49 protein-coding genes (2 of these 49 cut by a window edge) are annotated in these 57,671 nt (G+C 57.4%); 24 read left to right on the forward strand and 25 right to left on the reverse strand.

The features are described 5' to 3' along the window. The 4 genes from secF to ACFIQF_RS15745 form a co-directional block, all read right to left on the reverse strand. On the reverse strand, positions 1–461 hold the 5' portion of the coding sequence (gene secF / locus ACFIQF_RS15730; RefSeq protein ID WP_393944281.1) for a protein translocase subunit SecF. It extends 490 nt beyond the left edge of the window; 461 of the gene's 951 nt are visible here — the first part of the coding sequence; the start codon lies at positions 459–461; its stop codon lies beyond the left edge, outside the window. A gap of 14 nt (positions 462–475) precedes the next feature. Beyond that, positions 476–2,368, reverse strand: a complete 1,893-nt coding sequence (gene secD, locus ACFIQF_RS15735) for a protein translocase subunit SecD (protein ID WP_393944282.1) — start codon at positions 2,366–2,368, stop codon at positions 476–478. A 71-nt stretch (positions 2,369–2,439) separates the two neighbouring features. Further along, positions 2,440–2,772 carry a preprotein translocase subunit YajC gene (gene yajC / locus ACFIQF_RS15740; protein WP_393944284.1) on the reverse strand — a complete coding sequence of 111 codons (333 nt, stop codon included), beginning with the start codon at positions 2,770–2,772 and terminating at the stop codon, positions 2,440–2,442. A 337-nt stretch (positions 2,773–3,109) separates the two neighbouring features. Next, a complete protein-coding gene (locus ACFIQF_RS15745; RefSeq protein WP_393944285.1) occupies positions 3,110–6,709 on the reverse strand; it encodes an indolepyruvate ferredoxin oxidoreductase family protein in 3,600 nt (1,199 codons plus the stop codon). A 214-nt stretch (positions 6,710–6,923) separates the two neighbouring features. Between ACFIQF_RS15745 and ACFIQF_RS15750 the strand changes: the two genes are divergently transcribed. Further along, positions 6,924–7,409: an Lrp/AsnC family transcriptional regulator gene (locus ACFIQF_RS15750; protein WP_393944287.1), complete on the forward strand. Its 486-nt coding sequence runs from the start codon at positions 6,924–6,926 to the stop codon at positions 7,407–7,409. Between the two features lie 18 nt (positions 7,410–7,427). Next, a complete protein-coding gene (locus tag ACFIQF_RS15755) occupies positions 7,428–7,889 on the forward strand; it encodes a DUF4124 domain-containing protein (RefSeq protein ID WP_393944289.1) in 462 nt (153 codons plus the stop codon). 76 nt (positions 7,890–7,965) lie between these two features. On the opposite strand, the gene mltA is transcribed toward ACFIQF_RS15755, so the two are convergent. Continuing rightward, the gene (mltA, locus tag ACFIQF_RS15760) at positions 7,966–9,141 is read right to left on the reverse strand and encodes a murein transglycosylase A (protein WP_393944291.1); all 1,176 of its coding nucleotides are present in this window, start codon (positions 9,139–9,141) and stop codon (positions 7,966–7,968) included. Between mltA and ACFIQF_RS15765 the strand changes: the two genes are divergently transcribed. Both ACFIQF_RS15765 and ACFIQF_RS15770 read left to right on the forward strand, forming a co-directional pair. After that, entirely contained in the window at positions 9,140–9,268 is a 129-nt protein-coding gene (locus ACFIQF_RS15765; RefSeq protein WP_393944293.1) for a hypothetical protein, read from the forward strand. The two genes, mltA and ACFIQF_RS15765, sit on opposite strands and share 2 nt — an antisense overlap. A gap of 144 nt (positions 9,269–9,412) precedes the next feature. Continuing rightward, entirely contained in the window at positions 9,413–10,063 is a 651-nt protein-coding gene (locus ACFIQF_RS15770) for a YiaD family glycine zipper/OmpA-like lipoprotein (RefSeq protein WP_393944295.1), read from the forward strand. A gap of 582 nt (positions 10,064–10,645) precedes the next feature. On the opposite strand, the gene ACFIQF_RS15775 is transcribed toward ACFIQF_RS15770, so the two are convergent. The 4 genes from ACFIQF_RS15775 to ACFIQF_RS15790 form a co-directional block, all read right to left on the reverse strand. Beyond that, positions 10,646–11,275 carry a response regulator transcription factor gene (locus tag ACFIQF_RS15775; protein WP_393944296.1) on the reverse strand — a complete coding sequence of 210 codons (630 nt, stop codon included), beginning with the start codon at positions 11,273–11,275 and terminating at the stop codon, positions 10,646–10,648. A gap of 8 nt (positions 11,276–11,283) precedes the next feature. After that, positions 11,284–13,317, reverse strand: a complete 2,034-nt coding sequence (locus tag ACFIQF_RS15780; RefSeq protein ID WP_393944298.1) for a two-component system sensor histidine kinase NtrB — start codon at positions 13,315–13,317, stop codon at positions 11,284–11,286. Beyond that, complete coding sequence (locus ACFIQF_RS15785; RefSeq protein ID WP_393944300.1) at positions 13,314–14,135, reverse strand: carbon-nitrogen hydrolase family protein; 822 nt, start codon at positions 14,133–14,135, stop codon at positions 13,314–13,316. Before ACFIQF_RS15785 ends, ACFIQF_RS15780 begins: the two co-directional genes overlap by 4 nt. 63 nt (positions 14,136–14,198) lie before the next feature. Further along, positions 14,199–18,461, reverse strand: a complete 4,263-nt coding sequence (locus tag ACFIQF_RS15790) for a YhdP family protein (RefSeq protein WP_393944302.1) — start codon at positions 18,459–18,461, stop codon at positions 14,199–14,201. A 122-nt stretch (positions 18,462–18,583) separates the two neighbouring features. Between ACFIQF_RS15790 and glnE the strand changes: the two genes are divergently transcribed. Further along, a complete protein-coding gene (gene glnE, locus ACFIQF_RS15795) occupies positions 18,584–21,325 on the forward strand; it encodes a bifunctional [glutamate--ammonia ligase]-adenylyl-L-tyrosine phosphorylase/[glutamate--ammonia-ligase] adenylyltransferase (protein ID WP_393944303.1) in 2,742 nt (913 codons plus the stop codon). A gap of 698 nt (positions 21,326–22,023) precedes the next feature. Here glnE and ACFIQF_RS15800 read toward each other — a convergent pair. Continuing rightward, positions 22,024–22,644, reverse strand: coding sequence for a glutathione S-transferase family protein (locus tag ACFIQF_RS15800; RefSeq protein ID WP_393944304.1), 621 nt, complete (start codon positions 22,642–22,644; stop codon positions 22,024–22,026). A gap of 149 nt (positions 22,645–22,793) precedes the next feature. Between ACFIQF_RS15800 and purB the strand changes: the two genes are divergently transcribed. From purB to ACFIQF_RS15815, 3 genes are all read left to right on the forward strand, one after another. Beyond that, positions 22,794–24,173, forward strand: coding sequence for an adenylosuccinate lyase (gene purB, locus ACFIQF_RS15805; RefSeq protein ID WP_393944305.1), 1,380 nt, complete (start codon positions 22,794–22,796; stop codon positions 24,171–24,173). Between the two features lie 178 nt (positions 24,174–24,351). Then, complete coding sequence (locus ACFIQF_RS15810) at positions 24,352–24,912, forward strand: YaeQ family protein (protein ID WP_393944307.1); 561 nt, start codon at positions 24,352–24,354, stop codon at positions 24,910–24,912. Between the two features lie 192 nt (positions 24,913–25,104). Next, the gene (locus ACFIQF_RS15815) at positions 25,105–25,959 is read left to right on the forward strand and encodes a DUF4399 domain-containing protein (protein ID WP_393944308.1); all 855 of its coding nucleotides are present in this window, start codon (positions 25,105–25,107) and stop codon (positions 25,957–25,959) included. Between the two features lie 17 nt (positions 25,960–25,976). On the opposite strand, the gene ACFIQF_RS15820 is transcribed toward ACFIQF_RS15815, so the two are convergent. After that, complete coding sequence (locus ACFIQF_RS15820; RefSeq protein WP_393944310.1) at positions 25,977–26,399, reverse strand: DUF3717 domain-containing protein; 423 nt, start codon at positions 26,397–26,399, stop codon at positions 25,977–25,979. A 481-nt stretch (positions 26,400–26,880) separates the two neighbouring features. On the opposite strand from ACFIQF_RS15820, the gene ACFIQF_RS15825 reads away from it, so the two are divergent. After that, positions 26,881–27,648, forward strand: a complete 768-nt coding sequence (locus tag ACFIQF_RS15825) for a TerC family protein (RefSeq protein ID WP_393944312.1) — start codon at positions 26,881–26,883, stop codon at positions 27,646–27,648. 66 nt (positions 27,649–27,714) lie between these two features. After that, complete coding sequence (locus ACFIQF_RS15830) at positions 27,715–28,149, forward strand: hypothetical protein (RefSeq protein ID WP_393944315.1); 435 nt, start codon at positions 27,715–27,717, stop codon at positions 28,147–28,149. Positions 28,150–28,239: 90 nt separating this feature from the next. On the opposite strand, the gene ACFIQF_RS15835 is transcribed toward ACFIQF_RS15830, so the two are convergent. After that, entirely contained in the window at positions 28,240–28,980 is a 741-nt protein-coding gene (locus ACFIQF_RS15835) for a hypothetical protein (protein ID WP_393944317.1), read from the reverse strand. A gap of 77 nt (positions 28,981–29,057) precedes the next feature. Here ACFIQF_RS15835 and ACFIQF_RS15840 point away from each other — a divergent pair, with 77 nt between their 5' ends. Beyond that, positions 29,058–29,411: a phage holin family protein gene (locus ACFIQF_RS15840; RefSeq protein WP_393944319.1), complete on the forward strand. Its 354-nt coding sequence runs from the start codon at positions 29,058–29,060 to the stop codon at positions 29,409–29,411. On the opposite strand, the gene ACFIQF_RS15845 is transcribed toward ACFIQF_RS15840, so the two are convergent. Continuing rightward, positions 29,382–31,031 (reverse strand): M48 family metalloprotease, encoded by a 1,650-nt coding sequence (locus tag ACFIQF_RS15845; protein ID WP_393944320.1) that lies wholly within the window; start codon positions 31,029–31,031, stop codon positions 29,382–29,384. The genes ACFIQF_RS15840 and ACFIQF_RS15845 overlap by 30 nt on opposite strands. Positions 31,032–31,274: 243 nt before the next feature. Here ACFIQF_RS15845 and moaC point away from each other — a divergent pair, with 243 nt between their 5' ends. The 4 genes from moaC to ACFIQF_RS15865 all read left to right on the forward strand — a co-directional run bounded on the left by moaC (position 31,275) and on the right by ACFIQF_RS15865 (position 35,892). Next, positions 31,275–31,751: a cyclic pyranopterin monophosphate synthase MoaC gene (gene moaC, locus ACFIQF_RS15850; protein WP_393944322.1), complete on the forward strand. Its 477-nt coding sequence runs from the start codon at positions 31,275–31,277 to the stop codon at positions 31,749–31,751. Positions 31,752–31,841: 90 nt separating this feature from the next. Then, complete coding sequence (locus tag ACFIQF_RS15855) at positions 31,842–33,182, forward strand: glycosyltransferase family 39 protein (RefSeq protein WP_393944324.1); 1,341 nt, start codon at positions 31,842–31,844, stop codon at positions 33,180–33,182. 192 nt (positions 33,183–33,374) lie between these two features. After that, positions 33,375–34,703, forward strand: coding sequence for a nucleotide sugar dehydrogenase (locus ACFIQF_RS15860; RefSeq protein WP_393944326.1), 1,329 nt, complete (start codon positions 33,375–33,377; stop codon positions 34,701–34,703). A gap of 85 nt (positions 34,704–34,788) precedes the next feature. Further along, on the forward strand, positions 34,789–35,892 hold the full coding sequence (locus ACFIQF_RS15865) for a UDP-N-acetylglucosamine 2-epimerase (RefSeq protein WP_393944328.1): 1,104 nt from the start codon (positions 34,789–34,791) through the stop codon (positions 35,890–35,892). A gap of 384 nt (positions 35,893–36,276) precedes the next feature. Here ACFIQF_RS15865 and ACFIQF_RS15870 read toward each other — a convergent pair whose 3' ends face one another. Next, a complete protein-coding gene (locus ACFIQF_RS15870; RefSeq protein WP_393944330.1) occupies positions 36,277–36,687 on the reverse strand; it encodes a pilin in 411 nt (136 codons plus the stop codon). 835 nt (positions 36,688–37,522) lie between these two features. Here ACFIQF_RS15870 and ACFIQF_RS15875 point away from each other — a divergent pair. From ACFIQF_RS15875 to ACFIQF_RS15890, 4 genes are all read left to right on the forward strand, one after another. Continuing rightward, a complete protein-coding gene (locus ACFIQF_RS15875; protein ID WP_393944332.1) occupies positions 37,523–38,590 on the forward strand; it encodes a glycosyltransferase family 2 protein in 1,068 nt (355 codons plus the stop codon). Beyond that, entirely contained in the window at positions 38,587–39,867 is a 1,281-nt protein-coding gene (locus ACFIQF_RS15880; protein WP_393944333.1) for a lipopolysaccharide biosynthesis protein, read from the forward strand. The genes ACFIQF_RS15875 and ACFIQF_RS15880 overlap by 4 nt, the downstream gene beginning before the upstream one ends. Continuing rightward, positions 39,860–40,963, forward strand: a complete 1,104-nt coding sequence (locus tag ACFIQF_RS15885) for an FkbM family methyltransferase (RefSeq protein WP_393944335.1) — start codon at positions 39,860–39,862, stop codon at positions 40,961–40,963. Before ACFIQF_RS15880 ends, ACFIQF_RS15885 begins: the two co-directional genes overlap by 8 nt. 566 nt (positions 40,964–41,529) lie before the next feature. Continuing rightward, positions 41,530–42,621 carry an FkbM family methyltransferase gene (locus tag ACFIQF_RS15890; protein ID WP_393944337.1) on the forward strand — a complete coding sequence of 364 codons (1,092 nt, stop codon included), beginning with the start codon at positions 41,530–41,532 and terminating at the stop codon, positions 42,619–42,621. Here the strand turns inward: ACFIQF_RS15890 and ACFIQF_RS15895 are convergent, their stop codons facing one another. The 11 genes from ACFIQF_RS15895 to sucC all read right to left on the reverse strand — a co-directional run bounded on the left by ACFIQF_RS15895 (position 42,622) and on the right by sucC (position 53,359). Further along, positions 42,622–43,800 (reverse strand): ATP-grasp domain-containing protein, encoded by a 1,179-nt coding sequence (locus ACFIQF_RS15895; protein ID WP_393944338.1) that lies wholly within the window; start codon positions 43,798–43,800, stop codon positions 42,622–42,624. A 9-nt stretch (positions 43,801–43,809) separates the two neighbouring features. Further along, the gene (locus ACFIQF_RS15900) at positions 43,810–44,856 is read right to left on the reverse strand and encodes a Gfo/Idh/MocA family protein (protein WP_393944339.1); all 1,047 of its coding nucleotides are present in this window, start codon (positions 44,854–44,856) and stop codon (positions 43,810–43,812) included. After that, positions 44,844–46,031 (reverse strand): DegT/DnrJ/EryC1/StrS family aminotransferase, encoded by a 1,188-nt coding sequence (locus ACFIQF_RS15905; protein WP_393944340.1) that lies wholly within the window; start codon positions 46,029–46,031, stop codon positions 44,844–44,846. The genes ACFIQF_RS15900 and ACFIQF_RS15905 overlap by 13 nt, the downstream gene beginning before the upstream one ends. Further along, positions 46,028–46,888, reverse strand: coding sequence for a glycosyltransferase family 2 protein (locus ACFIQF_RS15910; protein WP_393944342.1), 861 nt, complete (start codon positions 46,886–46,888; stop codon positions 46,028–46,030). The genes ACFIQF_RS15905 and ACFIQF_RS15910 overlap by 4 nt, the downstream gene beginning before the upstream one ends. Before the next feature lie 4 nt (positions 46,889–46,892). After that, on the reverse strand, positions 46,893–48,692 hold the full coding sequence (locus tag ACFIQF_RS15915) for a hypothetical protein (RefSeq protein ID WP_393944343.1): 1,800 nt from the start codon (positions 48,690–48,692) through the stop codon (positions 46,893–46,895). 114 nt (positions 48,693–48,806) lie between these two features. Beyond that, a complete protein-coding gene (locus ACFIQF_RS15920) occupies positions 48,807–49,163 on the reverse strand; it encodes a prepilin-type N-terminal cleavage/methylation domain-containing protein (protein ID WP_393944344.1) in 357 nt (118 codons plus the stop codon). A 317-nt stretch (positions 49,164–49,480) separates the two neighbouring features. Then, entirely contained in the window at positions 49,481–50,149 is a 669-nt protein-coding gene (locus ACFIQF_RS15925) for an FHA domain-containing protein (protein ID WP_393944345.1), read from the reverse strand. Positions 50,150–50,153: 4 nt separating this feature from the next. Then, the gene (locus tag ACFIQF_RS15930; protein WP_393944347.1) at positions 50,154–50,471 is read right to left on the reverse strand and encodes a hypothetical protein; all 318 of its coding nucleotides are present in this window, start codon (positions 50,469–50,471) and stop codon (positions 50,154–50,156) included. Positions 50,472–50,474: 3 nt separating this feature from the next. Beyond that, entirely contained in the window at positions 50,475–51,167 is a 693-nt protein-coding gene (locus ACFIQF_RS15935) for a TerC family protein (RefSeq protein WP_393944348.1), read from the reverse strand. A gap of 116 nt (positions 51,168–51,283) precedes the next feature. Then, positions 51,284–52,180: a succinate--CoA ligase subunit alpha gene (sucD, locus tag ACFIQF_RS15940; RefSeq protein WP_393944350.1), complete on the reverse strand. Its 897-nt coding sequence runs from the start codon at positions 52,178–52,180 to the stop codon at positions 51,284–51,286. Positions 52,181–52,198: 18 nt separating this feature from the next. Continuing rightward, positions 52,199–53,359 carry an ADP-forming succinate--CoA ligase subunit beta gene (sucC, locus tag ACFIQF_RS15945; RefSeq protein ID WP_393944352.1) on the reverse strand — a complete coding sequence of 387 codons (1,161 nt, stop codon included), beginning with the start codon at positions 53,357–53,359 and terminating at the stop codon, positions 52,199–52,201. Here sucC and ACFIQF_RS15950 point away from each other — a divergent pair. From ACFIQF_RS15950 to ACFIQF_RS15970, 5 genes are all read left to right on the forward strand, one after another. After that, entirely contained in the window at positions 53,348–53,752 is a 405-nt protein-coding gene (locus tag ACFIQF_RS15950) for a hypothetical protein (RefSeq protein ID WP_393944353.1), read from the forward strand. The two genes, sucC and ACFIQF_RS15950, sit on opposite strands and share 12 nt — an antisense overlap. Positions 53,753–53,876: 124 nt before the next feature. Continuing rightward, positions 53,877–54,809, forward strand: a complete 933-nt coding sequence (gene argC / locus ACFIQF_RS15955; RefSeq protein ID WP_393944355.1) for an N-acetyl-gamma-glutamyl-phosphate reductase — start codon at positions 53,877–53,879, stop codon at positions 54,807–54,809. Between the two features lie 163 nt (positions 54,810–54,972). After that, positions 54,973–55,662 carry a c-type cytochrome gene (locus ACFIQF_RS15960; RefSeq protein ID WP_393944357.1) on the forward strand — a complete coding sequence of 230 codons (690 nt, stop codon included), beginning with the start codon at positions 54,973–54,975 and terminating at the stop codon, positions 55,660–55,662. Between the two features lie 13 nt (positions 55,663–55,675). Beyond that, positions 55,676–56,815, forward strand: a complete 1,140-nt coding sequence (locus tag ACFIQF_RS15965) for a c-type cytochrome (RefSeq protein WP_393944358.1) — start codon at positions 55,676–55,678, stop codon at positions 56,813–56,815. A 76-nt stretch (positions 56,816–56,891) separates the two neighbouring features. Next, positions 56,892–57,671 carry the 5' portion of a 2-hydroxyacid dehydrogenase gene (locus ACFIQF_RS15970; protein ID WP_393944359.1) on the forward strand. 195 nt of this gene lie beyond the right edge of the window, so the window shows 780 of its 975 coding nt (coding positions 1–780); its start codon is at positions 56,892–56,894; its stop codon lies off the right edge, out of view.

Raw genomic sequence — 57,671 nt, forward strand, 5'->3', positions numbered from 1 at the left:
ATGGCCAGGTAGATCACGATGCCCAGCACCACCATGCCCAGCGCCATCAGGCCGCCGTGCACCAGCTCTTCGCCCACCGAAGGCCCGACGAACTCGCTGCGCAACAGGCTCACGCCCGGATCGGCGGCTTTGAGAGCCGCCATGACTTTTTCGCCTTGTTGCGTCGAAGTCACGCCTTTCTCGATCGGCAGGCGAATCATCACCCGGTCGGCGCTGCCAATGTTTTGCACCAGAATGTCCTGGTAGCCCAGCGCTGATACCTGGTCCCGGATCTTGCCAACGTCTGCCGGCTGCTCGTAAGCCACCTGCATCACCGTACCGCCGGTGAACTCCACCGACAGGTGCAGGCCGCGGGTGGTCAGAAAGAAGACCGCCAGGATGAAGGTGATGACCGAAATCGCGTTGAGCACCAACGCGTATTTCATGAACGGGATATCTTTTTTGATGCGGAAGAATTCCATTTGCTTCTTCCTCCTTAACGTTTGACGGACGCCACCGAGCGGTGGTCATCCCCCTCGGGTTTCCAGACTTGGCCAATGGACACGCTCTTGAGCTTCTTGCGCGAGCCATACCACAGGTTCACCAGGCCACGCGAGAAGAACACGGCCGAGAACATGCTGGTCAAAATACCGATGCAGTGCACCACGGCAAAGCCACGCACCGGGCCGGAGCCAAAGGCCAGCAAAGCCAGGCCGACGATCAGCGTCGTGACGTTGGAGTCCAAAATGGTGTGCCAGGCGTGTTCGTAGCCGGCATGAATGGCCGACTGCGGCGCAGCGCCTGCGCGCAACTCCTCTCGCACCCGTTCATTGATCAGCACGTTCGAGTCAATGGCCACACCAATGGCCAGCGCCATGGCGGCAATGCCCGGCAAGGTGAGCGTGGCTTGCAGCATGGACAGCACAGCCATCAGCAGCAGCAGGTTCACCACCAGTGCAATCGTCGAGATCACGCCGAACACCATGTAGTACAGACACATGAAGATGGCGATGGCGACAAAACCGCCCACCACACTCTTGATACCGGCTTCCACGTTTTCCTTGCCCATGCTCGGGCCGATGGTGTATTCCTCGATGATTTCCATCGGCGCGGCCAGCGAGCCGGCGCGCAGCAGCAGCGAGGTGTCGCTGGCTTCCTTGGTCGTCATGCGGCCCGAGATCTGCACGCGGCCACCGCCGATTTCGGAGCGAATCACCGGTGCGGTCACCACTTGGCCCTTGCCTTTTTCAAACAGCAGGATGGCCATGCGCTTGCCGATGTTTTCTTTGGTCACATCCTTGAAGATGGTCGCGCCCTTGCCATCCAAGGTCAGGTTCACGGTCGCTTCGTGCGTCTGGCTGTCAAAGCCGGGCTGGGCGTCGTTCAGGTTCTCGCCGGTCAGGATGACCTGCTTTTTCACCACGATCGGCTGGCCGTTCGGGTCGTTGTATTTTTCCGAGCCAAAGGGCACTGGGCCCGAGCCCATTTCGGCAGAGCGCGCTTCGGAGCTTTCGTCGACCATGCGAACTTCCAGCGTGGCGGTACGACCCAGAATATCCTTGGCCTGGGCCGGGTCCTGCACGCCAGGCAGCTGCACCACGATGCGGTCAGCGCCTTGCTGCTGGATCACGGGCTCAGCCACGCCAAGTTCGTTGATCCGGTTGTGCAAGGTGGTGATGTTCTGCTTGAGCGCCTGGTCCTGCACCGAGCGCAGCGACTCGGGCTTGATGTTGGCGCGCACCACAAAGGCGCCGCCAGCCTCGTTCACGCTGGCCTGCAGATCAGGCATGGTGTCGGCGATCAGGTTGCGTACCGTGGTGGCGGTGGCTTCGTCCTGCAGGCGCACTTCCAGCGACTGGCCGTCGCGGTTCACACCGCCATGGCGGATTTTCTTGTCGCGCAGAGCCAGGCGTACATCGCTGGTCAGCGTTTCAATGCGCTTGGTGATGGCTGCCTGCATGTCCACCTGCAAGGTGAAGTGCACGCCGCCGCGCAAGTCCAGGCCCAGGTACATGGGCTTGGCATGCAAGGCCGTGAGCCAGGCGGGCGAGCGCGAGATCAGGTTCAGCGCCACCACGTACGAGGGATCGGCCGGATCCGGGATCAGTGCTTTTTCCAGCACGCCCTTGGCTTTGAGCTGCTCGTCTTCCTTGTCAAAGCGCGCCCGGATCGAGCCGCCTTCCAAGGTGATGGCCAAGGGCTTGACATCGGCCTGCGCCAACAAGCTCTCGACACGCTTTTCCAAAGCGCTGTCCACGGCCACGGTGGCCTTGACCGAAGCCACCTGCACAGCAGGCGCTTCTCCAAAAAAGTTCGGCAGGGTGTAGATGATCCCCACCAGAAGCGCGACCACAATAATCGCATACTTCCAGACCGGATAACGGTTCATGATCGCGCTCTTACCTTACGCAAAATACAAGGCGCAGCACTTGCTGCGCCAGAGGCTGTCGAGACAGCGATTTACTTGAGCGTGCCCTTGGGCAGCACTTGCACCACAGCACCACGCTGCAGCTGAACCACCACGCCTTGGGCCAGTTCCACTTGCATGAATTGCTCGTCCAGGCTGACCACTCGGCCCACCAGACCACCCGAGGTGGCCACTTCGTCGCCCTTGGTGATCGCGTCGATCATCGCACGGTGCTCTTTCTGGCGCTTCATCTGAGGGCGAATCATCAGGAAATACAGCACCACAAACATCAGCACCAAAGGCAGCATGCTGGTCAGCGTCGAGGTCATGCCACCCGATGCGGCAGCGGCGGGTGCGGTCTGGGCAAAAGCAGAAGAGATAAACAAAGAAGGCTCCAAACGTAGGTGCAGGCCCTGCCATGATGAAAACCAAGGCCCAAAGACAAGCATTGTATGCGTGCCCTTTTGCCAACGACCAGGCAATACCTGCGGGTTCGCTGGTTTTTCTGGTTGTTTTCATGGAATTAAGCAGCTTTCATGCCAAAGCACCGGCAGATTGCACCATTGCTTTCCTCGGCTTTGTTTTGGGCCAGCATCCGTCCGGCCCGCCAGCAGCCTGCGTGTTACAAAAATGTCAGGGTCGCAGCAGACGATATCGCAGGCGAAAAAAAGCCGCTCCGAAGAGCGGCTTGCAAGGGAATAATGCCTGGTTCGCGGCGCGCGATCAAACCTTGGCAGGTTGGCGCACGGCCGCCGAGGCCGCCACCTCCGCCACCGCCTGCGGGTTGCGCCAGCGCTGCAGCAGCTCTTGCCACTTGGCACGGGCCGTCACCAGATGGCGCTCCTTCACATGGCCGTAGCCGCGGATGTCTTCGGGGATGCTGGCAATTTCTACCGCCAGTGCCAGGTTGCCCGCGTTCAGGCCGCGCAGCAGCTCTTCGATGCAGGCACGGTATTCCTGGATCAGGGCGCGTTCCATCTTGCGCTCTTCGGTGCGGCCAAAGATGTCCAGCGCGCCGCCGCGCAGACCCTTCAGGCTGGCCATCAGGCCAAAGGCCTTGCGCATCCAGGGGCCGTAAGCCTTTTTCACCAGCTCGCCCTTGTCGTTTTTGGCGGCGGTCAGCGGCGGGGCCAGGTGGTGCACGATCTTGTAATCACCTTCAAACATGTTGGCAATCTTGTCCGTGAACTCCTGGCTGGTGTGCAAGCGCGCCACTTCGTACTCGTCCTTGTACGCCATCAGCTTGAACAGGTAGCGCGCCACCGCTTGCGACAGGCGCGTGCTGATGCCCAGCTGCGCTTCGGCGGCGTGCACCTTGTTCACGAAAGTCTGGTAGTCCGCGGCGTAAGCAGCATCTTGGTAATCGGTCAGGAAAGCGACGCGCTTGGCCACCAGCTCTTCGAGCGAAGGTTTTTTCACCAGCTGGATGACTTGCTGCGCGGCAAACATGCTTTGCACTTGCTGCAGGTTGGCAGCGCACTGGCGGCCCCACTCGAAGGCGGCCTTGTTGTTGTCCACCTGTACGCCGTTCAGCTCCATGGCGCGCATCAGCGCGGCCAGCGACAGCGGTACGCGGCCCTTTTGCCAAGCGTAGCCCAGGATCAGCGGGTTGGTGTAGATGCTGTCGCCCAGCGCCTGGGTGGCGATGTGCTCGGCATCGAACATGCCCACGCCCTCTTGGCCCACGGCGGCCAGAATGGCGGCTTCACAGCTGGCCTCAGGGAACTGCCAATTGGGGTTGTGCACGAAAGCAGCTGTTGGCGTGTTGTGCGTGTTCAGCGCCACAAAGGTGCGGCCTTGCTGCATGGCAGCCAAGGTGGTCTTGGTGGCGGCCACGATCGGGTCGCAACCAATGATCAAGTCTGCCTTGGCGGTATCGACCTTGGTGGTGTAGATGGCGTCGGGCGAGTTGGCGATCTGGATGTGGCTCCAGGTGGAGCCGCCCTTTTGCGCCAGGCCGGCCGCATCTTGCGTGACCACGCCCTTGCCTTCCAGGTGCGCAGCCATGCCCAGCAGCGAGCCGATGGTGATCACGCCCGTACCGCCTACGCCGGCCACCACGATGCCCCAGGCCTGGCTGGCATTGGGCAGCAGCGGTTCAGGCAGAGCGGGCAGCTTGCTCAGGTCGCCCTTTTGCTCTTTCTTGGCCTTTTTCAGCTTGCCGCCTTCGACGGTGACAAAGCTCGGGCAGAAGCCGTTGACGCAAGAAAAATCCTTGTTGCAGGTGCTCTGGTTGATCTTGCGCTTGCGGCCAAACTCGGTCTCGACCGGCTCAACCGACAGGCAGTTCGACTTGACCGAGCAATCGCCGCAGCCTTCGCACACTGCCTCGTTGATGACCACGGTTTTGTCCGGCGTAGCCATGGTGCCGCGTTTGCGACGACGGCGCTTTTCGGTGGCGCAGGTCTGGTCGTAGATGATGGCCGTGGTGCCCGGAATCTCGCGGAACTCGCGCTGGATGCGGTCGAGCTCGTCGCGGTGGTGCACGGTGACGCCGGCGCCCAAGGCCACGCCATCGTATTTTTGCGGCTCGTCGGTCACGATCACCAGCTTTTTCACGCCTTCGGAGATGAGGCTGGTCATAATCTGCAGCACCGAATGGCCTTCGGGGCGCTCGCCCACGCGCTGGCCGCCGGTCATGGCTACCGCGTCGTTGTACAGCACCTTGTAGGTGATGTTGACGCCGGCGGCAATGCTTTGGCGAATGGCCAGCAAACCGCTGTGGAAGTAGGTGCCGTCGCCCAGGTTCGAGAAGATGTGCTTGTCGGTGGTGAACGGCGCCTGGCCGACCCAGGTGACGCCTTCGCCGCCCATCTGCGTGAAGGTGCTGGTGTTGCGGTCCGGCATCCAGTTGACCATGTAGTGGCAGCCAATGCCGGCCACGGCGCGGCTGCCTTCGGGCACGCGGGTGCTGGTGTTGTGCGGACAGCCGCTGCAGAACCAGGGCAGGCGGTCGCCGCTGTCCTGCTTGAGCTCGATCAGACCCCTCTCACGCGCGGCAATCACTTCCAGGCGCGCATCCATGCGGCGCACGATATCGTCGGGCACGCCCAGCTTCTTGAGGCGCTTGGCAATGGCCTGCGCAATGATAGCCGGCGTCAGATCGGCCTTCGGGCGCAGCAGCCAGTGCGCGCTGGGGTTGGGCACCGACCATTCGCCGCCGGAATTGTCGCCGTCGATCTCGTCGAACTTGCCCAGCACGTTCGGGCGCACGTCCGAGCGCCAGTTGTACAGCTCTTCCTTGAGCTGGTATTCGATGACCTGGCGCTTTTCCTCGACCACCAGAATCTCTTGCAGACCCATGGCGAAATCACGCGTGATCGATGCTTCCAGCGGCCAGACCACATTGACCTTGTGCAGGCGAATGCCGAGCTGGTTGCAAGTTGCCTCGTCCAAGCCCAGATCAATCAGCGCCTGGCGCGTGTCGTTATAGGCCTTGCCGCTGGAGATGATGCCAAAGCGGTCTTGCGGCGTGGCGATGACGTTGTAGTTGAGTTTGTTAGCGCGGATGTACGCCAGCGCGGCGTACCACTTGTAATCCATCAGGCGCGCCTCTTGCTCCAGCGGCGCGTCGGGCCAGCGAATGTGCAAGCCGCCGGGCGGCATGACAAAGTCTTCCGGCGTGATGATGTTGACGCGGTCCGGATCGACCGAGATGGAGGCCGAGGATTCCACGATCTCCTGGATCGTCTTCATGCCCGACCACACGCCCGAGAAGCGGCTCAGCGCGAACGCGTGCAAGCCCATGTCCAGAATGTCCTGCACGCTGGAGGGGAAGAACACCGGCGAGCCCGTGGCCTTGAAGATGTGGTCGCTCTGGTGCGCAGCAGTGGAAGATTTGCTGATGTGGTCATCACCGGCCAGCGCAATCACACCGCCGTACTTGGAGGTGCCCGCCATATTGGCGTGCTTGAACACGTCCACGCTGCGGTCTACACCCGGGCCCTTGCCGTACCAGATGCCAAAAACGCCGTCGAACTTTTTGCTCTGCGGATACAGATCGAGCTGCTGCGTGCCCCAGACGGCCGTGGCGCCCAGCTCTTCGTTCACGCCAGGCTGGAACTCGATGTTGTTCTCTTTGAGGTACTTCTTGGCCGCCCAGAGCGCCTGGTCGTAGCCGCCGAGCGGCGAGCCACGGTAGCCGCTGATGAAGCCGGCCGTGTTCAGGCCCTGCAAAGCATCGCGCTGGCGCTGCAGCATGGGCAGGCGTACGAGGGCTTGCACGCCGCTCATAAAGGCCCGACCGTGGTCCAGGGCGTATTTGTCGTCGAGGCTTACCGTCTCCAGAGCCTTGCGGATGGACTCGGGCAGTGATGCATTCATCGTGTTGTCTCCTGTTGGAGCAACCCGGTCAGGGCTTGTGGCCGATCCGGGTCTGTGGGGGTTTTTTATAGATGCCGGCGCCAAGGCCGGCGGCGCGGCAAAACACCACGCCATTCATCGCAGCAGTGTACGGTCAAGCGCGCGGATAAAGTATTCTTTTTCTTGCCGGGGCTTCCCTAGTTTTTGAAAGAATCTTGCTCAATAATGCCGAAATATGAATCAACTCGACAAATTCGACTGGGCGATCCTGCAAGAATTGCAAAATGATGCCCGTCTCACCAATGCCGAGCTGGCCCAGCGCGTAGGCCTGTCGGCAGCGCCTTGCTGGCGGCGCGTGCGGGCGCTGGAGGAGTCGGGCTACATCACCGGCTACCACGCCACGCTCGACCGGCACAAGCTCGGCCTGGGTGTGCTCGCCTTTGTGCGCGTGGATGCGGCGCAGAACACGGCCGACATCACCTTGCGCATGGAAGAGTCGATCCGCCTGCTGCCCGAGGTCACCTCGTGCCACTACATCAGCGGCGCCGGCACCTTCGAGCTGCAGGTGGTGGCCAAAGATCTGGAGAGCTTCTCGGGCTTTATCCGCAATGTGCTGCTTCGGCTGCCCAATGTGAAAGATGTGCACACCACGTTTTCCCTGGGCGAGGTCAAGTCCAGCAGTGCGCTACCATTGCCAGTTACACCTGCTAACAAGCGCTGATAAACGCTGAAAAACTCCATGGCTTCCCTGACTTTGCTGCGCCGCGGACCGCGCCTGGCTTCTCTCGCCCTCTTGGCTTTGGCCGCCTGCCTGAGCATGGCGGGTGCGCAAGCGGGCCCCATTTACCAATGCAAGCAGGCCGATGGCAAAGTCACTTTCCAACAAGTGGCTTGCGCGCAAACGGAGACGCAAGCCGAAGTGGGCAAAACCACCCATGCAGCACCGCCACGCGCGGCCAAGCCCGCAGCCGCAGAGCCAGCCGCCGCCAGCATGGCAGCAACTCCAGCAGCCAAGCGCGACCCCAATATCTGCGTCAGCGTGGGCCGCGAGGTCTACAGCGCCATCCAACAATCCCACCCGCAAGCGGCCATGCAGGCCTGCAAAAAGCATCTGGAAATGTTTGCCAACAACACGGCCTGCCTGCAAACCTGTGTAGAGACTTGGATCGGCGAATACAAAAAGCACCAGGCTGCGCAGTAAGCACAGCCTGATGCTTTTGGCAAAAATCAGTTGCTAGAAACCGCCCGGCGTACGCCAGCAGCCATCCAATCAGTCGTTATCGCTTGGCCATGCCGCGCGGCCACAGCACCCACAGGCGCAGCGGCTGCTTGACGCGGCCGGCAAAATCGCCCGCCTCGTGGCCCCAGCCGGCAAAGTAATCGGCACGCACCGCGCCCAAAATGGCGCTGCCCGTGTCTTGCGCCATCACCAGGCGGTTCAGGCGCACGGTGGGCCCGGTAGACGACAGCCACACCGGCGTGCCGTATGGAATGCTGGCGCGGTCCACCGCTATCGAGCGGCCCGGCGTCAGCGGCACGCCTTGTGCGCCGTTGGGGCCGAACTCGGCGTCCAGCGGCGACAGCGGCTCTTCCTTGAAAAACACATAGCGCGGGTTGCTCCACAGCAGCTCGTTCACGCGGCCGGGGTTGGCGGCGATCCAGGCCTTGATGCCAGGCCAGGTGGCATCGCGCACCAGCCCTTGGTCGAGCAGCCAGCGGCCGATGCTTTTGTATGGATGGTCGTTGGTGGCCGCATAAGCCACGCGGATCAAGCGGGTAGAGCCATCAGCCTCTTGCACGCGCACGCGGCCCGAGCCCTGAATGTGCAACACCATGGCGTCGACCGGGTCGTTCACCCAGGCGATCACCCGGTCTTGCAGCTCGGCCTGCGCTTGCGGCAGGGTTTCGATCTGCTGGCGGCTGTACCAGGGCTTGCGCTGGCCCAGGCTGGCGGGCGCGCGGTAGAGCGGGATCGAGAAACCATTGCCGGGCTGGCGCGCACCATCGAGCATGGGCTCGAAATAGCTGGTCAGCATGCCGTCGGGGTTGCCGTCGAGCGATTCCACGCGGTAGGGCTGAAAGCGCGAAACCATCCACTCGCGCTGCTCCGTGGGCGTGGCCATGCTCATGCGCCGCACTTCCGAGCAAAACTGCGCAAACGGGGCAGGCGGGCGGCCGCAGCTTTTGATCCAGGCGTTCCAGGCATCGGGCAGATTGTCTTGCTCCAGGCCCGGCAAAGACGACCAGTGCACGGGCACCCAGCGGCTCTTGGCCTGTTGAATGGCGGGCGGCAGCGGCTCATTGGCATCGGGCGGCAGCACCTCGATACCGCCCGAAACCGACGGCTGCGAGCCCGAACCCGGTGCCGGCTCCAGGGGAACCTGGGTGGAGCAGGCAGACAGTATTCCTACAATGGCAGCCATCCACAGCGCAGTTAAGGAACGACGACTCATGGGACTGATATTGCTGGAAGCGCTATTGGCGTTGGTCATACTGGTGGCGATCGTCTGGTGGACGATGTTTGCCGGTCGCAAAAAAGGGGAAATCGTACGCAAAGATGAGCAGCCACCACGCGAGTAGGCTTTGCCAGCCGTAGGACGAGGCCGCTCATTGGCGTCGTTTTTACCATTTTTAAGCTTTGTCGCTGGCAATTAACGTGTGCGGCGCTCACAATTTGCCTTCTGATGTGGCCCATGGAGGGGCCACCTTTAGAGGAGTTGAAGCATGAGCAAAAAAATTCTGATCTGCACCGTCGCCAGCCTGGCCGTTCTGACCGGCTGCGCCAACATGTCTGACACCCAGCGCCGCACCGCCACTGGCGCAGGCGTAGGCGCCCTGGGCGGCGCTGCCGTGGGTGCCATGGCCGGCGGCCACGCTGGCTCAGGTGCCGTGATCGGCGCCGGTATTGGCGCGCTGGGCAGCTACATCTGGTCGCAGCACATGGAAAAGCAAAAGCAGGAGATGGAGCAAGCCACGCAGGGCACGGGCGTGACCGTGACGCAAACGCCTGACAACCAGCTCAAGCTGGACATCCCGAGCGACATCTCGTTCCAAACCAACCGCTCCGACATCCAGGGCAATTTCGCCCCGATCCTGGACCGCTTTGCCGAAGGCCTGCGCAACAACCCGAACACGCAAGTCAAGATCATCGGCCACACCGACAGCACCGGCAACGACGGCATCAACGACCCGCTGTCGCTGGCCCGCGCCGAGAGCACGCGCAACTACATCACCGCCCGCGGCGTGAGTGGCTCGCGCATCCAGGTGCAAGGCATGGGTTCGCGCCAGCCGATTGCCACCAACGACACCGGCGACGGCCGCGCCCGCAACCGCCGCGTGGAAATCTTTGTCGGCGAAGTGCAAGCCGCTCGATAAGCTTGCCTTGCTGGACTGACAAAGAGCGCCTTCTCGGGCGCTCTTTGTTTTGCACTTTCTCGGACGACAGTGGCCACAACTCAGCTTGCTTCTTGCTTGCCGCCTCTCGCAGCTTGTTTATATAACTGGCGTTGGGCTTTCTGCATGCTGCAGCTGGCCGGGGGTCTCGCCCCGGCGGGCGACTAACTTTCTTGCTGCACGGCAAGAAAGTCAGCAAAGAAGCGTGCCCACATCCAGCGTCCCCCACTGCCCCGCAAAGCGGGTCAATGGCGGCAACCTGCGCCCCCAACAAACGGCGGCGTGCGGCAAAACTCCCTCCGCGCCAAGGCGCTCCGGTCAAACAGCTGCCGCAAGTCAGAGCACGAAGTTTGGCTGCTCTGCGGCAGCCAAACCGCCGCCGTTTGCCGCGTCCGCAGGCGCTGGCTGAAAGGGTTGGGAACAGCCAACAGCCTGCGAGAACTGCGCCACTTGCTGAATGAGTTGTGAGTTCGCTCATTCAGACCCGGCCAGCCGCTGCAAGCAAAGCAGCACAACGCCAGTTAGAAAACAACCCTTCGGCGGCTAAGCGCGCCGCAACCCGCGCTACCCCAACTCCCTCAACACATTAGCCAACTCCACTGCCGATTTGACCTGCATCTTGTCAAACACGCGGGCGCGGTGCACTTCCACCGTGCGCACGCTGATCGTCAGCTCGTCCGCGATCAGCTTGTTGGGCAAACCGTCGATCACCAGGCGCATCACCGCTTGCTCACGCTCGGTCAGTTCATGGACCCGAGCACGCACCTGCTGCTGCGAGCGCAAGGTTTCCAGGTAGGCCGCCGAGGCGTGCAAGGCCTGCTCCACACGGTCGACCAAGGCGTTGTCGGAAAAAGGCTTTTCGCAAAAATCGAAGGCACCGCGCTTGACGGTGGCTACAGCCGTTGGCACGTCGGCATGGCCGGTCAAAAAGATCACCGGCATGGCGGCGATCACCTGCATCTCCACCAGACGGTCGAACAAGGCCAAGCCGCTCATGCCGGGCATGCGCACGTCGAGCAGCACACAGGCCGGGTCTTTTTGTGGCGAGCGGGTTTGCAGCATGGCAGCAAAGGCCTCGGCCGAGCCAAAGCCTTCGCTGAGCAGGCGGCGCGAGCGCAGCAGCCAGGCCAGGGCATCGCGCACTTCGGCGTCGTCATCCACGATGTACACGGTGGAATTCACAAGCGGCTGCATCTTGTCTCTCAATCGTTGCGCCAGGTTGGCAAGGTAAAACTGAAGATCGTACCCTGAGGGCTGTTGTTGTTGTGCACCAGGTGGCTGCCGTGCTGCTCAACCACGGTGCGGCACAAGCTCAGGCCCAGGCCCATGCCTTCGTCCTTGGTGGTGAAGAATGGCGTGTACAGCTGCTGCGCTACTGCGTCAGAGATGCCCTGGCCCCCATCCGCCACCACAAATTCCACCCAGGCGCGCTGGCCTTGCTGGCTGGCCATGCGCACGTCGATGCGCAGCAGCCGCTCTTCACAATCGGCATGGTCCATGGCCTGCATGCCGTTGCGGCTGAGGTTGAGCAAAACCTGCTCAACCATGGTGCGGTCACAGTACACGGCGGGTACGTCAGGAACCACCACAGTCATCACCTGCACTTGCAGTTTACGCGCCTGCAGGCGCACGAGCGGCAAGACGGCGTCGAGCAATTCCTGCGGCGCCACCAGCTCCAGGGTCTGGCCGCGGCGGCGCACAAAATCGTGCACGCTCTTGATCACTTTGCCCGCCCGCTCGGCCTGGTAGGCCATGCGTTGCACGGCCATGCGTACATCGGGCAGGTGCTCTTGCAGCTCGGCGGGCGGCGCGTCGTCGGGCAGCAGGTTGAGCGTGCCGGTGGCGTAGCTGGAGATGGCGGCCAGCGGCTGGTTGAGTTCGTGGCTGAGCAACGAAGCCATTTCGCCCACCGTGGCCAGGCGCGCCGTGGCTTGCAGGCGCTCTTGCGAGGCGCGAGAGAGCTCTTCGATGCGGCGCTGCTCACTCATGTCGACGAACGCACTCATCCAGCCGGTGTGCAGGCCGGCGGCGTTGATCAGCGGCGCCTCGAAAATCAGCACCGGAAAGCGCGTGCCGTCCTTGCGCATGAAGGTCGATTCATAGCCTTCGCGCGTGGGCGAGGTCTGCCCCGACAAGCGCATGCGCTGGCGCCGTGCGTACTCGGGCGCCAGCTCGGGCGGCCAGTACGGCGTGGAGCGCGCCGGGTTCAGAATCTCTTCGGCGCTGAAGCCCACCATTTCGCAAAACGCCGGGTTCACATAGGTGGTGGTGCCGTGCAGATCGCGGGCGCGCAAGCCGGTGATGAGCGAATCCTCCATCGCCTTGCGAAAGGCCAGCGCATCGCCCAGATCACGCTCGGCCTTGAGGCGGCGCCGGTTGTCGCGCACCAGCACCACGAGCACGGTGACCAGCGCAATCGACATGCCGGTGACCAGCGCCGTCATCACATTGGGCAGCACATTGGGCGCCGAGTGCCAGCTGTCCACGCGCAGCATCAGGGTGGCGCCCGGCAAATCCAGCAGCTGGCTGGACGTGAAAACCCGCGAGCCCCGGCGCGGCGTGCTGATGATGGCCAGGCGCGTGCCGTCGGGTTCGGTGAACGAGAGCTCGTGGTTGCGGCGGAAGCTGTCGTTCACCAGATCCGACAGCACGTTCTGCAAGATATAGGTAACCACCACAAAGCCATGCAGGCGCTCGCCGGTCTGCACCGGCGCACACAGCTCCAGCAGCTCCAGCCCCGTGCCGTTGCCTTGCGACAGGAAATAGCTGCCCGCATACGAGGCCGTGCCCGAGCGCTGGGCGCGTATGCAGGCGGTGTTGCTCTCGGTATTGGTGCTGGTGCGGTCCACGCCCGACCATTGCAGGCTCAGAAACGGCGACTCCTCGGCCGCCACAATCTGCAGCTGGGTATCGCGCCATTCGACGTGCGCCAGATCGCGGTGGTTGCGCAGCAGCTCGGCGGCGGACGATTGCCAGGCCATGGCGTCTTCGTCGTACCGGGGCATGGCGCGCAGGCGCGTGACGTTGTTGTTGAAAGCAGTGCGGATGTCGGTGATCGCGTCGGCGGTTTCGCGGTCCAGGCGCTGCTGCACTTCGGTCATTTCATAGCGCCCGGCCAGCCACACCTGCGTGACCAGCATGCCGGCCACCAGCAGCACCAAAAGCGACCACAAAGACCAGCGCCGCCAGCTCTGGTGCCAGCGTTGCGCGGACCAGCGAATCCAGCGCTGCATCATAGGCCGGGCGTGCGGTGTTGCAAGGCGGGCAGCTGCTCGCGCCACAGTTGCTGCGCGGCCCAATCCAGCTCAGCCAGCACCACGCCGGGTTCGCTGGCCTGCAGCGCCATCACCTCACCCCAGGGATTGGCGGCCAAGCTGTGGCCCCAGGTGCGGCGCCCGTTCTCGTGCGTGCCGCCTTGCGCGGCAGCCAAGACATAGGCCAGGTTCTCTACCGCCCGCGCACGCAGCAGCAGCTCCCAGTGCGCCTGGCCGGTGGTGTAAGTAAAGGCGCTGGGCACCAGCAGCAAATGCGCGCCCGCTTGTGCATGGCGGCGGTAGAGCTCGGGGAAGCGCAGGTCGTAGCAAATGCTCAGCCCGATGCGCCAGCGGTGGCCATCCCGGCTGGGCAGCTCAAAACTCACCGGCTCGCCGCCCGGCGTGATGACGCGGTGCTCGTCGTAAGCCTCGCGCCCATTGGCGTAGCAAAACAGATGGATCTTGTCGTAGCGCGCCACACAGCGGCCTTGCGGATCGAACACCAGGCTGCTGTTGTACACATGCGCCGCGTCCGGCCCTTGCAGCGGCAAGGTGCCGCCCACAATCCACAGCCCCAGCTCGCGGGCGCTTTGCGCCAAAAACGCTTGCATGGGCCCACTGCCGTAGGGTTCGGCCAGCGCCAGCTTGTCGGTGTCCTGCTGGCCCATCAGGCAAAAATACTCGGGCAGCAGCGCCAGCTCGGCACCGCCTTGCGCAGCCTGATGCAGCAGCTGCAGGGCTTGTTGGCGGTTGTGCTCCCAGCGCGTGCTGGTCACCATTTGGAGGGCGGCTACTTTCATCGGGCATCCTTGCGAAGAGCCCTATTATCCGCAAGCGCAGCGCTGGCTCGCCCAAGCACAGGCTCAGTGCGCTTGCTCCACCGCATTGCGCTCGGTCTGGGCGCGGCGCGCCAGCTTTTTCACCTCGGGCTCGGACCAGGAGCCTGTCACCTCGAACTCCTGCGTCACCGCCTGCGTGATCTGGCCCTTGAACAGCGCCTGCGCCAGGAAGGTGCCAATACCGATCACCGGGTTGATGGCTGTAGTCACCAGCGACAAGGTGGTGGTGTTCAGCTCAGGAATCACCACCACATGCAGGTTCTGGGTTTCGTCGCGCAGATCGGCCTTGCCTTCCAGCAGCACGGCAGCGGTGACGCCCTTCATCTGCAGGTTGGTGGTAGAGGCCAGGCCGTCGCGGATCTGCACATCGCCACGCACAAAGTCAAAGCCGAAACCGGCGCTGAAAATGTCTTTGAAATCCAGCGTCAAACGGCGCGGCAGCGCTTGCAGGTTCAGCACACCGAAAAGCTTGGCAATGCCGGGCTCGACCTTGAGGAACTGGCCCTGGCCCACGTCGATATGCAGCTGCCCGTCCATGCTGTGGTAATCGGGGTTCAGCGGGCTGCCGGTCCAGGCCAGCTTGCCTTGCAGCATACCTTTGCCACGGTGCAGGACTCCGGCCATGCCCAGCTGCTGCAAGAGCTGGCCGGTGTCCTTGAGGTCGAGCCTTATATCCAGCTGCGTGCGGCGGCCGCTGAGTGAGCCCGGGCCCGCCGATGCATTGCGTGCCTCGCCCCAATCGCCGCTGGCTTGCAGGCTGGCTGCGTCGTTGCTCAGCTGCATTTGGCGCAAATGCCACCAGGATTGCGCACCCTCACTGCGGTTGACGGCCTGCAGCTCCAGGCGGCCGGCGGAGTGGCCGTGCCAGCGCAGGTCGTCCACCACAATGTCCAGCGCAGGCAGTTTGCGCGGCTGTTCGTTGCTGGCGTCTTCGCTGTGGTTGCTGTTGCCGGCCTTGCTGGCCGCGCCCTCTTCCTGGCCCACGCGCAGCTGCGACAGGCGGGCGCGGATGGTGCCGGGGCCGCCGCTTTCCTGCTCGTAGTCAAGCCGGCCGTCCATCAGGCTCGACTGGATCTGGCTGCTCCAGCGCGCGCCCGAGCGCGAACCACGCAATTGCAGTTTTTGCACATCAATGCCGCGCACCTGCAGCGCATCGACACGCACATCCCAGTGATCGGGCAAATACTCGTTGGCGCGCTCGGCGTAGCTGCGCGCTGCAGGCTGGGCCGTTGCCGGGCTGGCTGGTGCCGGAGCTGCAGCAGATGCCGAAGCCGCCGCAGCGGGCGCATCGCTCTGCAAAATCTGCAAGGCCTTTTGCCATTCCTGCACGTCCAGCCGGGGCAGATTCGCTTCCACCACCACGCCCTTAGCCGGCAAGGCCAAGGCCCCCGGGCCCACGCGGATGGCACCGCTCACCACCTTGCTCGGTGTTTGCGCGTCGGCCCCCAGCTCGCGCACATAGCGCAGTTGCAGGCGGCCAGCCACATCCAGGTCCATCTGCTCGCGCAGTGGCGTGCTGCTGCCGGAAGCATCGCTGAGCGTGCTGGCAAAGTGCGTGGGCCAGCTTTGCTCGGCGGCTTTGTTCAGCGGCTCGGGCAGGTTCACGGCCATGCCTTGCAGATCGCTGCGCACATCGATCAGCGGCTGCCCACGCGCCATTCTGATGCGCAACTGGTATGGCGTCTGGCCTTTGGCCCATTGCGCCAGCTGTACCGTCGGGCCCAGCTCTTGCGCTTGCAGCAAGCCTTCGGCCGTGGCCACGCCGCTCACGCGCACATCGACAGCGGGGCCATGGTCGGCGCCTGGCTGCAGGCCCGAGACGTCCATGCCGCCGGAAAACTCGGCCAGCCCGCCAAAGGCCTGGCCACGCAGCTCTTGCAGGGCAAAGCCGTGGTCGGAAAACTGCACCGCGCCCGTCACCTGCCGCACCACCGGTGCATCGCTGTGGAACTGGATGCGGTTGCCCGAGAGCAGCACTTTGCCAGCCACCTTGGATTGCTCCATGTGGTGCACGGGCAAATCGAGCTGCAGCTGCAACTGGGCATCGCCGTCGGCCACGGTTTGGGCCATGGCGCCGCGCGTCAGCGTATCCACCTGGGTGCGTTGCACGGTGGCCAGCATGTCGGCCAAGGGGCCGCGTGCCTGGGCGTTGACGATGACCTGGGTCTTGTCAAAATCGGCGATCGTGGCCGTGGCCTGCTCCACGCGAATGCGCTCGTTGCCATCGAGAATGCCTTTGGCCTGCCGCACCTGCATGCCGGCGCCTTCAAACAGCAGCTCGCCCGAGAGCTTGTTCAACTCCGGCCAGGGCTTGTCGCCCGGGTGCAAATGCGAGGCCGGCACATAGGCATAGCGCACATCGCGCACCGGCGCGGTGATGCGGAAAACGCCCGAACCCGGCTGGCGGAAAGGCATGTCGTGCAGATCGCCGTTCAGCTCGAAGCGCACCTTGCTTGCCTGCCCGGCCAGGATGGAGTCGCGCACGTAGTGCCGCGCTTCGGCCGGAATGTGCAGCGGCAAATAGCGGTGCACTTTGGTGCCATCCGCACGGTCGAGCACGCCTTGCAATTGCAAAACGCCAGGAAAGCGTGAGTGGGCCGAGGATTTGTCCGGATCGGCCGTGCGCCACGACCAGCGGGCATGGCCGGCTGCGTGCGGGTTGGCAAATTCCAGCTTGTCCGACTGCATGCTGATCTTCTCGCCCTGTACTTTCCAGTCCAGCCTGGTGCGCAGCTCGTTCACCGGCACCAGCGGGTCTTCAAACACCTTGGGCAGATAGAGCGCACCATCGGCGAACTGCAATGTGGCTTCGCCGCCGCTGGCGTTGGCGTCGAGCGTCACATCCAGGCCACGCAGGCCGATGTGGGCTTCGTGGGCCGCCAGCACCAGGCCGCCATGCGCATCGCGCGCGGCCTTGCTGGAGATGGGCGCGCCGGGCATACCAAAGGCCAATTGGCTGACTTCGGCCTTGGCGCGCCAGTCTTTGACTTCGTCCGCATCGCCGCGCCAATGCGCCGAGGCGCTACGGATCAGGCCTGCTGGCCGGTTGCTGGCCAGCCATTGGCGTACATCGGCCGGCACGGGCAGCAGGCGCGCCAGCTCGGCCAAGGAGGCGATGTCGAGCGACTGCGCGCTGGCTTCGGTTTCGCTGGGCTGCGAGCCCTGGGCATACACATGATTGAGCTTGGCGCTGCCGCCCGGCCAGTGCTGGCCGCTGGCCGATTCAACGGCCAGCTTGTCGGTGAACAAGCGGAAACCGCGGTCGTCGGCCACGCCACCCAAGCGGCCCTGCACCGAGCGCAGCAGCAAAATGCTGTCGGCGCCCTCTGCCGGTTTGTCGGCCGCACGGTCCGCGGTTGCGGTGGCACCGTCGCCCACGGCTTTCTCACGAAAGCCCTGGAAGCCGCGCCGCACGCCCACATCGCGCAGCGCAATATCAGCGGTGGCGTTTTTCCACTGGCCACGGTCTACATCGAGCCAGAGCCGCGCCGTGCCAATACCTTGCTGCAAACCCACCGCTGGCGGCAGATAAGGTGCCATGGCCGCTGCATTGAGCTGCCGCGCCTCGGCGTAGAGCTGGCCGCTCCAGTGCTTCCAATTACCGTCGTGCAGCGCCCAGATCGGCTGGCGCATGCGGCCGCGCAGTTCCAGCACATCGCCCCACTCGGCGGGCGGACGGGCGCTGATTTGCCATTCGTGGCGCAGGCCGGGGTTGCGCAGCAAGAGGTTCACATCGGCAAAGGTGACGGGCGGCAGGCCACGCAGCTGGTCGTCCCAGACCACCGAGCCGCCTTGCAGCACCACTTCGCGCTGGCGGAAAAGCCAATCCGCGCCCGCACTGGAGTCGCTTTGTTCCGAGGCCGCGATGGCCAGGCCCGCCACCCGCAGCTGGCCATCGGCCGCGCGTTGCACCAGCAGTTGCGGCGCCACAATCGCGATCTGCTCGGCGCGCAGGCGCAGGAGCGAGGGCACGGACAGCGCCACCTTGACTTCGGGCAAGCTCAGCCCGGCGCTGCCGTCCGGTTGCAGCAGTTGCACGCCCTTGGCCGCCACGGCGGGGACCAGGCCATTGCTGCCATCGGCCTGCAATTGCTCGATGCGCACCGGCACGCCCAGAGCGCTGGACAGGCGAGATTCCACTTGCGGGCGAAAGTCATTGATACGGGGCACAATCCACCAATGCAGCGCCGCTACCGCCAAGGCCACCAGCAGCGCCAGCGCCAGCAAAAGCCGCAAAGTCCATTGCGCCAGCCTGGCAGCTGGCCGGAGCAGTCGGGACGCGCGCACAGTCAATGAAATCCAATGAGTAGGGGAAAGAGGAATTATGACCCGCGGCAACAGCCCCGCTCACATTCCAGATGTGAGCATTTGAACAGCTTTGCCCGCCGGCCCATTCTTTGAAAAGCGCTATGGCACATACGGATATCACCACCCAGCCGGCAACCGCAGCCCTGGCTGAGCACTCCCGCTTTTACCAACGCTTGCAGCGCCGCTACGCTGATTTGCTGGATCTGTTGCCGCCCGGCGCCCCTACCCACGCCACCATGCGCCCTACGCTGGAAGCGTTGCAAGCCAAAGGCTACGAGCTGGGCGCGGCGCTGCGCGTTTTGCGCCAGCTGGTCATGGCGCGCCTGATCCAACTCGATTGCGACGAACAGGCCGATCTGGCCACCGTCACCCGCGGCGTGACCGAGCTGGCCGAACTGGCGCTGGACGTGGCCTGCGCCGCTGCCCGCACTGAGCTGGACAGCCGCCACGGCGCGCCCCAAGGCGCTGACGGACAGCCGGTGCAGTTCTGGGTGATTGGCATGGGCAAGCTGGGCGCTCGCGAGCTGAACGTGTCGAGCGATATCGATCTGATCTATGTCTACGAGCAAGACGGCGAAACCGCCGGCCTGCCCGACGGCCGCGGCAAGCTCAGCAACCACGAGTATTTCTTGCGCGCCGTCAAGCTAATCTACCAGTTGGTGGGCGACACCACCGAGCACGGCTTTGTGTTCCGCGTCGATCTGATGCTGCGCCCCAACGGCAACTCCGGCCCGGCCGCCATCTCGCTGGCTGCGCTGGAAGACTATCTGCAAACCCATGGCCGCGAGTGGGAACGCTTTGCCTGGATGAAAAGCCGCATCGTGGCGCCGCTGGCCGACATTGCCACGCCCAACGTACAGGCGCTGCGCGGCGTGGTGCTGCCCTTTGTCTTCCGCCGCTACCTGGATTACGCGGTGTTCGATTCGCTGCGCAGCCTGCACCGCCAGATCCGCGAGCACGCCGCCAAGCGCAGTGCCGGCCACCCCGAGCGCGCCAACGACGTCAAGCTCTCACGCGGAGGCATCCGCGAGATCGAGTTCATCGTGCAGCTGCTGCAAGTGGTGCGCGGCGGCCAGTTCCCCGAACTGCGCTGCCGCCCTACGCTCGAAGCGCTGCAGCGCCTGGAACGCGCCAACCTGATGGCGCCCGAAACCGCCCAGGCACTGGCCCAGGCCTATGTGTTTCTGCGCAAGGTCGAGCACCGCATTCAGTACCTGGACGACCAGCAAACCCATGTGCTGCCCACGCGCGACGACGATCTGGCCTGGATGGCACACACCCTGGGCTACCAGAACGAATGCGGCTTTCTGCACCAGCTTGACGCGCACCGCGAACTGGTGGCCGAAGAGTTCGACAAGCTGCTCGGCGGCAAAGAAAGCTGCAAGACCGGCCAATGCGGCGGTGCCAAGGGCGCGGCGCCCGCGCCCGAGCTGGACGCCGTGCTGGCCAAGCTGCCCGAAGCGGTGCGCGAGCGCGTCGAGCAATGGCAGCGCAACCCGCGCTATGCCTATTTGAGCGATGCCGGCCGCAACCGCCTGGTGATGCTGCTGCAACGCAGCGCGCAGTGGCTGGCGCAAGGCCAGGTCAGCGAAATAGCCGCCGTGCGCCTGGCCGATTGGATGGAATCGCTGCTGCGCCGCGAAAGCTACCTCGCCCTGCTGCAAGAGCGCCCTGCCGTGCACGAGAAGCTCATGCATCTGCTGGGCGCTGCCAAATGGCCGGCGCGCTATATGCTGCAGCACCCCGGCGTGATCGACGAGCTGGCCAGCGACGCGCTGATGCACGAGCGCTTCAACGCCAGTGAGTTCGAATCCGAGCTGGAGCGCCGCCGCGCCGCCCTGCAATCAACCGCCGAAGACGACGACGAAAACCTGCTCAACCTGCTGCGCCGCGCCCACCATGCCGAAACCTTCCGCACGCTGGCCCGCGACGTAGAGCGCCAAATCACCGTGGAGCAAGTGGCTGACGACCTGTCCGCCCTGGCCGACGCCGTGCTGCGCATCACCAGCCGCTGGTGCTGGCAGCGCCTGAAAAACCGCCACCGCGAGGTGCCGCAGTTCGGCATCATCGGCTACGGCAAGCTCGGCGGCAAAGAGCTGGGCTATGGCAGCGATCTGGACATCGTCTTTGTCTTTGACGACGACGATGACCGCGCCTACGAAGTCTATGCTGCCTTTGTGCGCAAGCTCATCAGCTGGCTCACCGTCAAAACGGGCGAAGGCGATCTGTTTGAAATCGACACCGCACTGCGCCCCAACGGCAACTCGGGCCTGCTCGTCACCAGTTTTGAGTCGTACGCCAACTACCAGCAACAGCGCGGCAGCAATACCGCCTGGACCTGGGAGCACCAGGCCATGACGCGCGCCCGCTTTGTGCTGGGCAGCGAAGCCTTGGCAGCGCGTTTTGACGCGGTGCGCGAAGCAGTGATTACTGCGCCACGCGACGCGACCGCCTTGCGTGACGAAATTGTCACCATGCGTGAGCGCGTGCGCAGCGCACACGCCGTGCCGGCCGGCCTGTTCGACGTCAAACACAGCGTGGGCGGCATGATGGATGTGGAGTTTGTCGTGCAGTACCTGGTGCTGCTCGATTCGGCTCTGCACCGCGAACTGATCCCCAACCTGGGCAATATTGCGCTGCTGCAGCGGGCCGAAACTGCCGGCCTGGTGCCTGCCGGCGTGGGCCAAGCCGCCGCCAATGCCTACCGCGAGCTGCGCCGCGTACAACACGTGGCCCGCTTGAACGAGGCGCCCACCCAGGTTCCCGCTGCCGAACTGCAGGCAGAGCAGCAAGCCGTCAACGCCCTGTGGCAATCCGTATTGCAGCCAGCGGCAATGCGGTAGTGCTACAACGAAAACGCTAGTGGTTTACCCTTTGTTTTTAGCGGCGGCGTAGGCAGTCACTAGCGGGGAGAAACCCGCAAACACTTGGTGCCATTCGCTTCCGGCATATACTCCTTGGAACAGATGTATGCGCAATCAAACAAATTTTTAGGTTTATTTACAATACATTTGGGTGAGTAAGCTGGAACTTTGAGATTTAGGCCATACTCTATATACGTGCTGTGCTAGGGGCCTCCCCAGGGCAGCCAGGAATTGTTTTGTGTTGCGAAGTCTTTCAGGCCGTCTGCGGTATGACTGCAAACCTGGAGTGCTTCTCCTCCCTCCCTCTCTATCATTCACTTCGGGACGCTTCGCAACTTTTTTCTACCAAGGCCCAGTCGCAGGACTGGGCCTTTTTTATTTAATTGCCGAATACTTGTGGCGCAAGTGCAGTGGCGACGCCAGCTGCAATGCGTAGACGGAGAGTCTTCGTTTGGGGGTGGCGATATGAACCCGTATGCGTTGTTGCTGGGGTTTGCCGTACACATGTACTGTCTGCACAGGATGGCCTGCCCCGCCCAGACGCCTAGCCTACGGGTCCATCTCACCACTGTGGTGATAGGTTACGGCGCCCACTTCACTGCGAAGCAATGCTGTTTGAATACCGAATACCATTTCACCGTGGTCCAGTCTTTACCGGCCCGCGCCAGCTTGGTTTTTTACTGAGGTTGGGTCGCGGCAAAGCTGGGGCGTGCTTCCAGGCGCTCCAGCAACTGCGCCAGGTTCGGGTACTTGCTCTGCCAATCCAACTCGGGAAAGCGGAAAGCCAGCCAGCCCAGGGCACAACCCACGGCAATATCGGCCAGACTGATATGAATGCCGGTGCCGGCAAAGTAGTTTTGCTTGCCCAGGCCTACGCTCATGGCTTCCAGCCCGGCCCAGACTTTGCCCAGCTGGCGCTCGATCCAGGCCTCGCTGCGCTGCTCGGGGCTGCGGCCGGCAAACACGTTCTCCAGCCGCACCAGCACGGCGGCATCCAGCACACCGTCGGCCAGCGCCTCCCAGGTGCGCACCTCGGCGCGCTCGCGTCCCACGCCGGGAATGAGCTTGCCCACGGGCGACAAAGTATCGAGATACTCGACGATCACCCGCGAATCCACCAGCGCAGCGCCGTCATCCAGTACCAGGCATGGCACCTTGCCCAGCGGGTTGGCGGCGCTGATGGCGGTTTTGTCCTGCCACACGTCCAGCAGCTCCAGCCGGTAGTCGAGCTTTTTCTCGGCCAACACCACGCGCACTTTGCGCACATAGGGACTGGCCAGGCTTCCTAGCAATTTCATAGCATCAAGGGTAAGAGGTTCAAGCACCAAGCGCTGCAGCCACCCGAAAAAACCCGATCCGCTGCGCGCCCAAGGCCAGGAACCGGATTGTACGGGTGCTAATCCAGACTGCAGTCGCGGCAAACGGCCGCCTCCTACAATAGCGCCCCATGAGCCTGTCTTCCCTTACCGCCCTTTCTCCGCTGGATGGCCGTTACGCCTCCAAACTCGCCACCCTGCGCCCGATCATGAGCGAATACGGCTACATGCAGCGCCGCGTTCAGGTCGAGATCACCTGGTTTATCGCGCTGTCGGACGCCGGTTTTGCCGAGTTCGCGCCGCTGTCCGAAGGTGCACGCAGCTACCTGCACGGCCTGGTGAGCAACTTCTCCGAAGCCGATGCCGAGGCCATCAAGGAGATCGAGAAAACCACCAACCACGACGTGAAGGCGGTGGAATACTGGATCAAGAGCAAGTTCGACGCCCGTCCCGAGCTGCTCAAAGCTGCTGAATTTGTGCACTTTGCCTGCACCAGCGAAGACATCAACAACACCAGCCACGCACTGCAGATCCGCGCCGGCCGCGACCAGGTCGTGCTGCCCGGCCTCGACCGCGTGGTGCTGAAGCTGCGCGAAATGGCACACCAATACGCCGCCGTGCCCATGCTCAGCCGCACCCACGGCCAAACCGCTTCGCCCACCACCGTGGGCAAAGAGCTGGCCAACGTAGTGGTGCGCCTGCAAGCGGCCATGGACCGCATTGCCAACGTCAAGCTGCTGGCCAAGATGAACGGCGCCGTGGGCAACTACAACGCCCACCTGTCTGCCTGGCCCGAGTTCGACTGGGAGAGCTTCAGCAAGAACGTGGTGGAAAAGCACGAACCCCAAGGTCTGGGCCTGACTTTCCAGCCCTACTCGATCCAGATCGAGCCGCACGACTACATGGCCGAGCTGTTTGACGCGATTGCTCGCGCCAACACCATCCTGATCGATCTCTCGCGCGACATCTGGGGCTACGTCTCGGTGGGCTACTTCAAGCAACGCCTGAAGGCTGGCGAAATCGGCTCGTCCACCATGCCGCACAAGGTCAACCCGATCGACTTCGAAAACGCTGAAGGCAATCTGGGCCTGGCCAATGCGCTGCTGCGCCACCTGGCAGAAAAGCTGCCGATCAGCCGTTGGCAGCGCGACCTGACCGACTCCACCGTGCTGCGCAACATCGGCGTGGCCATGGGTTATGCCGCGCTGGCCTACACCTCGCTGATGACCGGCCTGAACAAGCTGGAGCTGAACGAAGAGCGCCTGGCCGAAGACCTGGACCACGCCTGGGAAGTGCTGGCCGAGCCGATCCAGACCGTCATGCGCCGCTATGGCGTGCAGGGCGCGTACGAAAAGCTCAAGGAAGTGACGCGCGGCAAAACCGTGCACGCCGAAGACCTGCACAAGCTGATCAACGGCCTGGACATTCCCCAAACCGACAAAGACCGCCTGCTGGCCATGACGCCCGGCAGCTACATCGGCAAGGCCGCCGAGCTGGCCAAGCGCGTATAAGCCACTGGCCAACCACACGCTCTTTGCCCGCCCGATCTTCAGCAGGCAAAGAGCAAGAGGGCTGCCGCCCTCACCCTGCGGGCCCACCGGGCCCGCCTTCTTTGGCCCAGCGCAGCGCGTCGCCCAACCACGGGCAACAGTCAGCGCGCCCACGCAACAGCACCGAACCGAGTCCAACATGGCCATCAAATCCACGGTCTTCAAGGCCAATCTGTCGATCGCCGATATCGACCACAACTACTACGCCGATCACAACCTGACCCTGGCGCGCCACCCCAGCGAAACCGACGAACGCATGATGGTGCGCCTGGTGGCGCTGGCACTGAACGCCTGGCAGCTGCAGGCGCTGTGCAATGGTGACGGCACCTTGGGCTTTGGCATTGGCCTGAGCGACCCGGACGATCCAGACGTGCACATCACCGACTACACCGGCCAAAAGCGCCTGTGGATCGAGGTCGGCCAGCCCGAAGAAAAGCCCATCACCAAGGCCTGTAACAAGTCGGACCATGTGCTGGTCTACCCCTTCAACCACGCCGCCCATGTGTGGTGGAAAGGCCTGGAAGGCAAGGTCAACCGCCAAAGCAAGCTGGAAGTGCTGTACATCGACTCCGAAGTGGCCCAACAACTGGGCAGCTTGGCCGAGCGCAGCATGCAGCTGCAAGCCACCATCCAAGAAGGCGGCCTGATCCTGAGCAGCAACCTGGGTACCGTGCAGATCGAGCCCCAGCGCTGGAAGTAAGCTGCACTGCGGCCACAAAAACACCAGCTCGCGGCTCGCCGTTTGCGTCAAATCAACTGCGAGCCCGCTGCCGTCGTCAAGCTATGCTTTGTTAACGATGCGTTGCAGCCGCGCCACCCGCGAAAAATGACATTCGTTAATTGATATAGCACAGCTATCATCCAGGCCAGTTTCCGCTGTGAGCCCGCCTGCATGACAACCGCGACCGCGCCTTTTCGCCCCTCCCTGCTTCGCAGCCTGGCTGCCAGCCTGACACTCCTGGCCTCTCTGGCTTGTGCGCCCGCCGGTGCAGAAATCAGCGAGCTGGTCAGCAACACCGAGGCACCGCGCCACCCTTGGCTGTCCAAGCAAATCGCCCAGACCGGCGCTGCCGCCTATTTCAGCAACCTCAAGAGCGGCGACACCGTGCAAAGCCCTTTTGTGGCCAAGTTCGGCCTGAGCCAATGGAACCTGGCGCCCGCCAAGTTCAACATCGCCCGCACCGGCCACCACCACCTGCTGATCGACAAACCGCTGCCGATCCCGCCGGACACACCCATCCCTTTCAGCGACAACTACCTGCACTTTGGCGCCGGCCAGATGGAAGCCGTGCTCCAACTGCCGCCCGGCCGCCACACCCTGCGCCTGCTGCTGGCCAACCACGAGCATGTGCCCTTCTTTGTCTACAGCCCGGAGCTGGTGGTGAATGTGGCCGAAGGCAAATCGGGCTTGCCCGAGCTCTATGGCAAAGAGCGCAAGATCGAGCTGCTCAACCTGCCGGTCAACGGCGTGCTGACAGCGCCGTTCAAGCTGCAGTTCCACGCCTCCGGCCTGGCCGTGGCCAGCAGCCGCAGCAAACAGCCCAGCACCGGGCACTTTGTGCTCAAGTTCATTCGCGCCGGCAAAACAGAAACCATCGCTTTTAGCAACGGCGCCACCGAAGACTGGTTCGAACCACCGCCCGGCAATTACACCCTGGAGCTCAGCCTAGTGAAAAACGGCAATGCCGCAGAAGTGATGGCCCGTACTGAAGCCAACGTGCAAGTGGTAGAGCGCAACGCGCCCTGACATCATTGAGCCCCGGATCAGGCCTTCGCCGGGCCCCGCTCCTGCGCCCGCTCCGCATAGCGGTTAAAGCGCCAGGCCGTGCCTTCGACGGTAATGCGCCGCCACACAGCGCGCTTTTGCAAGGGCGAATAAGCCAGCCATTGCTGCACTTCTTCAAAACTGCGGCCGCAGCCCTTGCAGTGACCATCGCCCTGGCTGGTAGAGCAAATGGCAATGCAAGGGGTATCGGGCGTGGTCTCGTACCAGGCCAGCCAGGCAAACATGGCCTCATCGCCCAGGCTGGCGGCATCGATCTCTTGCCAGCGCTGAAAAACCATGTGCGCGTACACCTCGGCCAGCGCGCAAACCTCGGGCGCCAGCGCCAAACCACGGCCGCTGGGCGCGCGCAGGCGCCAGTGGTTGATGGCCGCTTCGAGATCGGTGATATGAATTCGCTCCATGGCTCTGGCGATGATAGCCTGCTGTCAGCGGCCGCCGACCCGCGGCCCGCGCTTACACCCACAGCCATTGCCAGCATTGGTACACAAGTGGTTATTCACTGTTGTTCCTAAGATGCAGCTCAGAGGAATTAACCACTGTCAAGCGGGTTTTTTCTCTGGTTTTGGCGTTTTCTTGTGTTCCAATACGGGTTGACGAAGGGGAGTAGCTCCCGTCTGCACACCGCCAGCGGCGGCCCGGGCAGACAAGTAATGCGTCGTCAGTACGAAGCCTCACAGCTTCCGGCGCGTTAGGTTCATGGCCACATGATCTGAGCAAGACCTTTGAAAACCATGGTGCCGCACCACGGGTTTTTCGAAGCTACTGCTCCCTGCCGCCTAGCATTGCGCTGCGGTGGATGACGTCGCCTCTTCCAACCTGTAACGACACCTTATCGCTGGTGGTTCGCCCGAACCCGCCGGCCCTTTCAAATTAGGTGCTTTCATGGACTTGGATTTTTTAACGCACACTCCCTTCTGGATCGCTCTGGGCCAGATCATCATCATCGACATCTTGCTCGGTGGTGACAACGCCGTGGTGATCGCGCTGGCATGCCGCAAGCTGCCGCCCGAGCAACGCCGCAAAGGCATTATTTACGGCACGGCCGGCGCCATCGTCTTGCGCGTCATCCTGATCGCCTTCGCCATGGTGCTGCTGCAACTGCCTTTCCTCAAGGTGGTCGGCGCGATCTTGCTGTTCTGGATCGGCATGAAGCTGATCGCCCCTGAAGAAGAAAGCCACGACAACATCCAAGGCAGCGACAAGCTGTTTGCCGCCATCAAGACCATCATCGTCGCCGACCTGGTGATGTCGGTAGACAACGTGATCGCCATTGCCGGCGCCGCCCAAAGCTCGGGCGAGCACCAGATGCTGCTGATCATTCTGGGCCTGCTGATCTCGATCCCGATCATCGTCTGGGGCTCGCAGCTGGTCATCAAGCTGATGGAGCGCTACCCAATGATCATCGTGGCCGGCGGCATGCTGCTGGGCTGGATCGCTGGCGGCATGCTCGTCACCGACCCGGTCTTCACCAACCCCGACAAGTGGACCTGGATGCCCAAGCTCGGCTCGCTCGACGACAAGGGCCTGCCCGTCATCTCGACCACGCTGTACTGGGTGGCCCACGTGGGTGGTGCGCTGTTTGTGCTGGCTCTGGGTAAATGGATGGCCAGCAAAAAAACTGCGGAACTCCCGGCAGAAAAGTCCCACTAAAACGAGGCAACCCTGCCTTTCAACCCCGGCGGTGCCCCTGTGGCACTGCCCCACTTAGGCCCCTTGATGAACGTAAAAATTGTCTTTATCGATGATGCCGCATTTGCCCTGCAACGCTTGAAAGAGCTCCAAAGCGAAGACAGCGGACACTGGGTGTTGGTGGCCTGCGCCCCCAAGATCACCCGCCGCGCCAGCCGCTGGGGCAACCGCAGCACCCTCGACAAATGGCGCAACAAGTGGGCCAAGAACCTGTTTGAAGGCCTGATCCCGCACAGCCCGCTGCTGCAAAGCGCGCGCGTCTCCACGCACATCTCGGAAGTCAGCGTGCAACAAATGACGGCTCAGCTGCACGCCGAACACCCGCAAGCGCAGGTGCTCGATTGGCGTCGCCCCAAGGCCATCTCCGAGCCGCCATCGGCCGATTTCGTGCCCCGTCCAGCCAAGCTGGCCGGCTCGCTGCTCAGCGTTCTGGGCGTCTGCTTTACGCTGGCGCTCGACTGAGCGGCGCTCGCGCCACATAGCAAAAAGCAGCCTGCGGGCTGCTTTTTTTATGGTTGCTTTTTAGGGCTTATGGGCTATGGACGCGCCGCGTCAGAAAGAATCGAGATCCAGGTAGTACGGCTTGTCGAGGTTAGCCTTGTCAAACACCAGTGAACCCAGCGCATCGTTGACGATGATTGGCAGATACACCGCGTTGGCAAGGGCCAGCTGGTGTTTCTGCAAAAATGCTTCCACCTCGGCTGAGCGCGCAGGGAAGCGCTCTTTCAACTGCTGCACGGGCTTGGAGCGGGCTAATACCGCAGGTTTCACCTGCTCGTAAGGCAGCCAGGTATTGGTCGGTACCGCATCTGTCGCCACGCCCAGCCTCTTGAAGGTCGAGTCGAACAGCTCAGCTCTCTCCACAGGCTTCAATGGGCCCATCAATTTGGGCCCCCACATTGGGAGTCTGGTTTCAGCTTTGTCCAAACCTTCTTGGTCGGGTTCGTTCGCGTGTATCACGCGAAAGCGCGTCATATCAAAAGCGATGAACGCCGGCCGTGCCTGGAACGCGGAATGAACGCCGTAGCCCAGTGCGACCAACTGCACACATGCAATGACCGCAATATCCTTCAAGTTGACTCGCAGCGGCTTCTTCTTATTGAACGCGATAAAAGTCAGCAGTGGCCCCAAAATCAGGTCCACGCCAAAAATCAGCTCCATCAGATTCTTGCCGCCTGAGTAAGCGTAAAACGGCGCCGGGTACCAGACAAAGTAAACCAGACAGAACACCAGACTGATCAACACCAGCCCCACCAGCAAGTGGATACCAGCCGCTCGCAGTTTTTCCCTCATTCCTCTTCCTTTTTTGCTAGCTCGTATTGTTAGTGTGCACAACTGCACAAAGAAATTATGCAGTAAGCTGTGGCCGCATGAAACTCCTCCTCAAATGGCTGCTCTCCGCAGGCGCCCTGCTATGTGTGGCTTATCTGTACAGCGGCGTAGAAGTGCGCAGCTTTGGCGCGGCGTTGCTGGCTGCTTTGCTGATTGGCCTGTGCAATGCCATCGTGCGGCCCATCTTGGTGGTGCTGACCTTGCCGGTGACGGTGATCACGCTCGGGCTGTTCTTGTTCGTCATCAACGCGCTCATGTTCTGGGCCGCTTCCGGCATTGCCGGCAGCGGCTTCCAGGTGCATGGTTTTTGGGCGGCGCTGATAGGCTCGCTGCTGTACTCGGCCACCTGCCTGATCATCGAATCACTTGCGAGCCGCCTGTTCCTTCGCTAGTGCCTGCATCTCGCGCAAGCGCGTGTCGATGATCGAGGCCTCGTAGTAATCGTTGCGCTCCTTGCTATGGCGCGCCATGTCTTGCCCGGCACGCAAGCGGTCCACGGCTGCGGCATAGTCGTACTGCGCAGCACGTGCTTCCGCTTCAGCACGGATGGCGCGCAATGGCTGGCCTTGCACGCGGAAAATGCTGGACAAAGCCTGCCAGGCCGCAGCGTCTTTGGGCGTTTGCGCCACCACAGTTTGCAAACCATTACTGGCGCTGCGCAACAAGCTGCTTTGCTGCGCCAATTGCGCAGTGGGCAACTGGGCCAATGCTTGTGCCAGCAGGATCAATTGCGTTCTGTCTTGCGCCTGGCCCTTGGTGCTGGCCGCTGGCTGCGCTGGCGGCAACAAAGGCGCATCACGGTCGGCATCGGAAATACTCAAGGAATTGTCTGCGCCACGGCTGATCACCGCTTCGCTGACCAAGCCGGTCGTGGCACTGCTGATGGTGGTGGTCTGGCTGGCAAAACTCTTTTGCGCAGTAGGCACTACCGCAGCCAACGCTGTCAGCGCAGCATCAGGCGTGCGCGCCGTCAAAGCCAGATCGGCGCGCAGCAACTGCGCCTGGCGCACTGCCTGCGGTTTCGCCTGCACCAGCGTATCCAACTGATCCAGCGCCGCCTGCGCTGGCGCTGTGCGGCCCAATTGGTGGTTAGCCATAGCCGCCAAATACAAGGCGCCGGAGCGCTGCTCAGCCGTTTGTTGCGCAAACTCCGGCGTTTGCACCCATTGCGCCCACTGCTGCAACACCGTGGGTTCGGGCTTGGAGAGAATCTTGGCGCGCGCCGACATCATTTGCGCCACCATGCCCGTGTCTTGCGGCTGGCGCGCAGCGTTGTTGGGCAGGCGCGATTGCATGTCGGCAATGCGTTCGGTAGTCAGCGGGTGGCTGCGCAGGTACGGCCAGCTGCCGTTGTCGTTCATGCGGTTGGCTTGCTGCAGCTTCTCGAACATGCTCACAAAGCCGGCTTGCGAATAGCCGGCTGGTTGCATCAGGCCCATGCCGGTGCGGTCGGCCTCGCGCTCCATGTCGCGCGAAAAGTTCAGCTGCGTCTGTATGACGGCCGCCGAGCCGCCAATCATCAATGCCTGGGCCGCAGCCGGGTTCTTGCTGGCCGCCAAGGCGCCTAAAATCATGCCGGCAATCATCACCGGCGACATGCGTTTTTGCTGTGCAAGCATGCGGGCAATATGGCGCTGCGTGATGTGGCTCATTTCGTGTGCCAAAACCGAAGCCAGCTCATCACGGCTCGTCACCACCGCCACCAAGCCGGTTTGCACGCCCATAAAGCCGCCCGGCAAGGCAAACGCGTTCACCGTGGCATCTTGAATCAGCATCACCTGCCAGGCAAAGCGCTCTTGCAGCTCAGCCGTCAGGGTGCCGCGCTGGCGCGCAGCGGCCATCAGCTCTTGCCAGATGCTGTTGACGTATTCGTACAGAATCGGGTCTTCGAGAAACTGCGGGTCGCGGAAGATCTCGCGGGCAATATCTTCGCCCAGGCGCCGCTCTTCGGCCGTCGTCATCTCCGCACCTTCGCCCATGGCCGGCAGCGTGGTGTCGGCGTAGCTCTGCATGGGCCACAAAGCGGTAACAGCTATAAAATTACTAGCTAGCAACGCACAAACCGTGCGCATAAATGGCTTGTTTTTCATCAAACACCTGTCCAACAGTCAAGGCGAAGCCTGAACCCAGGCCCGGCGCGGCTTGCTCCCAGCCCGCGCCACCAACAGCAACGCTAACACGTATGATGAAAAGCCCACCCGCAAGTTGCACTTGCTGCAATTGCTCGGCTCAGCACGTGTAGATAGAACCCCAGCATGACCAACCTACTCACCCATTTCGACGCCCAAGGCCAAGCCCATATGGTGGACGTTGGCAGCAAAGCCAGCACCCACCGCATCGCCATAGCAGAGGGCTTTATCACTGTGCAGCCGGAAACCCTGGCCATCATCCAGGCCGGCACCGCCAAAAAAGGCGATGTATTGGGCGTGGCGCGCCTGGCCGGCATCATGGCCGCTAAGAAAACCAGCGACCTGATTCCGCTGTGCCACCCGATCGGACTGACAAAAGTGTCGGTAGAGCTTGAAATACACCCGGATAAAAATACTGTGCGCTGCGAAGCCCGCACCGAAACCGTAGGCCAAACCGGCGTAGAGATGGAAGCCCTCACCGCTGTGCAAGTGGCGCTTTTGACTATTTATGACATGTGCAAGGCGGTGGACAAAGGTATGGTTATGGGCCATGTGCGGCTGCTGGAAAAGCACGGTGGAAAATCGGGCACGTATGTTGCGTGATCGTCGTAGTTTTATTATGGCTCTCGCCGCCACTCGCTTTGGATGGCGAATAGGGCATAGAAAGTAAGCAAGCAATTGCAAAAGAATCGCATGCAGCAAAAGCGCCAAATCGCCTATACCCTGATCCTTACATTAACCATGCTTCTTGGCATATTCCTCAGAATACATGCCGCAGGCAACACGATAGTGGATGCCCCATTGCGGGCAGATGCGGGACAGTATTATAGCTACGCCTATAACATGCGATTCCATGACACATATTCACGCGAGTCCTGGAAAAAAACAAACAATAATGATTTCAACCCTACCGCAGATGCGCTTCGCTCTCCAGGCTATCCATTGTTTCTTTGGATTTTCACTGAAAAATCACCCACGCAAAAAGGTATTTCCAATATTGTCATCGCGCAGTCGATCCTGGGAATCTTCAGCCTACTACTTGTGTTTGCGATTGCTCAGACACTTTTGCCTGGAGCCTGGCCACTTCTACCAACATTGTTAACAGCAATATCACCACAGCTAGTAAATACTGAGGTCTACATTCTCTCCGAAAGCCTTTTTGGCTTTCTTCTATTGTCAGCCATCTACACATGCACACAATACAAGGTCGAAAGCAGGAATAGTGCCACCTTGGTAATTGCAGGTCTCCTACTCGGTCTTGCCACGATCGTAAGACCAACGACTCAGTATTTTCTACCCTTCTTTGTGGTGTATGCGGCACTCGCATCCCAAAAACAGTTAAAGTGGCATCACTACCTTGCAATAGCCAGCGCATTTATACTACCCACTGCTTTCTGGACATTAAGAAATATTGTCACTCTGGGCATTTACTCCGACCCAACGCTTACCATCAACACACTCGTGCATGGGCACTATCCAAGCATGATGTACAACGGCGATTTAGCAACATTAGGCTACCCTTATAGATTCGACCCCAAAATACAAGAACTATCAGCCTCAGTTCATAGTGCATTGGCAGAAATATGGAATCGGATCCAAGAGAATCCTACCCTATACCTGCAATGGTATTTACTAGAAAAGCCTATTACATTTTTATCTTGGTCAGATGCATCTGCATGGCAAGGGTTTTTCACATATCCCGTCCTGCGCAGCCCTTACCTCACATCAGAATTTTTTATCTTTAGCTACACAGCCATGAAAAACACCCACTGGACATGGGTTATTTTAGCCAGCATTAGTGTCATTTATTTTATTTTTCATTTTACAAAAAATCCAATTCCCCCCAATTCAACACCATTGCTGCTAACATTTATTTTCATCTATTTCTTGCTTATTCACACTATTGGATTCCCAATAGCCAGGTACAACACACCTATCTTGCCTGTTATATTTTTACTGGCCAGCTTAATTTTAAAAAATATATTTTTAACAAATTACAAACAACCATCAAACGTGTTTTTTCAGCAAAAATAGACTAAATTTTATTCTGGCATCACCTCCCGTACCTTTAGCACGCGAACCAAGCTAGCAACAATGCCATAAAATATGAAGCATTCTATGCCATGCCCCATATCTTGATTACATCGCTTGCAAAACCACCTCGCACGTACTAGACTGTGCGAATTATCAGATAAAAAGTTCCAAAAGCAATGGTTGCATCTCATTATGACAAGCAATAGCAATACAAATAATTCTTTAACCAGGCTAGAGCAGCGAATTTCTTCACGTCAGGCGATCATTGGTATTTTTGGCTTGGGATACGTCGGTCTACCATTGGCTCTGCGCTTCGCCGAAGTAGGGGTAAAAGTAATTGGTTTTGATATTGACCAAAGCAAAGTGCATTTGCTCAACCAGGGCCTAAGCTACATAGAACGCCTGACACCACCACTTGTGCAAGCTGCTCAGTCACAAGGCTTTGAGGCAACCACTGACTTCTCACGCACACAAGAACTGGATGCTTTGATCATTTGCGTCCCCACGCCCTTGAATGCCCAACGCGAACCAGACTTGAGCTTCATTATCAGCACTGTCGAAGCCGCTCTGCCCCATATGCGGGAAGGACAGTTGATGAGCCTGGAGAGTACCACTTGGCCAGGTACGACAGAGGAGATTCTTGCTCCTCGTTTACAGGCTCAAGGCCTGACACCTGGTCACAACTGCGCATTGGTATTTTCCCCCGAGCGCGAAGACCCAGGCAACCCCCACTATGGCACTAAAGACATACCCAAAGTGATTGGCGGAATGACTACCACCTGCCTTCAACTAGGTAAAGCTCTCTACGAAATGGCCATTCAGACGATGGTGCCCGTCAGTAGCACGAAAGCAGCTGAAATGACCAAACTTCTGGAGAACATTCATCGCAGCGTGAACATCGGCTTGGTCAACGAGATGAAGATCGTGGCCGACAAAATGGGTATCAACATTCACGAGGTGATCGATGCTGCAGCCACCAAGCCATTTGGCTTTGTTCCATACAAACCGGGACCAGGGTTGGGCGGTCACTGCATTCCGATCGACCCGTTCTACCTGACTTGGAAAGCGCGAGAGTATGGGGTCAGCACACGCTTTATTGAACTGGCGGGCGAGATCAATCACTACATGCCTCAATGGGTTGTCAGCAAAATTGCGGACGCATTGAATGATCGCGGACAAGCAGTTAAAGGTAGCAACATCCTGATACTTGGAATAGCCTATAAAAAGAATATAGATGATACACGAGAGTCCCCCGCTGTAGAAATCATGGAACTGCTGCAAGGGAAAGGCGCCAACATTGCATACAGTGATCCTCATGTACCAGTTTTCCCGCAAAAGAGAGACTATACCTTTAATCTAAAATCGGTGCCGCTAAGTGCATCCACTATAGCGAACTACGACTGCATTGTCTTAGTCACTGACCATGACTACTTTGACTACGTGCTATTGCAGGAAAAGGCCAACCTTATTATTGATACACGAGGTAGATTTACAGCAGCAACAAATTTAATAACTGCATGACCTTGAATCGTGTTTTAAAAAAGCGTATAAGCTCACTCAGCATATAAAACAGCATCAAGAAAGGTCTTAATCTTTAACAACCATCATGCAACGACAAAAAATCAACAGCACACATTTTCTGATACTAGTAGGCACCAAAGCACAATTTATAAAAACTGCTCCTATTTTGCGGGAAATGGATCAACATCAGGTTCCATATCAGCTGATCTACACTGGGCAGCACTCAGAAACCTTCAGTCTCCTTGAAGCTGCCTTTGGCACCCGACCTGCGGATGACAAGCTGGTACCGGATACCGAAGCATCCACGCGAATGAGCTTTCTTGCTTGGACGGCCAAATTTTGGAGGCAAGCATTTCGACGTATTCGTTATTGGCGTGGAGCCCGTGGAGGACTGGTACATGGCGACACCGCATCAACCCTTTTTACCGCAATTGCTCTGCGAATCGCAGGTGTCCCTGTCGTTCATATCGAAGCAGGATTACGTTCATCGAGGTTAATGGAACCTTTCCCTGAAGAGCTCATTCGCCGTTGTGTTTCTCGTATAGCACGGGTGCATTTCGCTCCAGACTCTAACTCGGCAAAAAACCTCTCCACCGCTTCAGGAATAGTCGTTAATACGCAAGGTAATACACTGCGAGATGCCTTGATGCTTGCCTTGAAAAATTGGCAGACGATACCATCGCATGGAGGACTTGGGGGTTATGCCATATTTTCAATGCACCGAAGTGAAAATTTGGGACGCAGAGCCGATTTTGATCTATTGATGGGAGAGGTACTCCATGCCGCTACATTATTACCCATCCGATTCGTATTACACCCTGCAACCCGTGAACGCATCCATCAAACAGGTTGGCTTAAAAAACTCCAAGCCCAACCGGGTCTGCAGTTGCTCGACCGGATGGATTACCCAGATTTTGTTCGTCTCTTGGTCGGTAGTTGCTGTTTACTGACAGACGGCGGCAGCAACCAAGAAGAGGCTGCGATGCTGGGTTTACCAACACTGCTTCTAAGACGTGCAACTGAGAGGCTTGATGGTTTGGGCGATGGCATAGTGCTTTCACACTTGAAGCCAGAGGTAATTCGATCTTTCTTGTCCAATCATGCCAACAAGACTTGGAACCTGCGCAAGGTAGAAGGCGCTTCACCATCAAAAATTATAGTTGACTCTCTTACTGAGCAGTTAAATTAAAATGCAGTGCCGCAAGCGCATAGGTAAAGCATGCCTATTTCTGGTTTGGTTTAGTTCAACTGCGTACCAAGTGCACAAAAATTTTGGATTGACAAGAGGCTTTGAGACCCAGCAGAAGCGCTGATTTAACAAGCTGTCATCCACTGCCAATAGCAATACGGCGGTCACCAAATACTATGGTGTTTTCTATAGCAACAGCCACTTTCAGAAAAAGCAACAAAAAAAATTGCCAGCTAAATTACATAGCAAAGAAAATCAGCATTCTTATTTATAGAAATTCAAACATTACTCAAGATACTAGCACTGCTTCATTACATAGCTTGAACAAACATTCAAACTTATTATCAGCTCCTCGGAATTTCATTGAAATCAATTCATACAAATTCAAGTGCAATTACCTGGCTTATATCTAGACGCTAGATCACTGCTGCAGACCCACGCACTACCAGAACTACGAGTGAGTACAATTTTTTTATTATTAAATTTTCCAGAAAATCCATTCTTGGTGGTGCAGGTTAATTCGTCATTAGTCAATGTATAAATACAATAAGTACTCTTGGAACCAATTGGGCCAATATAACCTTCATCTGACGCCACCAAGCTTGGCGTCTTTCCTTCATTCCAGACAATTTCATACTCCATTTTCAATGTCGTCAACTCTGCCAAAGCACCGCCCGCTTGTGACTTGACAATATAGTCTTGATAGGCAACTGCCGCAACGGCACCCAAAATTCCAATGATCGCGACCACGATCATCAGCTCGATCAAGGTAAAGCCCTTTTGAATTGACAACATGGCAAGAATTACAAAATAGTTATTCCTCAACTGATGCAAGCTTCATGCCAAATTCAGAAGCCAACACTCTGTAAATAAGCGTTTGAAACGGATGCGTACCAGGCGGATCTCAGCTTCAGATGATTTTTTCGCTCAACGACACCAGTCCACATGTATGCAAAAGAGCCACAAACGCCATGGATCCGGTGCAGGTTACGACTCTGATCCAACCTCATCCCTGGGCAGTGGCATGAATAGCGGGCCAGCGATACGCGGAGCCTGATACGGATAAGGGTACCCTCTACCTCAGCCACGATCCATCCCACATGACGATCTACGCATGAAGCCAGCTGGTCAGTTTTCGGCCGTGTCAAAGCAACCCAGGCGCAAACGCAACTACCGGCTCCGATAGAGCTGGAGACTCTCATTGAGCAGCATGCGCCGCAAAAAGCAATCTCTGGACTGATGCACACCGTAGTGTCTACACTAAGCAAGGTCGCTTTGATCACCCAAGTTCACAAACTGCTGCACAAGCAAGAGTTCATGGTACGGCTACCAACATATGGAAAAGTGCGATGGGTTGCGAAGCAGCAAACAACTAGCATATTGCGATACCAAAAGGCTTTCGCAAGCAGCTCGGCGTCAGTATGGAGCTTGCTGGGATGAAAGAGCTTTATGAAAAGAGCAAGGCCGACGTACAAGCCAAGGTCAAGCGTGCGTTTCGCACGCATCAAGCAGCAGCTCGGGCGCGTCCTGGTCTCCTTCAATTTTTAATGCCCAAGCAGCACTTTCACCTCACATTATGCATGTTAACCATATTCTCGCACCACCACCATCATATGAAAAGAAATTAAAAATGACTCAGGTCGAAAATATCGCTGATATTGATAAAAATATAAAACATGAAATCAGCGATACTTCAGCGCTGGCAAAAAATCCCGTCGTCACCGTCTTGATGATTACCTACAATCATGCTGACTATTTACCAATAGCCATTGAAAGCATTGTTAACCAACAATGTGATTTCCCATTTGAATTGATCATCGGTGAAGATTCCTCTACGGACAATACCCTCCAGATTGCCATTGAGTACCAGAAGCGCTACCCAAAAATTATTCGCGTCATTCATTCCGAGAAAAATGTGGGAATGAATTCCAATTCACGTCGAATTTTCAGCGAGGCCCGAGGTGAATATATCGCATATTGCGAAGGTGATGACTATTGGTGCTCAACAGATAAATTGGCACTTCAGGTTGCCATGATGAGAAGTGACCGCAGCATCGGCATCGTACATTGCGATTGGACACGATGCATTCTAGATCACGGAACATGGAAACTAAGTTTATCAAGATCTATGCACGCAAGAGTTTCCGAGAAATATCTGAGTGGTAAAATATTTTCCACATGGCACTATCCAAAAATATTGAGAACCTGCACTATTTTATTGCGCAAAGACACTCTTGCAGAGTGGTACGATTCCCATTTAATGGATCCAAAGTATCATTTTGGCGACAGTATTCTCTCAGCTTGGATCACCGAACGCAGCAAAGTGGGATATATCCCAAAAATAATGTCCGTCTACCGTGTCAGCCCGAACTCCGCTCTCCGGTCAGGAGCCAAGGCAAGAGTCGCGTTCTATAAATCTGCACTGGAATTCGATACGGCTGCTCGTGCATTCTTTTCAGATCGAGCAGACTACCCCATGGGTTATCGCTGGGAAACAGCTGCGAGCTTGCTGCTATGGGGCCTGCGATCGCACGATATGCCCGCAATTAAATTTGCGCTTACCGACTTCAAGCAACACTTTTCCTTGCTGAGTTTTATTGTCACGGCCTATAAAACTCTTGCCATGCGATTGCCTACACTAAAACGCCAACGACGACAAACACCATGCGAAGCGATAACGACTGAACAGCAGCCATGAAAAACACATGGTACTGGCTGAAGCACTATCGGCCAGGTCGGCTGGGCCAGAACACAATGCTCGGTGCAGCTGGGTTAGGTGCACGCGCTGTGATTCAGGCAGCCTATCTGTTGATCGTCTCGCGCTGGCTAGGATCGGAGGGCTACGGATTGTTTGCTGGCTCGGTAGCGCTGGCCACATTGGCAATGCCCCTCGCCAACTGGGGCAGTGCATTACTATTGACACAGCACATTGCACGCGACCGCAACAGCTCACGTGGCATGTGGGCAACAGCGCTGGTACAAACTGGTGTGGTTGGAGGGCTGCTCACCATAGGCATTCTGATTGCATCGTCCCTGCTGCATGAACGGCTGCCGCTAGGTTCACTGCTAATACTCGCGATATCCGAACTGCTGCTGTTACCAGTCTCGCATGCAGCCAGCAGTCATTGCTCCGCACTAGAGCGTGGCGGAGCAGCAGCGCTTTCGGTCTGCCTTGTTCCCTTAGGCCGTACCGTCACTATCCTAGCCACGTTTGCCACCGGTTTGACCGCTTCACCAGAGCTTGCGGCCATGGCACATTTCAGTGGTACCGTGGTGGGGATAGCTGCAGTAATCACCTTGATCGCCTGGGTGGACGGACTGCCGGCATGGCAAGCACGGCTTCCTTTGCCCAGTGCTTTACGTCAGGGTACTTCCCATGCAATCAGCAATATTGCAAGCACCAGTTATCAAGAGATTGACAAGGTCTTGATGCTGCAACTGCTGGGCGCTGCGGCGGTTGGCTCTTACACTGTTTCCTTCCGTGTAGCCAGTATTTTTGTTTTGCCAGTATCAGCCCTCATCAGTGCAAGCCTCCCGCGCTTGATTGCACGTGCAGGTAGCGTAGATAGTGCGCGAACCTATCGCGCTGTATTAATAACCGGTATCGGCTACGGCGTATTGGCCGGGATAGGTATTTTAGTTGCAGCACCATGGATTCCAATGGTGTTCGGTAGTGACTATATTCCCTCAACCACCTACCTCTATCTACTAGCACCCTGGCCTATACTATATGCATTACGCCATTGCCTATCCATATATTTGATTGCAAACCAGTGCCAAATAGCACGCACTTATGCAGATATTCTAGGTTTGGGAACCGTGACACTGACAAATCTACTTCTGCTTCCACGCTTGGGTGCAGATGGTGCAGCGATTGCTTTGATAGGGTCAGAAGCTCTGTTAGCAATGGCAGTAGCACTTATGATAAAAATATACCCCTCAAAAAAATACACAAGGCGTAATAAAGATGAGTAATTTAGACCCAGAAAAACGATGGCTAGATGGATTACTGTCGCATATTTACTTCCAGTTACGAGGTAGTGACCGAGGGCGTCGAGACAAAAACTTCGATTGGCTTTGGTTCAAAAAATTACCTACCGCACACTTCATCGATACACGCCGTCGCATTCGGAAACTTTTGAATCTATTTAACAAAGAAAAAAATAAGGGCTATACCACCGAATGGCTAAAATCGAATTCAGCAAAACTATGGGAAACACGCCAACTACTCGTTGACGGACTGAGCCGCCGTCAATTTGATGATGCTATTGTCCTGAAAGTCGTGGGCTATCGACGCTCTTTTTTTCCAGCCGAAGCATTTGATATTTATTTAAAAATCAATGGTACTCAGCAATTTTCCCACTTGACCTTACCCGATACGTATATGGGGCTTTCCCTACATATACTGAATGTCGAAATAGGTAAAAAGGGAGAGCCATCAGAAATTATTGCAGCTGATGGCTTCACTGAAGGATTAAACCGGTATCGTCAATATTTCGTAGAGAGAGATGGAATACGGTTTGCACCCCAAACTGGCGAGATAGTGCTTGACTGCGGCGCGTGCATTGGTGATGTCGCAACTGTTTTTGCGATGCATGTAGGAAGTACGGGGCAGGTACATCTGTTCGACCCGATGCCAACACACGTAGCATTCTGCAATGAACAAAAAGCATTGAACCCACATCTTGCGAGTCGAATGCATGTGGTGCCGATGGCTGTGGGGATGCTCTCCAATGGATCCATGCAGTTGAACGATAACACAACTGAAATTGAACCTAATGCCGTCCCAGACTCATCTTTTCCATTTGTGTCGATCGATGACTATGTACGAAACAAGGGAATTCGGGTGGACGTAATTAAGATGGACATAGAGGGTGGAGAAGGCGATGCATTGAGAGGCGCAGAGCATACGCTGCGCACATTTCAGCCAAGATTAATGATCTCTGCATACCACCGCCAGGATGACCTTTGGGCGCTACGCGAGCTAATACAGGAAATTAATCCAAACTATAGATTTCACTTCGGGCATCATACACCCGTCCAGTGGGAATCTGTATTTTATGCAACCTAGAACTATTAACACAACCGTTCGATAAACCTTGAGCAAATGATGGAAGTGCGAGCTTCAGCAGCGTCAGGGCGCATCCAACTGCCTCTAGAATCGAATGCAAAACTGGCTGAACCAGAGCCATGTTTACGTTCGACAACCCCGCGGCAAATGCCAGTCGGCTGATGCTTTCAATACCTTTGTGAGCAATGCGGCCGATGATTTCTCGACGTTTGAGTCACGACAACCTTGGTAGTCCTAGTTTGTATATCGGCGAAGATGACCTTCTTCTTCAGGGAGTCTGGCTAAAACTTCACCGAAATCACTGGCTGGGAGGCCACAGTGGCACCAAACTTGCTTTCACTGTCATACATATACCCCAAAACAAACAGCACTTGCATGGCGGACTATGGAAATAAAAATAATTGTGACAATAACTGCAATCAGCGGGCAACAGATCGCAATTTAAAATCTCTAATTAACAGAGTGAGTGGATGAAATTAAAAACTGAACGGCATGCAGGCTTAGAGTTGCCTCCCCATAAAATTTAATGCAGCGCTCTTTTATATCACCAAAAAATGGAATACTTTATGAAAAAAAACATCGCCATTAAAATTGAGCAGCTAATTGAATTCCCGGAACAAAAAAAAGAAAATGGGGCTTCTATTTTAGAAGGCACGAACTACTATGCTATCGGAAAAAACACAGAAACATTAAAAATTCAAAAAATCCTCAATATAATAGCCATTATTGACGACACATGCACACCGCGCACGTACTGGAATGAAATTCCACTCATCAAATCAGTCGATGCCGATAAAAAAATATGCGTCATTAATTGCTCCACATCTATTCGCCCCATTGACACCTACCATTATTTAAAAAATATGGGGTTCGAATCCATTATTAGTATTGCGGAGCTTTCAAAAAAAATAGGAGATGATTGTTTACTTCCTGATTTTATCAAAGAGCAAAAACATGAAATAAATCAGCACGCAGACCTCTGGCAAGAAATTTTTGACCAACTAAGTGACCAAGTCTCTAAAGATATGTTTCTGGATGTACTGAAGTTTCGGCTATCCGCAGATCCAGAACACATGAGAAATTTCAAGGTACGCCTAAAAGATCAATATTTCGAAAATTTCATGCAATATAAAAATGAAGTTTTTGTAGATGCAGGTGGTTTCGATGGGGACACCGCAATGGAATTCGCCCAACGCTATCCTGATTACAATAAAATCATGTTTTTTGAACCATCCGAAAAAAATCTGCGCAAGGCAAAGATCAATTTGTCAAGCGTTCGCGATATTCATTTTTTTCAAATTGGGCTATCTAACTCAAAAGCAACACTGCGCTTCAACTCCGAAATTGGGTCAGCCTCCGCCATCAATGAGCACGGCAATGAAGAAATTGCAGTAAACACACTTGATTCAATGATTGATGAACCCGTTACATTCATCAAAATGGATCTGGAGGGATGGGAGATACCCGCTATTGAAGGAGCTCGTGAGCATATTAAAAACACTGCTCCCAAATTAGCACTGGCAACTTATCACCGTGCCTCCGATTTGCGCGAAATATATCTTTTAATTCAAAGCCTCGGCAACGACTACGAAATATTCTTCCGCCACTACACGCAGGGCTGGTCGGAAAGCATCCTTTTCTTCAAACCTCGCTTATGATTACGGCAGGCAAGCTTCATTGAAGGAAGGGAAAACTTTATATAAATCTTTGCGCAAAATAGCTTGATACAAATCATCCGATTCTTTAAATTCAGTATCTCTAAAAAATATTAGACCAACTCTCCCTTTTGCCCCCACACCCAGATCATCTCCCACCGACTTAATTGGTATATAGCATTCCACATGGACCGCTCTGGAGAAGCCAAGGCCAATCAAACTCTGTTCTCGCCCCACAGAAATCGTGTGTCGAATGATCGGCCTGATCCATTTAGTCTCAGGCACCCCGGTTATCTTCCCTAAGAAATGAGCCGCATAAAATTCTGCATAAGGAAATCCGCTAGACATTTCAATCAATTGAGCATATAAATCTCCGGGGCAGCGGCGCGTTGATTCAATCAACCAAAATTGGCGGCCATTATGAATGAATTGCGTATGCAGCAAACCATCAACAAGGCATAACTCATTTGCTAGCTCCTCCATGCACTTGCGTAAGTCTATACGAAGATCCTCAACTCCACTGTTTATCAAGCGGCTGGTATCCACTGCAAATGGATTGACTGTACAGTCTTCCTGAACAATAAAATCTACAACCACTTTCCCATTTTGAAAAAATGCGGAATGACTATAGAGTTGTCCTTCGACGAATTGTTCGATCAAGCAATGCCCGGTTGGAGAAGCTTCCTTGGCCTTACTCATCGCCTCCGCGACACCCATTACATTCGGGCGATCTAATATCGTCATTCCCCTACCGCTAAACGAGTCTACCGGCTTAACAATTATCGGAGCTTTTGCCAAACAAGCTTCTGACTCTGAAAAAACAACTGGTACGGGTAGCCCTAATCTCTCTGCCACCTGCCTAAAGCTGGATTTATTACTGATGAAATCATGCGCTTGTGGACAATCACCAAGCCATATAGCTGCGCCTTGACCTACCGTTACGCATGATTCATAAGAGCGATCTGTACACCCTGGAACCAGGTATTCAATACCTTGCTCTTGCACAAAATTTCTAAGCGCAAAAACATTCGAATAATCCAAGCAAAAATATTTTGAGGAAATTTTTGCCAATGCATCGCCAGGACTGGCACCCACCACATGCACATCATGACCCGCCTGCACCAATGCCTCATGAATAGGAATTGATGAAAAGTTTGTATCTACCAGCAAAATCTTAGCCACACTTACTCCTCAAACATGCACAACACGGCCTTCCTGTGCAGAACGAGAAATAGCTTCTGTTATTTTTAAATTACGCAAGCCATCTGCAGCAGACACTAGTGGTTCTACGCGCTCATTAATCACCGCTACAAAATGTGCAAGCTGGCATGAGAGGGGATCTTTGCGCTCCACGTTCAGTACTTCTTCTATAAATGGTTCCCACCACGATGCCTGCTCTTCATCACGATAATGTTTAAGGCGAAATGTAGGAATGGAAAGGCTACCAAGCGTCCCCGACACAACATAGCAATCCTCATCTTTATATGTAGGATACGCAGGGTTCTCTCGCGAGGTCTGCTCCCAACTTCTTGCGCATGCGGCAGTGTCTGACAATATAAAGTTACCAAGCATTCCATTTTCAAACATCAAATTGATACTAACAGTATCTTCCACTGGGTAGCGACGAATACTAGAGGAAGCAAATGCATGCACCGCACAAATTTCACCGCACAGTGTGCGTAGATTACCAATTTCATGAATCATATTAATCAGTATCGGACCTCCGCCTGGCTGCGTACGCCATAGTCCTGCCTGAAAATAACTTTGGGGCTTGTAAAATTGTGCACTCCCGGACACTGATACCAGATGCCCTAGTCTCCCCTCACTGATGATCTCTCTTGCTTTAGCAAGTAGCGGACTATGCGCCCGATGATGTCCAATCAGTATTCTTGCGTCATACTGCGCAGCAAGACGCACCAGTGCCTCGCCTTCTTCGACGGTTGCAGTAATAGGTTTTTCGACTAGAACGGGAATTCCTGCTTTAACACAAATAGCCGCCTGTTCTGCGTGAAATTGGTTCGGTGACGAGATTACCACACCATCGACTTTACATGATGCCAAGCATGCACTGATATCGTAGAAGAGCGGTACTTGGTTGGCACGCGCAATGGCATGGTTCGGCACATGATCAGGCGCGACAAGTGCTACCAATTGACATTTTTTGTTCTCATGAATCAACCGAATATGCTCTTTACCAATCAACCCTGGACCGACCACCACAATATTTAGCGCCTCCACGAGCTGCCTCCCACGAGGGTGCGAATGATTTCCGCGATCGTTTTGATGACATCATCAGACAGAGAACCATTTGGTAAGACCATCACCCGCTCCGCTACCTCAGCCGTCTGCGGCAACACAAGTCCTGCGTGCGGGAAAAGATCTCGGTACGGCTGCATCCGATGGCATCCAGGCCAGAAATATTTGCGCGCCAGAATATTCTCGCCATGCAGCGCCTCAATGATGTCATCGCGCCGCACCGGGCAATCGGCGCCGACTTCCACAACTACGTAGTGATGGCTATTGCGCTCACCATTATCGTAGCTCAGCATCTTGATGCCCGGGATATTTGCTAGCGCCTGCCGATAAGCAGCGTGGGTGCTTTGGTTGGCAGCAATGATGTCATCGAACCCGTCAAGATTCACCAAGCCCATCGCTGCGCACACCTCGATCATCTTGCCGTTCGTGCCTGGATGGATGACGTTGTCATAGCCCTTGAACCCGAAATTACGCATTAAGCGCATGGCCTCAGCAAGTTCATCGTCATTGGTAGTGATAGCACCGCCTTCCATCGTATTAAATGCCTTGGTGGCATGGAAGCTAAACACTTCGCATGCTCCAAAGTTCCCAATACTCCTCCCCTTGTAGCTACTACCAAATGCATGGGCTGCATCAAACATCAGCTTTAGACCATGCTCATTGGCAATCTCCTGCAGCTCAGCGACCTGAGCAGAACGGCCCCACAGGTGAACACCAATAATGCCTGTGGTACGCGGTGTGATCATGCGTCGCACCGCCGCAGGATCAAGATTGTGCGTTTCAGGATCAATATCCGCAAATACCGGTGTAATGCCTTGCCAATACAGAGCATGCGCCGTTGCCACAAAGGTCCATGATGGCACGATAACCTCACCGGTCAAACCAAGTGCCCGAATGGCTATTTCCAATGCGACTGTGCCATTGCACATGGCAATGCAGTGCTTCACCCCCAAGTAAGCAGCAACCCGTTTTTCAAACTCTTGTACCAATGGACCATTATTGGTAAGCCATTTATTATCTAGAAGCCGATTAACATAGGCCAAAAATGCTTCACGGTTTCCGATATTAGGCCTCCCCACATGCATTGGCTGATCAAATGCCGGCCTCACACCATGAATCGCCAAATCGGCATGGCTTACAATTTTTTTGGTATTCACTCACGCCCCCGGTACATCAAAGCGGTGATTTGTTCAGAGATCAATCCCATCAAAAATACCATCACGCTCCCCGTATAAAGCAAGGCACTCATATTGGTAAAACGAGACTGATGCCACCATGTCCAACCATACCAGCTCGTCGCCACTGCAAACATGGCACATGCCACTGGTGCAAATATTTTCAAAGGTGAAAACAATGTGCCGATCTTAAAGATGATGAGTAAAAATCGCGCCCCATCACGGACAAGATTAATATGGCTTTTACCAATGCGCTTGGCCGCATGTATTGGCACATAGGCTACCGAATAACCAGCACGAAAAAAGGCCATGGTGCTGGTAGTGGGGTAAGAAAAGCCATTGGGCAACAAGTACAAAAACTCTCGAAACTTCTCTGCCCGCACCGCGCGGAATCCACTTGTCAAATCTTCAACTCGGTGGCCCGTCATCCAACTGGCCAAACGGTTGTACAGGCCGTTGGCCAAGCTTCGCCCCACACTGGCTTGCGAGCCTTTTTGCCGAGCTCCCACCACCATGTCGTGGCCTTCATTCATCTTTGCCAGCAGGCGCTCAATATCAGCAGGGTTGTGCTGACCATCAGCGTCCATGAACACAATTACATCGCCTGTTGCAGCTCGGGCCCCTGTTTTGATGGCAGCACCGTTGCCTTTACTGTAGGGGTGGTACACAACACGTACTCCAGCAGCCTCCGCAACTGCCGCAGTATCGTCCGTCGAGCCGTCGTTGACAACAATGATTTCTGCCATAGGGCATGCATTGACCAAGCTATGTATGGTTTCACCTATGGCTGCAGATTCATTTTTCGCCGGCAGGACAATGGATAATTTCGAATCAGTCATGGCCTCATTTTGCCTGTACTTTGTTGAGTTTTTCTACCCAATCCTCACGACCAGCCTCTTTAAGCTCCATCAGCATCTTCTGCACATCTGCATCACCCGGCGCCGCCAATTCAACCGCATGCTGAAAAAACGGGTATGCCTTACCAGGCTCTTGTGTTTCGTTATAGATATAAGCACCCATGCGAATGTACTGATGCGGATATAACTGCGTGCGGCTGGCAATGATTTCGATAGTTTTCAGAACCCCATCCTCATTCAGCGGTATTTGACGATCCACATTGTTCAGCATGGTCCATACCACTTTTAAATTCTGTGCACTCAAGGGGGCAGCCTGCAACCTTTTCAAGAACTGATTCCAGTCGTCTTGGGTAACTGTTCCCTTCACTGTTTTAAAAATCACCACATTGGAAAAAAGTGGTGGCGCCTGAGTCTGATCGGCTCCTTTTTCACATGTGCTGATGGCTAAGTCAAGATAAGGGCTTTCCTTATCGCTATTGCTGCGATCAAAATAGTTAGTGCACAGAACAAGCCATGCCCGAGCAGAATTCGGAGCAATTTCCACTGTTTTCTGTGCAAAGCGCAAAGGCTCGCCCCATACATGCGCCCGGGCAACCGTCGCAGTCGCAATAGTCAAAAGATAGGCCACTGAAGCCACGATGGCCCATTTTGGTTTTAAGGCAAAGCGTCGCCAAATATACATGGCCACATCAAACACCGCCAACAGGATGCCGATCATTGCAAAGTGATTTCTGTGCTCAAAAGCCAACTCCAAACTTACCACATTGCTAGATATGAAGTGGCCTGTAAAGAACAGAAAAATGCCTAGTGCGAATAGCGGCCTTGTGGCTCGCAGCATCCATGCAGTCACCAACAGCATAGCCAGCACCAGCCAGGCGACGGCCGTTGTCCATGGCTGAAAGAAACCATGTGATATTTCCAGGCCATCATAGTAAAACGGCATCAAGTCCGGCAATGGAAACACTATTTGTACAATATACAAGAGCAGAACTCGCCCTTGGGTAAGCAGACGCTCTGGCGTAGAGAATAATCTACCTGGGTATGCATCCCAATGCCAATAATGGGGAACAATGACAAACAAAAAGACCATCAACCCCACGCCCACAAAAACAGTAAATGATTTTTTCAACCAATTAGCCAGTGCAGCTTCTTTCGCCTGGAATCGCAGCACCGTCAACTCCAAGCAAAGCATATAAGCGGGCAACAAGGCAGAATCTTCTTTGCATGCTAAAGCCAGCACCGCAAAGAGCAAAGTCAACACTATGTATAGACGGCTGCGCTGTCCCAGTATTTGCGCTTGCCGGGCGTTCAAGTAGACAATTAATGCCAATACAACAAACAACGTGCCCATTGTCTGCATACGTTGCACAACATACAGTACCGACGATACTTGGAGAGGATGAAGTGCCCAAGCCAATGCCAAAAGCACGGCCCCCACCTGCGCTTGGCGTGAAGAACAGTGAGATAAGTTCAACAGTTTTCGAAAAAATGCCAACAATGCAAGCGCCGTCAATCCATGAATGACCAAATTGGTCATTTTAAAGGTTGCTGCATCCATACCACCACGCCAATAATCCAATGCAAAGCTCAACATTGGCAGGGGTCGTGTGCCATGGCCTGGCTGAAAGCTATAAGCCGCATACAATAGCTCTTGAACATTCAAGCTATTAAGATGCAATGCGGTGTTATCGACAATATTAGGCGCGTCATCAAATATAAATCCACCACCCAGCCCTGGAAAAAACACGACAATAGTCAGAAAAAAAATGACGAACTTCAAAGCCATGAACCGCCAAAAGTGATGAAATTCTATTCGCATTTATGTAGATGTTGCCAGGCCATTTTTTATAAACAAAAGGCGCCCATTGGGCGCCTTTTTCAATTAAACCGGGTGGCTCAATTACCGCAGATTACAAGCACCCGTTCCAGCATTGCACTTGGTATCTTTCTTAATATTAGCATTGCCACGCGTTTGGGCTTCAAAAATGACGCTGGCACCCGTATCATAATCGTTCTTAGTGGGCACGGCACCGTTAGTGCAAGCGCTTTTATTGTAAGCAGGCGCTGCCGTATTGTCTGCCAAGTTAGCGACTGCAGCACCCATGTAGGCCTTGGCTTCAGCCAAGCAGCCGCCATTAGCGGACTTTTGGGTGTAATCGCGGTACTGGGGCAGAGCGATAGCAGCCAGAATACCGATAATAGCCACCACGATCATCAGTTCGATCAGGGTGAAACCCTTTTGCATCTTATGCAGCATGTTGAGTCCTCTCTTGGATTCAGTGTTTAGGTAAGTAGCCTAATCGAGCCGATTGGGCTTGCCCAACTGCATGCAAGTGGCGTGCCAATTTTTGGCATAGGCCAGAGGCTGAATACAGGCTGACAAAACTGCGGTAATTTATTAATTTCCATGAATTGACACGCAGAATTGTCATCGATAGGTGTATATGCCATTTTTGTCATCTTCAACGACTTACCAGAAGTACCTGTCCTTGCCTGTCCCTACAAAGACAAAGACACCCGAGGGTGTCTTTGCTTCATGAGCTACAACGATGCTCCGGTGCCAGTTAGCAAAGCTCAACTCAAAAACTCGTACTCCATCCCCGCCAGCTCAATCTTGTCGCCGGCTTTAAGGGTGGACTCTGTGGTGTCCAGCGCCTTGCCGTTGAGCTTGGCGTCGGTGGAGCCATCTACTTTGGTGACGACGTAGCCTTTGCCGCGCTTGGTGAAGGCGACGACGGCGATGCCGGGGCGGCCGACGGTGGTGACAATTTTGGACAGAATGACGTCTTCGTCCGCCCCTTTGACGGCGCGCAGATGGGCGCCGGCCTGGTAAGGCGCTTCGTCGTGCGGGTGGAATTCGGCAGGCGAGGTGGAAGGGCCTTCTTCGTGCGATTCGTTCTCGGGCAGCATGTGTGGCACGGGTACCGACAGAGCTTCGGTGTAGAAGCCGCCGTTGGGCGAGCCGCCTTCGGGGGCGATGGAGCTCATCAGAAAGCGGATGCGGCATTTGCCGATGTCGAGCAGATCACCACTTTGCAGTACTTGGCGGCGCACCTTGATGCCGTTGACGCGGGTGCCGTTGGTGCTGCCCAGGTCTTCCACCACAACGATGCCAATCTTCTTCTCGTAGGTGAATGCGGCGTGCTCGCCGCTGACCGCCATATCGCTCAATACGATATCGTTGGTGGAGCGACGGCCGAGCGTGGTCCTGGACTCTTTGAGTACATAGTCCTGAACCACCATTCCATTAAGAGAAGCTATTAAGCGCGGCATAGTTATTGACCTCGCTGCGATTATACGTTTGCACCAATGGAGACCTGCCCATCAATAGTTTTGTTAACAAAGACTTGCGCTTAGCCTCCCTGCCCAGCAGACCTGCATTCAATATACGAAGCTTGCTGGCGATACGCCAGCGACATGATTGCAAACAGCGTTCCGCTGTCATCGCCAGACGACAAGCAGCACTGTTTTGTTGCCAGCCCGTTGTTTCAGCAACAAAAAAAAGCGCCCGAAGGCGCTTTTTTCTACCGGCTGCAAGCCCGGCGTTTTTGATAAATCCAGCCAATAACTAGGCTGCATTGGCTGTTTTTGCCGCGTTGCGTTTTTGTACCCACAGACCCACGCCCACCACCAAAGCAGCGCCAGCGGCGGCAGCCACATAGTGCAGCGCCGGGTTGGCGGCCACAAAGTTGTGCAGCAGCTTGTCGTTCATGATGGTTTCGCCACCGACCCAGCCGATCAGGCCCGCGCCCAGAATAACGATGATGGGGAAGCGCTCCATCAGCTTGATCATCAGCGTAGAGCCGAAGATGACCAGCGGGATCGAGATGGCCAGGCCCAGAATCAGCAGCAGCATGTTGCCGCCAGCGGCAGCGGCCACGGCAATCACGTTGTCCAGGCTCATCACCAGATCGGCGATCAGGATGGTGCGGATGGCGGTCATCATGGAGCCGGTGCCCTTGGATTCGCCTTCTTCGTCTTCGTGGCTGGTCAGCAGTTGCAGGCCAATCCACAGCAGCAAGCAGCCGCCGATGATTTGCAGGAAAGACAGCTCCAGCAGCTTGGCGGCCACCACGGTCAGCACAATGCGCAGCACCACGGCCGCGCCGGAGCCGAACATGATGGCTTTTTTCTGTTGTTCTGGCGGCAGCGAGCGTGCGGCCAGGGCGATGACGACCGCGTTGTCGCCCGAGAGGATGATGTTGATCCAGATGATCTTGACCAGCCCGATCCAGAAGTCGGGATGATTGATGTACTCCATGCTTTGCTCCGTTGTTATGAATGCAAAGACGCCAGATCAGCAAGATCTGGCGTCTTTTTATAGTTGGAATTAGCAGTTTAGCGGGGGCCAAGCCCCACTGTCATGCGTAATTTTGCTTACTTCAGCAAAGCTTTCAGCAGCTTGCCCATTTCGGAGGGGTTGCGGGTGATGGTGAAGCCGCACTCTTCCATCACAGCCAGCTTGGCGTCTGCCGTGTCAGCGCCACCGGAGATCAGAGCACCTGCGTGGCCCATGCGCTTGCCGGGAGGGGCAGTGACGCCAGCGATGAAGCCGACGACGGGCTTCTTCATGTTGGCCTTGCACCAGCGAGCAGCTTCCGCTTCGTCCGGACCGCCGATTTCGCCGATCATGATGACGGCGTCGGTGTCTGGATCATCGTTGAAAGCCTGCATCACGTCGATGTGCTTCAGACCGTTGATCGGGTCACCACCGATACCGACGGCGGACGACTGGCCAATGCCCAGTTCGGTCAGCTGAGCCACGGCTTCGTAGGTCAGCGTGCCGGAGCGGGAAACCACGCCGATACGACCCTTCTTGTGGATGTGGCCGGGCATGATGCCGATCTTGATTTCGTCAGGCGTGATCAGACCGGGGCAGTTGGGGCCCAGCAGCAGGGTCTTCTTGCCGCCAGCGGCTTCCTTGGCGCGCATTTTGTTGCGCACTTCGAGCATGTCGCGCACTGGGATGCCTTCGGTGATGCAGATCGCCAGATCCAGATCGGCTTCCACAGCTTCCCAGATGGCAGCGGCTGCGCCTGCTGGTGGCACGTAGATCACGGAAACGGTAGCACCGGTTTCCTTGGCTGCGTCCTTGACCGAACCGAAGATTGGGATGTCGAAAATCTTTTCGCCAGCCTTCTTGGGGTTCACGCCGGCGACGAAGCAGTTCTTGCCGTTCGCATATTCCTGGCACTTTTCGGTGTGGAACTGGCCGGTCTTGCCCGTGATGCCTTGGGTGATGACGCGAGTGTCTTTATTGATATAGATAGACATGTTGGTGTTCTCCAGGGCTTACTTCACTGCGGCAACGATCTTGGTGGCGGCTTCGGCCATCGTGTCGGCGCTGATGATGGGCAGACCGGATTCGGCCAGCATCTTCTTGCCCAGCTCTTCGTTGGTGCCCTTCATGCGCACGACCAGTGGCACTTGCAGGTTCACGGCCTTGCAAGCGGTGATCACGCCGGTGGCGATGGTGTCGCACTTCATGATGCCGCCGAAGATGTTGACCAGAATGCCCTTGACCTTGGGGTTCTTGAGCATGATCTTGAAGGCTTCGGTGACCTTCTCGGGGGTAGCGCCGCCGCCCACGTCCAGGAAGTTGGCTGGCTCGCCGCCGAACAGCTTGATGGTGTCCATGGTGGCCATGGCCAGACCGGCGCCGTTCACCAGGCAGCCGATGTTGCCGTCCAGGCTGATGTAGGCCAGGTCGAACTTGGAAGCTTCGATTTCAGCGGGATCTTCTTCGTCCAGATCGCGGTAAGCCACGATTTCTGGGTGGCGGAACAGCGCGTTGGAGTCAAAGTTGAACTTGGCGTCCAGGGCCATCAGGTTGCCGTTGGAGTCGCAGTTCAGCGGGTTGATTTCCACCAGCGACGCGTCGGTGTCCATGTAGCACTTGTAGATCTTGGCGAAGATGTCCACGGCTTGGTCGATGGACTTGCCTTCCAGACCGATGGCAGCGGCCACCTTGCGCGATTGCGCTTCGGTGATGCCGGTCAGCGGGTCGATCATCTCGGTGATGATCTTCTCGGGGGTGGAGTGAGCCACTTCCTCGATGTCCATGCCGCCTTCGCTCGAAGCGATCAGGGCCACCTTTTGCGTGGCGCGGTCCGTCACCAGCGACACATACAGTTCGTTCTTGATATCGGCGCCGTCTTCGATGTAGAGGCGACGAACCTTCTGGCCTTCGGGGCCGGTCTGGTGCGTGACCAGTTGCATGCCGAGGATGTCGGTTGCGCGTGCCTTTACGTCGTCGATGGTCTTGGCAACCTTCACGCCGCCGCCCTTGCCGCGGCCACCAGCGTGGATCTGTGCCTTGACGACCCAAACCGGGCCACCCAGCTTCTGTGCTGCTTCCACCGCTTCTTGCACGGTGAAGGCTGGAATGCCGCGCGGAACGGGCACACCGAACTGTCGCAAGATTTCCTTGCCTTGGTATTCATGAATTTTCATGATGTCTCTCGGAGTAAAACAAAAGGGAAAAAACCCGGCGGCCATGCACGCAGAACAAAGAACGCGCAAACAAGGCTAGGAGGCCTGGCAACCTGCAAATTTAACATGCTGCACTGCGCCAAACCTGACATTCCAGCCCGGAGCTTGAGTTGGCCCCCAGGATTTACCTTAGGTGAAAATGCTTATAGCTATTACTTTTATAGCGAACTATTCAACACAGGGCAAGATCGGCCTGTTCCAAATAGCCAAAGCATGCCTTTGTTGGCAACTAAGGAAAGCAAGCCAAACAGCGCCCGGCTAAATACCCCAGGCTTGCAGGATTTTCGCCCGCAGCGCCTACGCACCAGCCTTTTTCGGCTAGACACAGCCGCTGGCCAGCTGGCCGCGCTGTAGGCCACTGCAGCAAATTTGCCAAACGCTTGCACACAGCAGGCAGCTTTGCCTCACAATAAGCGCTTTCCCCAATAAACAGCGGCCGCCCGCAAGGCTGCGCCGCCGCAACCCAGGAGTGATGGCAATGGCAAAAGTGTTTATCGACGGCGAAGCAGGCACCACAGGCTTGCAGATTCGCGAACGCCTGGTGGGCATGCCCGGCGTAGAGTTGGTAAGCATTGCGCCCGAGCTGCGCAAAGACCCGGCCGCCAAGCGCACGCTGATTGCGGGTGTGGATCTGGTCATCCTGTGCCTGCATGACGATGCAGCCAAAGAAACCGCCGCTCTCGTCGATGCCATTGAGCAAGAGACCGGCCGCACCATCAAGATCATCGACGCCTCTACCGCGCACCGTGTGAACGACGCCTGGGTGTACGGCTTCCCTGAGCTGAACGCCGGCCAAAAGGCTGCCGTGCAAGCGGCCAAGCGCGTCTCCAACCCTGGCTGCTACGCCACTGGTGCCATTGCCATGCTGCGCCCGCTGGTGGATGCCGGCCTGATCCCACACGACGCCGCGCTGGCGCTGCCCTCGGTATCGGGCTATACCGGCGGCGGCCGCACCATGATCGAGGCTTACGAAGCCGGCACCGCCGCGCCTTACGAAGCCTATGCGCTGGGCATGTCGCACAAGCATATTCCCGAAATCTTGAAGTACACCGGCCTGACGCGCCGCCCCGTCTTCATCCCCGCTGTCAGCAACTTTGCCCAGGGCATGCTGGTGCAATTGCCGCTGCATCTGGACGAGCTGCCCAGCAAGCCGCTGATGAGCGACCTGCACGACGCCCTGGCCGCGCACTACGCCAAAACCAACCAGGCCGAGCAGTGGGTGAAAGTGCTGCCGCCCACCGACGACAACAAGCTGGCCGCCGACACCCTGGCCAACACCAACAACCTGGAAATCCGCGTGTTCGGCAACGAGCAGCTGCGCCAGGCCGTGGTGATCGCCCGCCTGGACAACCTGGGCAAGGGCGCCAGCGGCGCAGCCGTACAAAACCTCAAGCTGATGCTGGGCCTGTAAAGCATTGCGCTGCACGCTGCCCATCTGGGTACGACAGCTGAGAAAAAGCCGCTGGAGACAGCGGCTTTTTTGCGCCCTGCCAGCTGGCAATAGGCGGTGTTAGCCGACACCGTCTGTGCCGCTGTGTGGCTAGCATGGTCTGCATAAACCACCTATAAGCACGATGACGAGACCATCTACCCCTGCTGCGCCTTGGCAGCTTGCTGCCCATGCTGCGGCACTGCTGGCAGCCTGCTGCTTCAGCGCCAGCGCCTTGGCGCAAACACAGAATGCCGATGCCAAAAATGGCGCAAATATTGCCCAGAACGGCCTGCCACCGGCCGTGGCCGCTTGCGCCAGCTGCCACGGCGCCAAGGGCGAAGGCATGGCCGCCTTCCCGCCGCTGGCCGGCCAAGCGAGTGGCTATTTGCGCAGCCAGCTCGAAGCCTTTGCCGATGGCTCACGTAACAACGCCATCATGGCACCCATCGCCAAAGGTTTGAACGCCCAGCAACGCGCCGACGTTGCCGCCTACTTTGCCAGCCTGCCATCGGGCATACGCACAGCAGCAGCGGCTGCGCCAGACGGCAAAGACAAAGGCGCCTGGCTGGTGCTGCGCGGCCGCCAGGCCGATGGCATTCCGGCCTGCGCCAGCTGCCACGGGCCGGGCGGCGCCGGTGTGGGCGAACAGTTCCCCGCCATTGCCAAGCTCAATGCTGGCTATATGCAGCAACAGATCGACGCCTGGAAGCAAGGCCAGCGCGGTGCCGGCCCGCTCGGCCTGATGGGCAGCATCGCCAAAAAGCTCAGCAACGATGACGTCGCCGCCATCGCCCAGTACTACGCCACGCTCAACGGCGGCGCGGCCCAGTAAAGCGGAGGCCAGCATGGATTACCAACGCCCCAACCACCAGCCCACCAGCGCAGAGCAAGCCGAACAGGTCCAAAGCGAATACCTCTACCTCAAACTGTTCGCGGCTTTGATTGTGCTCACCGTTTTGGTCGTGTCCGTCTACTACGGCTTGCGCGTCAGCCGCAGCATGCAGGCGAAAGAACCGGCACGCGCTACGGCAGCGCCAACCACTGCACCAACGGCGAGCACTGCCGCTGCGCCAGCCCAAGCGGCCAGCACCAACGCTGCACCCGCGCCCAGCACCGCAAGCGCCGCCAGCACGCAGGCAGCGCCAGCAGCAACTGCAACTGCAGCCGCTGCGGTGTCTGCGCCTGCCAGCCACGCATTTGCGCCGCCTGCTGCAGACCAGATTCCCGAAGGCCCCATGGGCGACATGATCCGCAAGGGCGAGCAAATCTTTTTGCACACCGGCGCCAACGCCAAAGGCTTTGTCGGCAACACGCTCAACTGCGTCAACTGCCACCTGGATGCGGGGCGCCTGGCCAACTCTGCGCCACTGTGGGGCGCATACACGCAATACCCCGCCTACCGCGCCAAAACCAAGAGCGTGGACACTTTCTCTGAGCGCCTGCGCGGCTGCTTCATGTACAGCATGAACGGCAAAGCCCCACCCGATGGCCACGAAGTGCTGGTCGCGCTGGAGGCTTATGCGTACTGGATGTCCAAGGGCGCGCCCGTCGGCGAAAAGCTGCCCGGCGCCAGCTACCCCAAGGTCGCCAAGCCCGCGCAAGCGCCCGATTACGCTCGCGGCGAAACCGTTTATGCCGCCAAATGCGCGCTCTGCCACGGCGCAGACGGCCAGGGCCAGCGCAGCGGCGATGTGCAGGTTTTCCCGCAGCTGTGGGGCAAACAGTCGTACAACTGGGGCGCCGGCATGCACGAGGTGGACAAGGCCACCGGCTTTATCAAAGCCAATATGCCGCTGGGCCTGGGCAACAGCCTGAGCGACCAGGAAGCCTGGGACGTGGCCACCTTCATCAACAGCCACGAACGCCCGCAAGACCCGCGCTTCACCGGCAACGTGGCCGACACGCGCAAGCAGTTCCACGACAGCGAATTCTCGCTCTACGGCCAGACCGTGAACGGGCAATTGCTGGGCCAGGGGGTAAAGTAGCAAGAGCGACGGCCAACCATTGGCTGCTGCTGTGGAATGGGCAAAGCGCCACACCCGGCGCTTACACTTTGCGGCCATGACCTCTGCCGCCTCTGCCACCTCCACCGCGCCGCTTCACCTCATCGTCAAAAGCGGCGGCGCAGCCGCCATGCCGGAGTGGCGTGGCTACTTTGCCGAGTTTGCGCCGCAGGTGGTGGTGCACGATTGGAGTGAGCCGCCGGCTGATCGCAGCTTGATCGACTTTGCGCTGGTCTGGGAGCCCGATGCGGGTGTGCTGGCGACGTTTCCGCAGCTCAAGGCGGTGTTCAGCTCGGCAGCAGGTGTGGACCATATCTTGGCGGACCCGCTGCTGCCCGCGCATTTGCCGGTGGTGCGCATGGTGACGGCAGAGTCGCAGCAGCGCATGGCCGAGTTCTGTTTGATGGCTACGCTGATGCTGCAGAAAAACCTGCCGCGCGTTCTGGCGCAACAGCAGCGCCGCGAGTGGATCGAGTTCAATCCGCCCAGCATCGCCACCAGCACCACGGTCGGCATTCTGGGCCTGGGCACATTGGGCGCTGCCGTGGCGCGGCAATTGCGGGCTTTGGGTTACCAGGTGCAAGGCTGGTCGCAAACGCGCAAGCAGATGGAAGGCGTGCAGAGCTTTTGTGGTGCGGATGAGCTGCCCGCCTTTTTGCAGCACAGCCAGGTGCTGATCTGCTTGTTGCCAGACACTGATGCCACGCGCGGCATTTTGAACCAGCAACTGTTTGCGCAATTGCCACGCGGTGCGCAGTTGATCAATGCCGGGCGCGGCACCCAGCTGAACACGGCTGATTTGCTGGCTGCGCTGGGCAGCGGTCAGCTCGACAGCGCC

The sequence above is a fragment of the Comamonas trifloxystrobinivorans genome (genome assembly GCF_043359985.1).
Taxonomy (GTDB): domain Bacteria; phylum Pseudomonadota; class Gammaproteobacteria; order Burkholderiales; family Burkholderiaceae_C; genus Comamonas; species Comamonas trifloxystrobinivorans.

What these genes read in the sequence shown, in the direction of transcription:
- ACFIQF_RS15830 (WP_393944315.1), top strand. Translation starts at nt 27,715, where the DNA reads ATGAACGTAAAAATTGTCTTTATCGATGATGCCGCATTTGCCCTGCAA.
- ACFIQF_RS15950 (WP_393944353.1), top strand. Translation starts at nt 53,348, where the DNA reads ATGAATTTTCATGATGTCTCTCGGAGTAAAACAAAAGGGAAAAAACCC.
- ACFIQF_RS15770 (WP_393944295.1), top strand. Translation starts at nt 9,413, where the DNA reads ATGAGCAAAAAAATTCTGATCTGCACCGTCGCCAGCCTGGCCGTTCTG.
- purB (WP_393944305.1), top strand. Translation starts at nt 22,794, where the DNA reads ATGAGCCTGTCTTCCCTTACCGCCCTTTCTCCGCTGGATGGCCGTTAC.
- ACFIQF_RS15745 (WP_393944285.1), bottom strand. Translation starts at nt 6,709, where the DNA reads ATGAATGCATCACTGCCCGAGTCCATCCGCAAGGCTCTGGAGACGGTA.
- ACFIQF_RS15820 (WP_393944310.1), bottom strand. Translation starts at nt 26,399, where the DNA reads ATGGAGCGAATTCATATCACCGATCTCGAAGCGGCCATCAACCACTGG.
- ACFIQF_RS15840 (WP_393944319.1), top strand. Translation starts at nt 29,058, where the DNA reads ATGAAACTCCTCCTCAAATGGCTGCTCTCCGCAGGCGCCCTGCTATGT.
- ACFIQF_RS15910 (WP_393944342.1), bottom strand. Translation starts at nt 46,888, where the DNA reads ATGACTGATTCGAAATTATCCATTGTCCTGCCGGCGAAAAATGAATCT.
- ACFIQF_RS15825 (WP_393944312.1), top strand. Translation starts at nt 26,881, where the DNA reads ATGGACTTGGATTTTTTAACGCACACTCCCTTCTGGATCGCTCTGGGC.
- ACFIQF_RS15875 (WP_393944332.1), top strand. Translation starts at nt 37,523, where the DNA reads ATGACTCAGGTCGAAAATATCGCTGATATTGATAAAAATATAAAACAT.
- ACFIQF_RS15860 (WP_393944326.1), top strand. Translation starts at nt 33,375, where the DNA reads ATGACAAGCAATAGCAATACAAATAATTCTTTAACCAGGCTAGAGCAG.
- ACFIQF_RS15815 (WP_393944308.1), top strand. Translation starts at nt 25,105, where the DNA reads ATGACAACCGCGACCGCGCCTTTTCGCCCCTCCCTGCTTCGCAGCCTG.
- ACFIQF_RS15845 (WP_393944320.1), bottom strand. Translation starts at nt 31,031, where the DNA reads ATGCAGAGCTACGCCGACACCACGCTGCCGGCCATGGGCGAAGGTGCG.
- ACFIQF_RS15965 (WP_393944358.1), top strand. Translation starts at nt 55,676, where the DNA reads ATGGATTACCAACGCCCCAACCACCAGCCCACCAGCGCAGAGCAAGCC.
- glnE (WP_393944303.1), top strand. Translation starts at nt 18,584, where the DNA reads ATGGCACATACGGATATCACCACCCAGCCGGCAACCGCAGCCCTGGCT.
- mltA (WP_393944291.1), bottom strand. Translation starts at nt 9,141, where the DNA reads ATGAGTCGTCGTTCCTTAACTGCGCTGTGGATGGCTGCCATTGTAGGA.
- ACFIQF_RS15880 (WP_393944333.1), top strand. Translation starts at nt 38,587, where the DNA reads ATGAAAAACACATGGTACTGGCTGAAGCACTATCGGCCAGGTCGGCTG.
- ACFIQF_RS15885 (WP_393944335.1), top strand. Translation starts at nt 39,860, where the DNA reads ATGAGTAATTTAGACCCAGAAAAACGATGGCTAGATGGATTACTGTCG.
- secD (WP_393944282.1), bottom strand. Translation starts at nt 2,368, where the DNA reads ATGAACCGTTATCCGGTCTGGAAGTATGCGATTATTGTGGTCGCGCTT.
- ACFIQF_RS15810 (WP_393944307.1), top strand. Translation starts at nt 24,352, where the DNA reads ATGGCCATCAAATCCACGGTCTTCAAGGCCAATCTGTCGATCGCCGAT.
- ACFIQF_RS15935 (WP_393944348.1), bottom strand. Translation starts at nt 51,167, where the DNA reads ATGGAGTACATCAATCATCCCGACTTCTGGATCGGGCTGGTCAAGATC.
- ACFIQF_RS15855 (WP_393944324.1), top strand. Translation starts at nt 31,842, where the DNA reads ATGCAGCAAAAGCGCCAAATCGCCTATACCCTGATCCTTACATTAACC.
- sucC (WP_393944352.1), bottom strand. Translation starts at nt 53,359, where the DNA reads ATGAAAATTCATGAATACCAAGGCAAGGAAATCTTGCGACAGTTCGGT.
- ACFIQF_RS15775 (WP_393944296.1), bottom strand. Translation starts at nt 11,275, where the DNA reads ATGCAGCCGCTTGTGAATTCCACCGTGTACATCGTGGATGACGACGCC.
- ACFIQF_RS15785 (WP_393944300.1), bottom strand. Translation starts at nt 14,135, where the DNA reads ATGAAAGTAGCCGCCCTCCAAATGGTGACCAGCACGCGCTGGGAGCAC.
- ACFIQF_RS15960 (WP_393944357.1), top strand. Translation starts at nt 54,973, where the DNA reads ATGACGAGACCATCTACCCCTGCTGCGCCTTGGCAGCTTGCTGCCCAT.
- sucD (WP_393944350.1), bottom strand. Translation starts at nt 52,180, where the DNA reads ATGTCTATCTATATCAATAAAGACACTCGCGTCATCACCCAAGGCATC.
- ACFIQF_RS15925 (WP_393944345.1), bottom strand. Translation starts at nt 50,149, where the DNA reads ATGGTGGTTCAGGACTATGTACTCAAAGAGTCCAGGACCACGCTCGGC.
- argC (WP_393944355.1), top strand. Translation starts at nt 53,877, where the DNA reads ATGGCAAAAGTGTTTATCGACGGCGAAGCAGGCACCACAGGCTTGCAG.
- ACFIQF_RS15835 (WP_393944317.1), bottom strand. Translation starts at nt 28,980, where the DNA reads ATGAGGGAAAAACTGCGAGCGGCTGGTATCCACTTGCTGGTGGGGCTG.
- ACFIQF_RS15780 (WP_393944298.1), bottom strand. Translation starts at nt 13,317, where the DNA reads ATGATGCAGCGCTGGATTCGCTGGTCCGCGCAACGCTGGCACCAGAGC.
- moaC (WP_393944322.1), top strand. Translation starts at nt 31,275, where the DNA reads ATGACCAACCTACTCACCCATTTCGACGCCCAAGGCCAAGCCCATATG.
- ACFIQF_RS15920 (WP_393944344.1), bottom strand. Translation starts at nt 49,163, where the DNA reads ATGCTGCATAAGATGCAAAAGGGTTTCACCCTGATCGAACTGATGATC.
- ACFIQF_RS15870 (WP_393944330.1), bottom strand. Translation starts at nt 36,687, where the DNA reads ATGTTGTCAATTCAAAAGGGCTTTACCTTGATCGAGCTGATGATCGTG.
- ACFIQF_RS15765 (WP_393944293.1), top strand. Translation starts at nt 9,140, where the DNA reads ATGGGACTGATATTGCTGGAAGCGCTATTGGCGTTGGTCATACTGGTG.
- ACFIQF_RS15890 (WP_393944337.1), top strand. Translation starts at nt 41,530, where the DNA reads ATGAAAAAAAACATCGCCATTAAAATTGAGCAGCTAATTGAATTCCCG.
- ACFIQF_RS15865 (WP_393944328.1), top strand. Translation starts at nt 34,789, where the DNA reads ATGCAACGACAAAAAATCAACAGCACACATTTTCTGATACTAGTAGGC.
- ACFIQF_RS15750 (WP_393944287.1), top strand. Translation starts at nt 6,924, where the DNA reads ATGAATCAACTCGACAAATTCGACTGGGCGATCCTGCAAGAATTGCAA.
- ACFIQF_RS15800 (WP_393944304.1), bottom strand. Translation starts at nt 22,644, where the DNA reads ATGAAATTGCTAGGAAGCCTGGCCAGTCCCTATGTGCGCAAAGTGCGC.
- ACFIQF_RS15915 (WP_393944343.1), bottom strand. Translation starts at nt 48,692, where the DNA reads ATGGCTTTGAAGTTCGTCATTTTTTTTCTGACTATTGTCGTGTTTTTT.
- ACFIQF_RS15755 (WP_393944289.1), top strand. Translation starts at nt 7,428, where the DNA reads ATGGCTTCCCTGACTTTGCTGCGCCGCGGACCGCGCCTGGCTTCTCTC.